This is a genomic window from Pseudomonas sputi (assembly GCF_021603585.1).
GTDB classification, from domain to species: domain Bacteria; phylum Pseudomonadota; class Gammaproteobacteria; order Pseudomonadales; family Pseudomonadaceae; genus Aquipseudomonas; species Aquipseudomonas sputi.
In genome coordinates, this window is record NZ_BQHI01000001.1 from 281,178 (window position 1) to 335,158 (window position 53,981).

The window sequence follows — 53,981 nt, forward strand, 5'->3', positions numbered from 1 at the left end:
CTGGCCGCGACGGCCAACATGTACCTCGACAAGGACGGCAACGTCATTCCGGATCTGAGCACCCGTGGCCACCTCGCGGTCGGCGTTCCGGGCACCGTGTCCGGCATGGAGCTGGCGCTGAGCAAGTACGGCACCAAGCCGCGCAAGGAAATGATTGCCCCGGCCATTGAACTGGCCGAAGACGGTTTCGAGCTGGAGCAGGGTGACGTCGAGTTGCTGGAATACGCCACTGACGTGTTCAAGAAAGATATCAAGGACTCCGGCGCGATCTTTCTGAGCAATGGCGAGCCGATGCAGGTCGGGCAGAAACTGGTGCAGAAGGATCTGGGCAAAACCCTGCGCACCATTTCCGAAAAAGGCGCCGACGGCTTCTATAAAGGCTGGGTGGCCGATGCCATCGTCACGTCCAGCCAGGCCAACAAGGGCATCATCACCCAGGCCGACCTCGATAAATACAAGACCCGTGAACTGGCCCCGGTGGAGTGCGACTATCGCGGCTATCACGTCGTATCGGCACCGCCACCAAGCTCCGGCGGGGTGGTGATCTGTCAGATCATGAACATCCTCGAAGGCTATCCGATGAAGGACCTGGGCTTCCATTCGGCCCAGGGCATGCACTACCAGATCGAAGCGATGCGCCACGCCTACGTGGATCGCAACAGCTATCTGGGCGACCCGGATTTCGTGAAAAACCCGATTGAACACCTGCTGGACAAGAACTACGCGACCAAGCTGCGCAATGCGATCCAGCCGCAGAAGGCCGGCGTGTCGGCGGAACTCAAACCCGGTGTCGCACCTCATGAAGGCAGCAACACCACGCATTATTCGATCGTCGACAAATGGGGCAACGCGGTGTCTGTCACCTACACCCTCAACGACTGGTTCGGCGCGGGCGTGATGGCGAGCAAGACCGGGGTGATCCTCAACGATGAAATGGACGACTTCACCTCCAAGGTCGGCGTGCCGAACATGTACGGCCTGGTGCAGGGTGAGGCCAACGCCATTGCTCCGGGCAAGGCGCCGCTGTCCTCGATGAGCCCGACCATCGTGACCAAGGACGGCAAGGTGGTGATGGTGGTCGGTACACCGGGCGGCAGTCGCATCATTACCGCGACGTTGCTGACCATGCTCAACGTCATCGACTACGGCATGGGCCTGCAGGAAGCGGTCGACGCGCCGCGTTTCCACCAGCAGTGGATGCCGGAGGAAACCAATCTCGAAGACTTCGCTGCCAGCCCTGACACGAAGAAGATTCTCGAGAGTTGGGGCCACAAATTCGCGGGCCCGCAGGACGCCAACCACATCGCTGCGATTCTGGTCGGCGCGCCGTCGCTGGGTGGCAAACCGGTGGGCAAGAACCGCTTCTACGGCGCCAACGATCCACGGCGCAACACCGGGTTGTCATTGGGTTACTGAGCAGAGTAAAAAGAGGGCGGGCACACGTCCGCCCCAGTCTCAAGGATCGATCAAGGAAGGCTCACCATGACCACCGCATTGCTGATCATCGATGTCCAGCGCGCCCTGTGCGCGGGCGAATACGAGTGCCACGACGCCAATCGGGTAATCGACACCATCAACGGCCTCAGCGCCCGCGCGCGCCAGTCGGGTGTGCCGGTGGTGTTGATCCAGCACAACGAAAAGGACAGCCCGTTCGCCCACGGCTCCGAAGGCTGGCAACTGGCTGAAGGCCTGAACACTGCACCTGGCGATCTGCGCGTCGACAAGACCGCCAACGACTCGTTCTACCAGACCAACCTGCAGAAACTGATCCCCCGGGAAGACTTCGACCGCCTGGTGATCTGTGGCATGCAAACCGATTACTGCGTCAACGCCACCGTGCGTCAGGCCCATCAACTGGGCTACGACGTGGAACTGGCGGCTGACGCCCATACGACGGTCGATAACGGCAACATGAGCGCCGAAGACATCATCGCCGAACACAACAAGGACTGGGCGCACCTGACCGGTTCCGTGGCGCGGATCGATGTGAAGCCGGCGTCGCAGATTACGTTCTGATGGTTATTGCAGTCTCTGCGAGAGCGAGCTTGCTCGCGATGGCATTCGTTCGGTCACCGATGATATTGAATGTGTTGCCCTCATCGCGAGCAAGCTTGCTCCCACACTGATGCATGCGGATTACGCCATTTGTAACCGCCGCACCACGGTCTGAAACCGCTCAGAGGCCACCCACTGCGGATCGGCGTCCTCCACCAGCAACATGATCCCCAGATAATGCTCCAGGTGCAGGGTAATGACCTGACCATCGACCGCCAGATCCCAGTAATACTGATCCAGTCCGCTGCCATTCGGGTTCGCAATGTACAAAACTATGTAGCGATTAAGCCAGCGAACTCGGTTCTCGGCGCTATGCTGGTTTCAATTTCAATTACATCAGGAAAAGGCCAATGACTTTCCAGGCCCTGCGCGCCACGACGATTCATCTCGACGCGGTAGCGAATCTGTTCGACGCCTATCGAGGCTTTTATGGTCAGCCGTCGAACCTTGAGCAATCGCGGGCCTTCATTGCCGAGCGCATGGCACTCAACGAGTCGAGCATTTTTCTGGTGCAGGACGATCACGGCGAAGCGCTCGGTTTCGTGCAGTTGTACCCGTCGTTTTCCTCGATTGACGCCCATCGCACCTGGCTGCTCAGCGACCTGTTCACCGCGCCGTTCGCCCGGGGCCGCGGGGTCGGCCGATTATTGATGAACACTGCCCGGGATTTCGCGCTGCAAACCGGCGCCAAAGGACTGGTGCTGGAAACCGCCACCGACAATTTCAGTGCCCAGGGTTTGTACCAGTCGCTCGGTTGGGTGCGTGATACAGGCTATTACACGTACACCCTCGATTTGCGCCAACGCTGAGCCGGCGCAATCTTTTTCACGGTTTTGCCGAATCAGCTCTTTTCCCGAACGTAGACGATCACTAGAATCCGCCCCGGCGCTCCGCGATGGAGGCTCTTTGATATCACTTTAGGGAAGACATCATGCAATTCGGGAAAATCCTGGCGCTGGGTCTGGTGCTCGCGCTGGGCGGCTGTGCCAGTTTCACCCAGGACGAAGTGGCTCCGGTCACGCTGCCATCGATGGCCAGTTATGCCAACAAGCCAAACGTCTATGTCGATTTCGACTTTTATCAGGGCGAGCCGAAAAGTGCTTCCGCCGTGGAAATGCCACAAGCTCGGGACATGCTCAAACCGCAATTGCAAACCGTCCTGAAGGATTCCGGTTTGTTCGGTCGTGTGACCTTCGACCAGTTCGAGAAGCAGCCGGGTGACTACAGCCTGCGTCTGAAAATGTACAACCATCCACCAAATGGCGGCCAACTGGTGCTGGCGTTCATCAGCGGTCTGAGCATGACGATCATTCCGGCCTACGCCACCGATCAGTACACCATGAGCCTGGAAACCCTCGATCAGCAAGGCCAGCCGCTGTCCACCGCGAGCAACCATGACGCGGTCGGCACCTGGATGGGCATCTGGTTCCTTCCGCTGGCGTTCAATACGCCGAAAGCGGCGGTGACCGACACGTTCACTCGGCAGGTCAATGCGTTGCTCAAGGAATGGGCCGACAGCAACCGTCCGAAGTATTCGGGCATCTGATTCACTCCAGCAGCAAAAAAAAGAGCCGCAATCGCGGCTCTTTTTTTGCCCTTACTTCAGGGCCTGAATGAACTGTGGATCGCTGTACAGATTCTTCAGCAAGTCCTGCAGCATCGGGTTGTAGGCGTTGGTCGCGTTGGGAATCGCGATAAAGCCGAAAAAGCTGCTGTTCCACAGATGGCTGACATCTTTGGTGGCGTCGTACACCACATCGTTGCCATTGCGCAGGGTGAAGCGTGCAGCGAGGGTGCCGTCACCGGTGCCCATGCCGGCGTTCAACTGGTTTTTCACGACCAGTACCTGCAGATGACGCGTCGCCTGCGGATCGAGCAGACCGGCCTTGCGCAGCTCTTCGGTGATCGCGTCCTGGATATGCGCCGGGATGCTGCCTGTCGGCGACTTGATCGGGTTGGCACGGACCATCAACGAGCCTTCGCCCGATTCAGCGGTGACCTGTGGATTGCTGATCGCGTGCAGCGGCGGGGTCTGCTTGAGCTTCTGAACATTGTCGAAGCTTGGCTCGTAACGGGCCATGGTCATGCCACAGCCTTGCAGGAGCAGAGCAAACAACGGGATCAACAACAGCGATTTTTTCACGGCAGTTCCTTGCGCGTAGAAGAGGGGGGCGAATTATGGGCAGAGTGCCATCATTGGGCAACTCTGTTTGCCGTCCCTCATTCACGTTGCCGCAACAAGCCCTCGATCTGCGCCAATTCCCAGGTACTTAACAGACTGACAGGATCGGTGCCGAAGCGCTGCCGGGCGTTGAGCGTCCATTGGCGACCGTCCGGGCAAAGACAATCAGCGCAGTGATGCAGGCGCTGGCCGTCGAAGTCCAGCTGCAAGCGCCAGCCTTCAATGTCGACCGCAACCCGATCCGTTCCCGCGTCCATCACCTGCAAGCCACACACGCCCAGCGCGGCATCGCGCAATCGCTGGCACACTTCGCGGCTGGTCAATTCGGTCGGCATTCGGGGCTCCACTGGCAAAAACTGCGCGCCAGCATAGAGTGCATGCCGACGGTTGTCAGCGATGACTGGCCCGCGCCCGGGCATTTGCGTAACATCCGCAACCCTCTTTTTCCCGTGAATATCAGGGGCCGCGCCGGCGGCCGCTCTGTCAGGTAAGCCATGAAACCGATTCGTCTGCGCGCCGATGTCCTGGCCGGACTCACCACCTCGTTTGCCCTGTTGCCCGAATGCATTGCGTTTGCGCTGGTGGCTCACCTCAATCCACTGATGGGCCTGTACGGCGCCTTCATCATTTGCACGCTGACCGCGCTGTTCGGTGGCCGGCCGGGCATGGTGTCCGGGGCGGCCGGTTCGATGGCCGTAGTGATCGTCGCGCTGGTGGTCCAACACGGCGTGCAGTACCTGTTGGCGACGGTGTTGCTCGGCGGCCTGATCATGATGGCGTTCGGGCTGTTGCGGCTGGGCAAGCTGGTGCGCATGGTGCCGCACCCGGTGATGCTGGGGTTCGTCAACGGCCTGGCGATCATCATTGCGCTGGCGCAACTGGAGCATTTCAAGAGCGGTGAGCAATGGCTCAGTGGCACGCCGCTGTACCTGATGACCGGGCTGGTGCTGCTGACCATGGCCATCGTCTACATCCTGCCGCGCCTGACCCGTGCGGTGCCGCCGGCGCTGGTGGCAATCCTCGGCGTCGGGTTGCTGGTTTATCTGCTTGGTCTGCCAACCCGCACCCTTGGCGACATGGCGCACATCGCCGGCGGCCTGCCGACGTTTGCGCTGCCGGACATCCCGTGGACTCTCGACACCCTGCGCATCATTGCGCCCTACGCGATTCTGATGGCGCTGGTCGGTCTGCTGGAAACCCTGCTGACCCTTAACCTCACCGACGAAATCACTGAAACCCGTGGCTATCCGGATCGCGAATGCGTGGCGTTGGGCGCGGCAAACGTCGTCTCCGGTGCATTCGGCGGCATGGGCGGTTGCGCGATGATCGGCCAGACCGTGATCAACCTCAGTTCCGGCGGGCGCGGGCGCTTGTCCGGGGTGGTGGCCGGGGTGCTGATTCTGTTGTTCATTCTGTTTCTGTCGCCGTTGATCGAGCGGATTCCGCTGGCGGCGCTGGTGGGGGTGATGTTCGTGGTATCGCAGCAGACCTTTGCCTGGGCTTCGTTGCGGGTGCTGAACAAAGTGCCGTTCCACGATGTGTTGGTGATCATCGCGGTAACGATCATTACGGTGTTCACTGATTTGGCCACGGCTGTGCTGTGCGGGATCATCATCGCCGCGCTGAACTTTGCCTGGCAGCAAGCGCGCGGGCTGTACGCCGATGAACATCTGGAAGCGGACGGCAGCAAGCTCTATCGCCTGCACGGCACGCTGTTTTTTGCCTCGACCACGCCGTTTCTCAATCAGTTCGACCCGGCCACAGATCCGCAACGGGTGACGCTGGATTGTCGGCACCTGAGCTTTGTCGATTACTCGGCCATCGCCGCGCTGAAAACCCTGCGCGAACGCTACGCCAAGGCGGGCAAGCAGTTGCAGGTGTTTCACCTGTCCGAGCGCTGCAAGAAGTTGCTGAAACGCGCCGGGGTCGATCACGACTGAGATCGACCCCGGTCACTGGTCAGGCATCGATGGCAGGGAAGTCGATGTCGGTCAGCGCCGCGTTGTTCAGGTAGTTGGTGAGGGTTTGCACAGCGACGAGGGCGATCACTTCGATGATCTTCTTGTCGTCGATGCCGGCAGCGCGGGCGGCGGCGATCTGTTCATCGCTCAGATGACCACGGGTTTCGGTCAGTTGATGGGCGAGGGTGGCGAAGGCATTGAGCCGGCCATGACGCGCTTCGATGATGTCTTCTGCTGCCAGCCCGGCCTTGCTGGCGAACAGGGTGTGCGCCGCCAGGCAATAGTCGCAACCGTTGACTTGCGAGGTGGCCAGGTACACCGCCTCTTTTTCCTTGGCGCTCAGGGACGTCTTGCCCAGCGTTGCCGAGGTTTGCACGTAGGCATCCAGCGCGGCAGGTGCGACGGCCAGGGTCTTGAACAGGTTAGGCAGGAAGCCGATTTTTTTCTGCACGCCTTCAAGCACAGGGCGAGTGGCGTCGGTGGCGGTTTCGAGGCTGAGAGGGGCGATGCGGCTCATGGTGATTCTCCGAAAGTCCGGTGCGAAGTGCGCCGGGGATGGAGGTCATGTTATTGAGCGTGGCTGGTGCTTTGGATGCAAATCGTCGAGGATATGCGACAGATCGTCCAAACCTGTCCTTGCGAGAATCCGTCATGGATCGCCTTTCCACGTTGCTCAGTCATTTCGGCGTCAATGCCGGCACTTTTCACAGCGGCACGTTCTGCGGGGTGAGCGCCTACGGCGGCGATCAGGTCTGCGGGCATGTGCATTTGCTGCAGGCGGGAGAGCTGTTACTCAAGCCGGGCAATGATCCTCAAATCTCGCTCAATGAACCGACCCTGATCTTCTTCCCTCGCCCCATGGCCCATCGCTTGTTCGCCAACGAAGCCATGGGCACGCAACTGGTGTGCGCATCACTGACCTTCGACGGCGGCGCGGGCAATGCCCTGGCAGCAGCGCTGCCGGATTATCTGGTGCTGAAACTCGCTGACCTTCCGGAAATGGCCAGCACTTTGGAGTGGCTGTTCAAGGAAGCCTTCGACGGGCATTGCGGGCGCGAAGCGGTGATGGACCGGTTGTTCGAATTGCTGGTGATTCTGCTGCTGCGCCACCTCATCAGCAGTCGCCACCAACAGCCGGGCATGATGGCGGGGCTGGCCGATCCGAAAATTTCCCGAGCCATGAATCTGATGCACGATCAACCGGCCAAGGCCTGGACCGTCGCCGAATTGGCAAACGCCGCCAATCTGTCTCGCGCCGGTTTCGCCGAACACTTCCGGCGGGTGGTGGGGCAGACGCCGGTGGATTATCTGGTGAACTGGCGGATCAGCCTCGCGCAGAAACGCTTGCGCGAGGGACGGCCGATTGCCCTGATCGCCGAAGAGGTCGGTTATGAAAGTCCCTCGGCGCTGGCCCGGGCGTTTCGGCGCAAGACCGGGCTCAGCCCGCGAGAATGGAAATCCGGCACGAGCTGAAGACTACTTGGCGAATTTCTTCGCCCCGGCCACGCACAGGATCACCCCCAGCGTCACCACCAGCATGCCCACGCTGACGTGTTCGTGGAGCAAGGTCGCGGCCAGTGCCAGGCCGAAAAACGGCTGGAGCAATTGCAACTGACCGACCGCCGCAATCCCGCCCTGAGCCAGGCCGCGATACCAGAACACGAAGCCGATCAGCATGCTGAACAGCGAAACGTACGCCAGACACATCCACGCCGACAGGCTGATGCCGCTGATCGAGGCGGGCGCCAGCCACATACTCAGCACAACCATCACCGGCAACGACAACACCAGCGCCCAACAGATCACCTGCCAGCCGCCGAGGGTGCGCGACAGTTTGGCGCCTTCGGCGTAACCGAGGCCGCAGGCGAGAATCGCTGCCAGCATCAGCAGATCGCCGGTGGGCGAGGCGGTCAGGCCTTGCGAGATCGCGAAACCGACCACCAGCGAACTGCCCAGCACCGAAAAAAACCAGAACACCGGACGCGGCCGTTCACCGCCGCGCAACACACCAAAAATCGCCGTCGCCAGCGGCAGCAATCCTACAAACACAATCGAATGCGCCGACGTCACGTATTGCAGCGCCAGAGCCGTCAACAGCGGGAAACCCGCGACCACGCCCAGCGCCACGATCAACAACGAGAACCACTGATCCCGCGCCGGACGCCGTTCGCGAAACAGCCACAACAGGCTCAACGCCAGGGCGCCGGCGATGGTCGCGCGGATGACAGTGAGAAACACCGGGTCGAACTCCAGCACCGCCAGCCGCGTGGCGGGGAGCGAGCCGCTGAAGATCAGGACGCCGGTGAGACCATTGATCCAGCCGCTGGTTTTTTCCAGGGCCGGGGTACCGAGATGGGTGGTTCGTTCCATGGATGTGGCGCTCGGAGGTGGGTTGCGTTGGATCGATCCTAGGGCTGAGAATCAGCACAATCAAAAAATTGTCATGGATACAAGCCGACATGCCGCGCTCCCGCTACAAGACCCTCGTCGACACCTATGCCGCCGACATCCGCGCCGGCCGCCTGTTGCCCGGCACGCGATTGCCGACCCACCGACAATTGGCGGCCAGTGAAGGGCTGGCGCTGGTCACGGCCTCGCGGGTGTACGCCGAGCTGGAGGCGATGGGGCTGGTCAGCGGCGAAGCCGGGCGCGGCACCTTCGTGCGGGAAACGTCGTTGTTGCCGGGGCAGGGCATCGACCAGAAAGACGTCGCGGTCGGCATGATCGATCTGAACTTCAACTACCCGTCATTGCCGGGGCAGGCCGAGCTGCTGCGCAGCGCGTTACGGCAACTGGCGTTGTCCGGCGACCTTGAAGCGCTGCTGCGCTATCAGCCTCATGCCGGTCGCCAGCATGAACGGGCCTCGGTGGCGCGGCACCTGCAAACGCGGGGTTTGAGTGTCGAGGCCGAGCAGGTGCTGATCGTCAACGGCGCCCAGCAAGGATTGGCAGTCACGCTGATGGGCTTGCTCAAGCCCGGCGATGTGATTGCCGCCGACGCCTTGACCTACTCCGGATTCAAAGTGCTGGCCGAAGCGCTGCACCTGGAAGTGGTGGCGATTCCCGTGACTGAAAACGGGCCGGATCTGACAGCCCTCGACACACTCTGCCGTCAGCGCCCGGTGCGTGCCGTGTACAGCATGCCGACCCTGCACAACCCATTGGGTTGGGTGATGCCTTTGGCGCAACGTGAGGATTTGATCGCGATTGCCCGCCGGCATGATCTAACGATTCTTGAAGACGCGGCCTACGCCTTTCTGGTCGATAACCCACCGCCCCCGTTGGCGGTTCTGGCACCGGAACGCACGGTCTACGTTTCGGGCCTGTCGAAAAACATCGCCACCGGCCTGCGTGTCGGTTTCATCGCCGCGCCGGTCCAACGGGTGGCGGCACTGGAGCGGATCATCCGCGCCACCACCTGGAACACGCCCGGGGTAATGACTGCCATCGCCTGCAGCTGGCTCGACGACGGCACCGTGACCTTGCTCGAAGCACAAAAGCGCTGCGACGCTCAGGCCCGGCAAGTCCTGGCCGCCGAGATCCTCGAGGGCCTTCCGACCGCGGGCCATGCCTCATCGTATTTCCTCTGGCTGCCGTTGCCGGAAGATGTCCGGGCTGACCATATCGTGGTCGAGTTGATGCATGAACAGGTGTCGGTCACCACCGCCGAGCCCTTCACCGTGTCTGCCCATGTGCCCCATGCGATTCGGCTGGCGTTGGGCTCGGTGGACATGCTTGTCCTGCGTCAAGCCTTGCTCAAAGTCCGCCAGGTCGTGGGTGCCTACCTGTAGCGCAAGTGACCGCGCAGGATTACCCTTGGCGCCGCCGAAGCTCTGGAAAGTCCCGATGAAAAACGCTGCACTGACTCTCGCCCTGATCCTCAACGCTGGCCTGCTCAGCACACCCGTTCTGGCCGCTGGTGACGCTGAGGCCGGCGCCAAAATCTTCCCGCGCCTGTGCGGCGGCTGCCACCAGGTCGGCGAATCCGCTCGCCCGGGCTTCGGCCCGGAACTCAACGGCATTATCGGCCGCCCGGCGGGGACGTCGGCAAATTACGTGTATTCCGATGCGATGAAAAACTCAGGCCTGACTTGGGATCGTGCAACGCTGACCGCGTATCTGAAGGATCCGAAGGGCGTGGTGCCGGGGACGCGGATGATCTTTTGGGGGCTGAGTGACGAGGAGAAGATCGACAATCTGTTGGCATATCTGCAGACGTTTTCTCAGCCATGAAGAGCCTGTGCGGGAGCTGAGCAAGGCCGAGCGGCCGTCGACGACTGCCCGGCTGACGACACGGCTTTTGACCCGGTTGAAGAGCGACACCTGATTCAAGTGCAGGTCAGCCGTGCCCGCTCACCTCGGTGAGTGAAGTCTGGCAGGCCACGCGATTACGACCCGCCGCTTTCGCCTGATACAACTGCTGATCGGCGCGTTTGACCAGCGTTGTCGGCTGGTTGTCGGCAGGGTCGGCCAGGCCAACACCGATGCTGACGGTCACCGGGCCGACCGCTGGAAAGGTCGCCTCGGCGATCGCTGACCGAATCTTCTCGGCGACGATATCGGGGGTATCGGGTTTGGCGATCTCCGGCAGCAGCACGGCAAATTCTTCGCCTCCGTAACGGGCGACGAAATCCGTGCTCCGGATGCTGATCTGGATCAGTTGCGCCAATTGCCGCAATACGTCGTCGCCGGCCGCATGACCGTGGGTGTCGTTGATGCGCTTGAAGTGATCGGCGTCAATCAGAAGCAGCGCAAACGGCCGCCCGGTACGACGGAACAGCAGGCTGTATTCGGTGAGTTTTTCGTCGAAGCGGCGGCGGTTGTAGACACCGGTCAAACCATCGTGAGTGGCCAGGTTCAGCAGCTCGGCGTTGGCCAGGGTCAGGGCCGCCGTGCGTTGGGCGACGGTGGCTTCGAGCGAAGCGTTGGTCTCTTGCAGCTCACGCTCCTTGGCGAGCAGCGACTGAGTCATGGCGTCGATGGACTGGCCGAGCTGGGCAATTTCATGCACGGGATGCTGAAGCGGGAAGTGCGCACCAGGCTGGTTGTTCTGGACTTTTTGAGCAGAGCGCGCAAGTAGCTCGATGGGCCGGCTCAGGTACAGCGCCAGGTAATACGCCACGAGGCCGAACGCCACGGCGGCGAAAACCCCCAGCAACAGCAATTTATAAAACAGCAGTCGCGCCGGTTGCAGCGCGGTGTCCAGTGGTTGACGCACGGCAATCGACCACGACAACGCGGTGCCAGTAGGCGTCGGCACAGTCACCTCACTGGTCAGGTACCCGTTGCCGACGACCCAGCCCGGGGACATTGGATCCCTGGTCGGCATTTGTTGGCCAACCAGCGCTTCCGGGTACAGCACCTTGCCGTCGTGATCGATGATCAGCGCTTCGATATCCGGCTCCGCCCCCTTGTGCGACATCGCTGCCGCCTCGACGATGTGCGTGACCCAGCTCCAGTGCGCATGGGCGCCAAGCACACCGAGCACCTGACCATCGGCATTGCGGATGGGCGCGGCGAAGTCGATGAAGCGCAGCGGCTCGCCGTTGGGCTGGCCCGGCAACAGTTTCGCCAACAATACGGCTTCGTGCGGATCGCCGGTGTATTCACCGCGCAGACCGGCCTGGAACCATGGGCGCTGTTGCACGGCCTGACCGACCAGCAAGCCGTTGACTGCCTGATGCACACGCCCCTGAGTGTCGGTCACCCCCATCCACGCATACTCGCTGCGGGCCTCGGTGCGCAGCTGCATCGACTTCAGAATCGCCGGATTGTCCAGATCGCCGCGTTCCAGATGCGGCGCCCGGCTGAGCAGATAGACCTCCAGTTGCCGTTCGCGCAACTGCTCGCCCAGCAACGCCGCCGCCGACCGCGCGGTACTCAGCAGCGCATTGCCACTGGCGCGTTTCATTTGTTCGGTGGCGATATCGCCGACATAGAAGCCCACGCTCAACAGCGTCAGCAGAGACAAACCGGCAAACCAGAGGGTGAGGTGGCTGCGCAGGCTGGCTTTGAGCATGGAGAAATGCCTGTCTTTATTGGAGTGGCGCCATGGTATGCGACATCGCGGATGAGCTGCCAGCAAGGCGTTTCACGAAATCGGCCGAGATTGATACCAATGAGCCACTACGTTCGGTAAAGTGTGCGCCGCCCGAGAGACGGATCCCGGGCGTTTACCCATGGAGTCTTGCAGTGAAATACCTCAGCAAAGTCGTCGCCACCGCCCTGATCGGTGCGGTTCTGGCAGGTTGCACCGGCACCCCGATGAACACCAGACAATACGACAGCAGCCAATACACCGTGATTGGCCACAGCGAAGCCACCGCCACCGGTCTGCTGCTGTTCGGCGTGATCCCGATCCGCCAGAACAGCCGTTTCGTCCGCGCACAGGATGCCGCGATCAAAGCCAAGGGCGGCGACGCCATGATCAACACCCAGGTTCAGGAAAACTGGTTCTGGGCCTGGGTCCTGACCGGTTACACCACCAAGATCTCCGGTGACGTGGTCAAACTGAAAACCGTGCAATAAGCGCCGGTTGGACGTGAAAAAGCCCGGCTGATCAGGCCGGGCTTTTTGTTTGTGCAGCGGTAGAGCGTTTGATTCAGGCGATGCGGCGTTCGATCAGACGATCCGAACCACCTTCAGCCACGCGACGTTCGATCAGGCGATCCGAACCACCTTCAGCCACGCGACGTTCGATCAGACGATCTGAACCACCTTCAGCCACACGGCGTTCGATCAGACGATCCGAACCACCTTCAGCCACACGGCGTTCGATCAGACGATCCGAACCACCTTCAGCCACGCGACGTTCGATCAGGCGATCCGAACCACCTTCAGCCACGCGACGTTCGATCAAACGATCCGAACCACCTTCAGCCACACGGCGTTCGATCAGACGATCCGAACCACCTTCAGCCACGCGACGTTCGATCAGACGATCCGAACCACCTTCAGCCACACGGCGTTCGATCAGACGATCCGAACCACCTTCAGCCACACGGCGTTCGAGCAGGCGATCAGCGCCACCTTCAGCCACACGACGTTCGATCAAACGATCCGAACCACCCTCGGCCAAGCGACTTTCAATCAACCGGTCCGAACCGCCTTCGGCGATCAGGGTATGGGCGGGTTTGGCTGCAAAAGCGTTGACTGCAAGAACCGAGAAAGCGATGCCGAGAAGGATTTGGCGTTTCATGATCGTGTGCTCCAGGGGTGTTGTTGGTTGGTATGGAGCCGATGTTACGCCGCGGATTTTTTATGAGAACTTCATTGAACTGATGGTGACTATCGACGCCAGCAATGAATGCCAGAACCCTTGTTCTAGGGCGCCAGCGGCCGAATGCACAGCTCTCCGGTGGCGCGGGTCAATGCCAGATCATGCAGCGCATCGCGGGTCAGACCACTGCGCGCCTTGGCCAGCCACGCCGGGCAGTTCGGGTCGTGGCGGTAGGGCGTGAAGTCGGCGTATTGCTGCAGCAGACGGGTTTGCAACTCATCCAGACGCGGGCGAATCTGCTTGCCCAGATCCGGGCGCGGCGTGTCCGGCGCGGCACCGGCCGCTTGCCATTGTGCGAGCAAACCGTACTGCACCAGTTTGTTGGCCTCCATCTGCGCGGCGATCAACTGCGCGACGTCCTCCGGGTCGAGCTTGCGTTCGGTGGCCAGCTTGCGGGCGTTGTCGATCACCTGCGCCTCACGAGGACTGTCCTGGATCGGCTTGCCGCTGTCCCATTTGGTCAGGGCGACGAGGTCGCCGATGTTCAGGCGTTCGTTCAACGTATTCACCAATCCTTGCACCCCCTCGGGCGAGGGGGCGGGAGCGGCGTAGGCAGTCGTCGCCAGAACAGTCAATAAGGTGCAACTCAGCAGAAATGGGGAACGGCGCATGGGAGGGATTCACTTCCTGTCGTGATAGGGGAGGCTGCGGACATTGATCAAGATGCAGATTGCGACGTTTTAATGCAAACCGGTGCGACCTGAACGGCATGGCATACCTTAGACTCTGTCATCAGCTCCCACCCGAGACGGATCCTCAATGCAAACCCCCGCCCATTCGCCCCTCTGGAAAACCTACCTGCTGTTCCTGGCCCCGATGGTGCTGTCGAACTTCCTGCAATCGATGTCGGGCACGGTCAACAGCATCTACATCGGCCAGATGCTCGGCACTCAGGCGCTGGCGGCGGTGTCGGGGATGTTTCCGATCATCTTTTTCTTCATCGCGCTGGTCATCGGCCTGGGCGCCGGGGCAGGGGTGTTGATCGGTCAGGCGTGGGGCGCGCGGGAATCGCACATGGTCAAGGCGATTGCCGGGGCGACGCTGTTGCTGGGGGTCTTGATCGGGCTGGTGGCGGCGGTGTTGGGCAGTGTGTTTGCGCGTCAGGCCTTGCAGGGTTTGGGCACGCCGGCGGATGTGCTGGACGATGCGGTGGCCTATGCCCGGGTGATGATGTGGACCTTGCCGTTTGTGCTGGTGTACGTGCTGTTCACTCAGTTGTTGCGCGGGGTGAGCGATACGCTGTCGCCGATGTTGGCGCTGCTGCTGTCGACCGTTGTCGGGCTGGCGCTGACCCCGGCGTTCATTCGCGGCTGGATCGGCTTGCCGCAACTGGGGATCCAGAGCGCGGCGGTTGCAGGTCTGGCCGGCACGCTGACGTCGATGGCGTGGCTGTCATGGAGCCTGATTCGCAAGGGCCATCCGCTGGCGCCGGATCGCGAGTTTTTCGCGGCGCTGCGACTGGACGGCGCGATTCTCGGCAAGGTGTTGCGCATCGGCTTGCCAACCGGGGTGCAGATGATCGTGCTGTCGCTGTCGGAGCTGGTGATCCTGGCGCTGGTCAACCAGCACGGCTCCCAGGCGACAGCGGCCTATGGGGCGGTGACGCAGATCGTCAATTACGTGCAGTTCCCGGCGCTGTCGATTGCGATCACCGCGTCGATCCTCGGCGCCCAGGCGATCGGTGCCGGGCGGCTGGAGCGCATGGGCCCGATCCTGCGTACCGGGCTGTGGATCAACGTGTGCCTGACCGGTGGCCTGATCCTGTCGGGTTACCTGTTGTCGCACTGGTTGCTGGGGTTGTTCCTGACCGAAGACGCGACCCGGGCGATGGCCGAGCACCTGTTGCACATCATGTTGTGGAGCCTGTTGATCTTCGGTTTCCAGGCGATCATCGGCGGCATCATGCGCGCCAGCGGCACGGTGCTGGTGCCGGTGGGCGTGGCGATCATCTGCGTGCTCGGGGTGCAGTTGCCGGCGGCCTACTGGCTGGACGGGCGGTTTGGTCTGCAGGGTGTGTGGATGGCGTTTCCGATTGCGTATCTGGGGATGCTGGTGCTGCAGACGCTGTATTACAAACGGGTCTGGCAGCATCAGAAGATTGAGCGGTTGGTGTGACGGACTGATCCAGGTGGGCGTTGGCGGGGCTGGCGCAAGTGACGGATGTTTGCTTAAGTCATTCGAGACCCATCGGGCGCCGGAGCATTGCATGTCGATTCGCTTATTGTTGGCCGCCGCGTGTAGCCTGATTGTTGCCCCTGCTGCGCATGCGGTGGAGTACACCCGGGTCAACACCACCGCCAGCCAGATCAGCTTCACTTACAGCCAGATGGGTTCGCGGATGTACGGCACCTTCGGCAAGTTCGACGCAACGCTGGATTTCGACAGCGACAATCTCGCCAATGCCCGCACCACGCTGCACATCGACCTGACCAGCATCGACGCCGGCAGTGAGGACGCCAACACCGAGCTGGTGAAACCGGCGTGGTTCGACACCGAAAAATTCCCGGTGGCGGTATTCGAATCGACCCGCTTCAGCCCGGCCGGCGCCAACCGTTATCTGGTCGACGGCCACCTCACCCTCAAAGGCATCACCCGTGAGGTGCAGGTGCCGGTGCAACTCAAACCCGACAGCAGCATCGGTATTTTTGACGGCGAACTGGTGCTCAAGCGCGACCAGTTCGGGCTCGGTGCAGGGGAGTGGGCGGACACCGTGGTGTCCAAGGACATCGACATCAAGTTCAAGGTCGTTGCCCCCGCGCAGTGACCGGCCTCAGTACGCTCGCCAATGCCCCGGCATCCAGCGCCATTGGTTGCCGGCCCAGCGGTAATGCCCGGCAACCCAGTGATAACCCGGCGCAGGTATGACCGGAACCACTTCGACGATCGGTGGTGGCCGATGCGGGCGAACCGGTTCGACGACGCAGCCCGACAGGGTGATTGCCATCAGCGTGGCAGCGAGCAGGTTTTTTGGGGAACGCAGAACGTTCATGACAACTCCTCAAGGCCTGCGTCTGGAAATGAACGCAGTTGAAAAATTGGACGCCAAATCGGCGAAAGATCCGTTCTCGGGCAGATGAAATTTTTGTCAGGCGTGCACAGGGTATGATGTCGCGGTTCGCCGCTCGCTCAACCTGCCCGGCAACTTGTGTTTTACCGTTGGAGTCCGCCCGCCATGCCCCGCATCACCCACTACAAAACCCCATGCCCCGAAGGCGTCAACAGCCAGATCCTGCAGATGGTGGTCGACAACCTGACCGACATCAGTGCCATCGGCCTCGGCCCGAGCAACCTGCTGTACAACGTCTATCAGTACGCGGTGGGCTATGAGGTGCATCTGTATCTGGAGGCGTTGAACGGCGAGAAGGGCACCGAGGTGGAACTGCTGGTGGCCACCGATGACGATGATCCGGAGCAGGTGATCGGCTTCCTGTTGTACCTGCCGGTGCAGGGTGATTGGGAGGCGTGCAACGTGGCCTATCTGGCGGTGCGCGAGGGCCATCGGCGTCAGGGCGTGGCCCGTGCGTTGATCGCGGACATGGTCGCGCGCTACCCCCATGCCGAGCTGACTTGCAGCGTCGGCAAGGTGCCGTATTTCGAGGCGCTGGGTTTTGAAGTGCTGGGCCAACTCGAAACGCAGGTGCTGATGAGCACCCGGCATTACCGCAGCAACGGGCTGCGCGGGTTTATCGACACAACGCCGATCTACCGTTCGCTGGAAGTGCAGCAGATCCACACCTACCTGCTGCAAAAGCACGGCAAGCGCGCGATGCTCGATGCCGAGAAACAGCGCGACCGGCATCTGGATCAGGTTACCCGCCGCACTGAAGAGTTTGTCCGCCAGCGCCTGACCGTTCACTGATCCGGGCAGCGGCAAAAAGCCCTTGTTGCGCTTAGCGCAGCAAGGGCTTTTTTGTGCCGGTGATTTCAGGACAGTTTCACGTTCATGGTGATTCGCGCCGTGAACACTTTCTTGCCTTCGGCGTCGTGAACATCCACCGGCACGATCTTGTCGCCTTCGGTCTGCCAGTCCAACGCTTCGCCATTGGCCACGGCGGTCACGTCGGTCTTGGCCTTGGCCAGGTATTCGACGGTCATGCCTTTGGGAATCCAGCGTGCACCAGCGGGAATCGACACGTCGGTCATCATCCCGGCCGCCAGTTCGGCGGCGTTGCACAGGGCAATGGCGTGCACGGTGCCGAGGTGGTTGGTGATCTCGCGGCGAAACGGCACTTGTACCTGCGCGGAACCTGCCCGCAACTCGGTCACCAGCGGATTGATGGTGCTGAAGTACGGCGCGACCTGGCAGGCCATCTGACTGAATGCCTGAGAACCGACGCTGTTGAACATGCTGAGAAACTGACTCATGGATGAAGCCTCGCGGTTAAGGGATTTACAGAATGATGTTCCGTTACAGAATATTATTCTGTAGCGGAACGGTATTCTGTTCGCGGGAAATCTGTCAACCTGTGCGCGTTTCGATCACCGGCACGGACGTGCCCTTTACCCGGATTCTCAAGGCCCATGGACACCGCAGATTTACTCGAACGCAGCTACCCCGGCCGCCGTGCCGAACTCAAGCGCGACATCTTTCGCAAGGCCCTGCGCCTGTTCAACGAACAGGGGATCGAGGCCACCACTATCGAAATGATCCGCGCCGAGTGCGACACCAGCGTCGGGGCGATCTACCACCATTTCGGCAACAAGGAAGGGCTGGTGGCCGCGCTGTTCTTCACCGCGCTGGAGGATCAGGCGCGCCTGCGCGACGCCTATCTGGCCGACGCGACGTCCACCGAAGAGGGCGTGCAGGCGTTGGTCTACAGCTACGTGGATTGGGTCGAGAACCAGCCGGAATGGGCGCGGTTCCAGTATCACGCGCGCTATGCCGTGACCCGGGGGCCGCACAAGGATGAACTGGCCGAGCGCAACAAGACCCGCAACCTGGGGCTGCGTACCTGGCTGGCCGAGTCCGGACGCGCAAATGAACTCAATGAATGCCCGGCCGAGCTGTTGCCGTCGCTGATCGTCGGTCAGGCCGACAGCTATTGCCGCGCGTGGCTGTCCGGGCGGGTGCAGGGCAGTCCCAAGGCTTATCGCGAATTGCTGGCCCAGGCCACGTGGCGTTCGATCCGCCGCGAACCGGAACGCTGATTTTCCGAGACAAAAAAAGAGCCTCAAGACTCTTTGATGGGGAGGAAGTAGAGCCCGCGAAGCTCAAGATGCGCATGAAGCCAGGTGCGGGCTTGATTGGGGTTCAGAGCACCCGCACCTACGCAACGGCTTGGCGGACCAAGCGACTGCGTAGCTCCATCGTAGGAAGCTGTGGTGATGCGCTCAAGTACCGTCAGTCACCTGCTTGGGTGGCGCGGGCGGCGGCTCTTTCGACCATCGCAATGATGGTGGCGAACAGCTCGTCACGAGCCTGCTCGGCGCCGATTTCGCCTGTGGCTGCTGCTTGCGACAGCGCTTCGGCGGCGCCGAGCATGGCGCGTAATCCGGCTTGGGTAATATCGCCGCCATCCGCAAAAGGCGAGAGCACGCTGCGGCATTTCTCCAGAAAGATCGCCTCGTATTCACGCTTGATCTTCTCCAGTTCCGGCGTGCTCGCCAGGGCGGCGATCACCCCCGGAATCTCGTTGCCCTGGGTCAGCACGCAATCGACATACGCCGTGGCAATCACCGTCGCAGTGCCGCTCAAGGTTGCTTCGGCATTGGCCAGCGCCGCGTCCATCAGCGCGGTCTGGCGCCGGTCGAAATCCTGATACAGCGCCGCGAGCAATCCGGCGCGGGTGGTGAAGTGGTCGTAGACCACGGGTTTGGTCACGCCGGCCTTTTCCGCCAGATAGCCGAGGGTCAGGGCATCGGTGCCTTCTTCGCGAATCAGCTGCCAGGCCATGTCGAGCAACTGGCGCTGGCGGTCTTCCCGGGACAGGCGGCGACGAGGTGGTGCGGGATTGGAGATTTCAGTGGTTGACATTGCTTATATACCAAACGTAACTTACTGAAGGTAACTTACTAGTCGTAACTTATCCAAAGGATAAGCCTTTGGTCAGCAATCACCAACCGGAGATTTCCCCATGCACGCATTGATTGTTGTCGATCACGATGATCCACGTTCGCTGACCCACTCATTGGCGCAGCAGATTGCCAAAGGACTGTCGCAAAGCGATCCGCCCAACACCTTCGAAATCGCCGACCTGCACGCCGAGGCATTCGACCCGAGATTCGGCGTGGCCGACTGGGCGGTGCATCATCGCGAGTCCGCACCACCGGCGGACGTGCTGGCCGAGCAGGCACGTATCGACCGCGCCGATGCGCTGGTACTGGTTTATCCGGTGTTCTGGTGGTCGATGCCGGCGCTGCTCAAGGGCTGGATCGACCGGGTGTTCAGCAATGGCTGGGCGTACGATTTCGATGGTGATTCGACGCACAAGAAGCTCGGACGGCTGCGTGTGCACCTGGTCGGACTCGGCGGGGCGGATGCGCGCACCTACGAGCGCCACGGCTACGGCGCGGCGATGAAGACGCAGATTGATCACGGCATCTTCGATTACTGCGGGGCGACGGTGGCGGGCTCGGCGCTGTTGCTGGAGTCCGAGTCGAGCGATCCGGCGATGCAGTTGCAGGCTGCGCGCGAAATGGGCCTCGGACTGTTCCGCTGAAACCGGCGAGGAAGTTATTCAGTGCGCTTGAAGACCAGCGCCTTCAGGCCGCTTTCAGGATCGACATCGGGAAACTCCGGTGGATTCTCCAACCGCTGCTCGAAGCGCAGGCTCGGCGCTTCCTGGGTCACGCCGTTGATCAGGAAGTCCGAACCGAACGATGGATCATTCATGCACGCCAGCACCGTGCCCTGCGCCGTCAGCAGTTCCGGCAAGCGACGCAGCACGCGCTGGTAGTCCTTGGTCAGCAGAAAGCTGCCTTTCTGGAACGACGGCGGGTCGATGATCACCAGATCGTACGGGCCGCTGTTGATCACTTTGCCCCAGGACTTGAACAGGTCATGGCCGAGAAAACTGACCTTGCTCAGGTCGTGCCCGTTCAGCCGGTGATTGTCGCGGCCCCGGCTCAGGGCGGCGCGGGACATGTCGAGGTTGACCACATGGCTGGCGCCGCCCTCGATGGCCGCCACCGAGAAGCCGCAGGTGTAGGCGAACAGGTTCAGCACCCGCTTGCCCGCCGCCTGTTCGCGCACCCAGTTGCGCCCGTAGCGCATGTCGAGAAACAGCCCGGCGTTCTGCTTGCGACCCAGATCCACCCGATATTTCAGCCCGCCCTCGACGATGGTCATCTCGTCGATTTCTTCGCCCAACAGCCATTCGGCGGTGCTCTGCGGCAGGTAACGATGCTGAATCAGCAGAGTCTGGGCGCCGGATTGCTGCCATTGCTTTGAACCGGTGATCTCCAGCAACAGACGCTTGAGGTCTTCCAGCTGCAAAGCCTCGGGCTCCTTGAACAGCGACACCAGCACCACGCCTTGCAGCCAGTCCACGGTGACTTGTTCCAGCCCCGGCCAGCAACGCCCGCGCCCATGAAACAGGCGCCGGGTTTCGACCGGTGCCGACGTCAGCGCGGTGAGCAGGTGTGCATGGAGAACGGCGAGGGCTTGAGGGTTCATCAATCGGGATCGGCCAGCGAAAGGGCGCGCATTTTAACCGCAATTTCGTACCGGCGACTGCTCATCGACCAAGTGTTATCGAAAAGACCTGTATCAAAAATGAATTTCTGTAGAAGGTGCTGCTCATACCTGATAAGCAGCGGATTCAAGCCGCTAAATCGTTCATGCAATTCAGGGAGTGCCAGTTCATGTGTCCAATTTCGACGTCGAGCGCGCACCTTCCTGGCGGATTGATTCTGGTAGTCGAGGACGATCCGTTGATTCTGGAGTTTCTGTGCGAAATTCTTCAGGAGGAAGGTTTCAAGGTCGAGCCGCAGACCAGTGCCGATGCGGCTTCGCAATATCTGGAAGAGCACGCGCCGGAAGTGGCGCTGTTGCTCACCGACATCACCATGCCCGGCACCCTTAATGGCGCGGACCTGGCCAATCTGGTCGGCGAGCGCTGGCCGGACAAACCGGTGATGGTCATGTCCGGTTATGAAACACCGGAAACCTCGGGCGTGAAGCATCCGGTGGCGTTCATCAAGAAGCCCTGGGCCATCGGCCAGTTGCTCGACTGCGTGGACGGTGCGTTCAAATCCAAGGCACCGCGTCTGCACTGAAGCGTCTAGCAAGTGCTACATTGCCGGGCATCGTTGCCCGGCCCCTTGCGAGGATGTGATCTTTTGTCAGCTCACGAGACTGTTTTCAACCGCGCGTTCGGCGCGTTTCTGTTCGACATGGACGGCACCGTCCTCAACTCCATCGCTGCCGCCGAGCGGATCTGGTCCGCCTGGGCCGTGCGCCACGGGGTGAACGTCGAAACGTTCCTGCCGACCATCCACGGCGTGCGCGCCATCGACACCATCACTCGCCTGAACCTGCCGGGCGTGGACGCCGAGGCGCAAGCGGCGTTCATCACCGAGGCGGAAATCGAAGACGTCGAAGGCATTGTCGAGATTCCGGGGGCGGCGGCGTTTCTCAAGTCGTTGCCGGCGGATCGCTGGGCCATGGTGACTTCGGCGCCACGGGATCTGGCGTTGCGGCGGATGGCGGCGGCGGGGATTCCTGAACCGGCGGTGATGATCACCGCCGAGGACGTGAGCGCCGGCAAACCGGATCCGGCCGGTTATCGTCTGGCGGCCAAACGCCTGGGCCTGGAGCCGGCGGACTGCCTGATTTTCGAAGATGCCACCGTCGGTATTCAAGCCGCTGAAGCCGCCGGCGCGCCGTTGATGGTCATCACCACGACTCACCAGCATCCGCTTGAAACCGCCCATGCGACGATTGCCAGTTACCGTGACATTGCCCTGAGCATCGACAGCAACGGCCAACTGCGTCTGCAACCTCAATAAACCCCGGGCAGCAATCGCCAGCGTCGGGCGATTTTGCATGCTTCACGTCCTTGTGAAGGGGATGGCGATTTCACTGTAGACCCGACCAATAGTCAGCACCACCGCCATTCCCGCAAGAGAGGTCTATCCTAGGCGGAGCCCTTTTTTGTGCCTACGGTGACCCGCGATGATCAATCTGGCTACGGCCCATCTGCTGACGGACTACAAGTCCTGGGCCAATCAGCGTCTGTTCGACAGCCTGCAAGCGCTGCCGGCGGGGGAGGCGACGAGGGAGCGCAAGACGGTTTTCAAGAACATGATCGGTACGCTGAACCACATCTACGTGGTCGACCGGATCTGGCAGGCGCACCTCGAAGGGCGCGACCACGGTTTCAAGACGTCCCATGATCTGGTGCACGCCGACCTCGGCGAGCTGCGCCGGGCCCAGCAGGAAGTCGACGGCTGGTATCGCTCCTGGAGCGCGCAGCAGACCGAAGCCTCGCTGAACCGCTCGATCGACTTCAAATTCGTTTCCGGCGATGGCGGCACCATGAACGCCGGGGCGATCCTGATGCACGTGATCAATCACAACAATTACCACCGTGGCTGGGTGGTGCAGATGTATTTCGAGATCCCGCAGATGCCGCCGATGACCGACCTGCCGGTTTACTTGCGCGAGGTTGATCCGGGGTTCAAGCCGATCAGTGCGCCTGTAGTGGAAGAGGCGCCGACATGTGATGGGCAATCAGCGAACGCAACCAGCGTTCCGCCGGATCGTTGTCGTTGACCCCGTTCCAGACCATCGACAGCTCCGACGGTACGATGTCGAACGGCGGGTCGTCGGCGCGCAATACGCTGCTGCCTTCGACCAGCGCACAAGCGGCGAAATCCGGCACGGTGGCCAGCATGTCGGTGCCGGCCAGAATCGCCCGCAGCGGGGCGAATTGCGGCACTGCCAGCACCACACGACGCGCGCGGTTGATCCGCGCCAGATCGTTGTCGATGGCACCGCCCAGATCCCCGGAAAATGACACCAACGCATGGGGTCGTTCGCAGTACTCGTCGAGGGTCAGTGCGCCGGGACGATCATCGCCACGCAAGATCTTGCAGCGCAGGTCCCGCAGTTTTTTGCGTTTGGCATTGGCCGGCAATTCGGTGGTGTAACTGACGCCGACGGAAATTTCCCCGGACGCCAGCATCGACGGCATCAGCAGGAAATTCACCCGGCGGATGACCACCACCACGTCCGGCGCTTCCTCGCGCAATTGCTTGAGCAGCGGGGGCAGCAGGCCGAACTCGGCGTCGTCCGACAGACCGATGCGAAACACGTCGCGGCTGGTCAACGGGTCGAAATCCTTGGCCCGGCTGACCGCCCCGGAAATGGTGTCCATTGCCGGCTGCAATTCCTTGAGGATCGCCAGCGCCCGCTGGGTCGGCTCCAGCACGCGGCCGTTGCGCACCAGCAACGGGTCGTCGAACAGGTCGCGCAGTTTCGCCAGTGAAGCACTGACGGCGGGTTGGCCGAGGAACAGCTTTTCCCCGGCGCGGGTCAGGTTCTTTTCGAACATCAGGGTTTCGAAAATCACCAACAGGTTCATGTCCACGCGACGCAGGTCATTGCGGTTCATGCCGGAAGGCTCGCTGGTTTTTTGAGTCTTTTCAGTAAAGCAGCAAAGTCTTGCGCTGTCGGGTCACTGGGCGGGATCGATGCCGGTCAAAACCTGGCGAAACGTTTCCACCAGCGGCCGCAGGTTGATCCGGTGCCACGCCGCCCACAACGGTGTGGTGAACGCCAGCCACGGCACTTCCCGCAGCACCACGCCCGGCGGTGCGTTGTGGCTCAGGCCTTTCTGGATCATCGCAATCCCCAGCCCCGAGGCGACCAGCCCCAGCGCGGTAAACGGCTCGGTGGCCTGCATCCGCACATCCGGGGTGAAGCCTGCGCGGATGCAGGCGCTGACGAACTCATCGTCGGCCCCTTGGCGTGGCTGCACGCCGATCCATTCCTGATCGGCCAGATCGGTCGGGGTCAGCGACGCCAGTTGGTTCAGCGGGTGTCCTTCGGGCAGCGCCAGCAGCATCGGATCGTCCAGCACCTGAAAGCCCAGCAGGTCAGGGTCGTCGATCGTCGGCGGTTCACTGACCAGCGCGATATCGAGGCTACGCTGACGCAGACCTTCCAGTTGTTCGGCGGAACTCAGGTTGTACAGCGCGACATGCACGTTGGGCCGATCGACCCGCAGCACGCGCAGGGCATTGGGCAAGACCCCGGCGTGCATCGCGTTTTCGATGTAGCCGATGCACAGGCCGCCTTCTTCGCCACGGCCCAGGCGTTTGCCGAGGGATTCCAGGCGATTGGCGTGGGTCAGCAGGGCGCGGGTTTCGGCAAGAAAGGTCTGGCCGTCGCGGGTCAGGCGGATACGCTGTTGGCTGCGCTCGAACAGGGTCAGGCCCAGGCGTTCTTCGAGCTGGGCGATCTGCCGGCTCAGGGGCGACTGGGAAATGTGCAGGCGCTCGGCGGCGCGGCCGACGTGTTCTTCCTCGGCGACGGCGACGAAGTAGCGCAATTGGCGGATGTCGATCATGTCAGACCTTCAGGGACTCAAGTGCTGCGGATTATGTCTTGGACGGTCTTGGTGGCGCAATCTAGGATCTGCTCAACGGTCAACACCGACCACGATTTACGAGGACAGCATCATGAGCTTGAAAGACAAACTCCCCGGCCAACTCGGCTTTGGCACCGCGCCACTGGGCAACATGTTCCGCGCCATTCCTGAAGAGGAAGCGCAGGCCACCGTGCACGCGGCGTGGGAGGCCGGGGTGCGTTACTTTGACACCGCGCCGTTCTACGGCTCGGGCCTTTCGGAAATCCGCCTCGGCGAAGCACTGTCCCGCTACCAGCGCGACGACTATGTGCTCAGCACCAAGGTTGGCCGGGTGATTCTCGATGAAGTCGAAGACGCCGCCGCCCGGGATCTGGGGGAAAAAAGTGGGGTGTTCGAACACGGCCGCCCGAACAAAATCGTCAACGACTACAGCGCCGACGCCACGTTGCGCTCGATCGAAGACAGCCTCAAACGTCTGAAAACCGATCGCCTCGACATCGTCTGGGTTCACGACATCGCTCAGGATTTCTACGGCGACCAATGGCTGGAGTACTTCAATCAGGCCCGCACCGGCGCCTTCAAAGTCCTGACCCGCCTGCGTGAAGAAGGTGTGATCAAGGGTTGGGGCCTGGGCGTGAACAAGGTCGAGCCGTGCGAGTTGACGCTGGACCTGACCGAAGCGCAGCCTGACGGCTTCCTGCTGGCCGGCCGCTACACTTTGCTCGACCACGACCGCGCTCTGCAGCGTTTGATGGATTCGGCGCGGGCACAGAATGTCGAGATTGTTGTCGGCGGCCCCTACAGCTCGGGGATCCTGGCCGGCGGCGCGCACTTCGAATACCAGAAGGCCAGCCCTGAGATCGTGGCGAAGGTCGAGCAGATCAAACGCATCGCCGCGGCCCATGGCGTGGATGTCAAAGCGGCTGCACTACAATTCTCGCTGGCCAATCCGGCTGTGGCAGCCGTGATTCCCGGCGCGAGCAAACCGGGGCGCATCGCTGAAGATGTGGCGGCGCTGTCGGCGGTTATTCCGGCCGGTTTCTGGCAGGCCATGCGTGAAGCGAGACTGGTGTCCGAACGTGCACCATTACCCATCGACGAGGTGAAAGCATGAAGATCGATCTGAGCGGAAAACTGGCGATTGTCAGCGGCAGCACGGCGGGCATCGGTTTGGGCATCAGCCAGTCGCTGGCCGAGGCGGGCGCCACGGTGGTGGTGATCGGTCGCGACGCGGCCAAGGTCGAACAGGCGCTGGCGAGCATTCGTGACAAGGTGCCGGGCGCGCAACTGCGCGGTCTGACGGCGGATCTGGGCACGGCCGAAGGCGCGCAGAAACTGTTCGCCGCCGAACCGAAAGCCGACATCCTGGTGAATAACCTCGGGATCTACAACGCCGTGGATTTCTTCGACGCGCCGGACGATGAATGGACGCGCTTCTATGAAATCAACGTGATTTCCGGCGTACGCCTGTCGCGGCATTACGTGCCGGCGATGGTCGAGCAGGGCTGGGGCCGGGTGATCTTCCTGTCTTCGGAATCCGGCGTGGCCACCCCGGCCGACATGATCAACTACGGCGTGACCAAAAGCGCCAACCTCGCGGTGTCCCATGGCCTGGCCAAACGTCTGGCGGGCACCGGGGTGACGGTCAATGCGATTTTGCCGGGGCCGACCTTCACCGACGGTGTCGAGGAAATGCTCAAGGATGCCGCCGCCGAGTCCGGCCGCAGCCTGCGGGACGAGGCTGACGCCTTTGTGCGCCGGGCTCGTCCGAGCTCGATCATCCAGCGCGTGGCGGATGTCGAAGAGGTCGCGCACCTGGTCACCTACATCGCTTCACCACTGTCTTCAGCCACCACTGGCGCCGCGTTGCGGGTCGACGGCGGCGTGGTCGACAGCCTGACTATCTGAATTTATTGAGAGAGACTTTTTAGTTATGGCAACAGCATCAGCAACGATCGAGATCCCGGCTTCGGCCGATCAGGTCTGGCAATTGATTGGCGGCTTCAACACTCTGCCGGACTGGCTGCCGTTCATTCCCAGCAGCGAGTTGAGTGAAGGCGGGCGTGTACGCACTTTGCAAACCGCTGACGGTGGGGTGGTGGTCGAGCGTCTGGAGACGTTCGATAACGCGGGCAAAACCTACAGCTATTCGATTTTGCAGGCACCGTTTCCGGCCACTGATTATCTGGCGACGATTCGTGTTGAAGCCCAAGGGCAGGGCGCGAAGGTGACGTGGTCGGGACGCTTCACGGCTAAGGGCGTGAGCGATGAGGAAGTGGTGGCGCTGTTCAGCGGGATCTATCAGGGGGGGCTTGAGGCACTGCGCGCGAACTACCCCGCCTGAGTTTGTAATGATCGTTCCCACGCAGAGTGTGGGAACGATCTATCTCAAGACTGTGAAATCAGGCGCTGCCGACAATCCAGCACCAGCATCGCCCCGCCCAGATCGCTGCGTCCCACCTCAAGACTGAACCCATGCAGGTTGACGATCGCCGCAACGATCGACAGCCCCAGGCCAAAACCATTTTGCAGTTGCCCGCCCTCGGCGCGGTAGAAACGCTGGAACACCGCCTCCCGTTCGGACTCGGGAATCCCGGGACCGGAGTCGTGCACTTCGATCCGCGTATGCCCCGCATCATTGACCCCGCGCAACACCACCGTGCCACCGGCCGGGGTGAACTTGATCGAGTTGCTCAACAGGTTCGCCAGTGCTTCAAACAGCAATGCCCGATCACCGTTGAGCATCGGCAGGGTTTCCGGCATGTTCAGCTCGAAACGCAACTCGTCGTCTTCGGCCAGCGGCAGATAGAACTCGTGCAGTTCCTGCAGCAACAACACCGGATCGAGCTCGACAAACCCCGAGCGCCGCTGACGATCCTCCAGCTCCGAAATCCTCAGCAGCCCGCGAAACCGCGCCATCAGCGTATCGGCCTCGGCCAGCACCAGATCCAGTTGCGCCGCTTCCGGCGAGCCTTCGCCGGCCTGCTGTTGCATGCGATACAACTGGGCGCGCAGACGGGTCAGCGGGGTGCGCAGGTCATGGGCGATGTTGTCGCACACGCCTTTGACTTCATTCATCAAGCGCTCGATGCGATCAAGCATGGCGTTGACGATGGCGGCGAGCATGTCCAGCTCATCGCGGCGATTGGACAGTGGCAAACGGTGAGTCAGGTCGCCGGCGACAATCGACTGGGCGCTGGCCTGGATCGCCCGAATCCGCCGCAGCGGTCGACGACGCAGCAAATGCCAGCCGATGACCCCCGGCACAATCGTCAGCGACACGCCCCAGAGCAATGCATGCAGAATGATCTTCGTCACCGCGAACAGCGAGCCGTTATCGCGCAACAACACCAGCCAGCGGCCGTCGCGGGTCGGGGTGGCGACCGCGTCGCAGCTGTCGTTGGGCAGGGTCGGGTCGTCGGAGTCAGCGCATTCGCTGAGCATGTGGATCTTGCCGTCCAGCGGCAGGCCCTCGGGGATTCTCTGCAACGCGCCACCCAGGTAGCGGTGCTGGGCGTCAAACAGGCCGTAGGCGTCGATGCCGCGAATGTCGAAGGTCATGCTGGCGGCGAGCGCGTCTTCCAGCTGATCGCCGCGAAAATGCGAAAACAGGTGCTGACGTTGCATCAGCGAGTGCTTGGCCAGGTTGTCGAGATAACCGGACACCTCGAAGTACATGACCCCCATGAGGATCGCGCTCCAGGCCACGAACAACGAACTGTACAGCGCCAGCAAGCGGCTGCTGGAAGAACGCCAACCGTCAGACGGGTTCGGCAATGACATAACCCGAGCCTCGCACCGTGCGGATCAGCGGGACGTTGCCCGGCGGGTCGATCTTCTTGCGCAGGCGGCCGATGTGCACGTCGATCAGGTTGGTACCAGGGTCGAAGTGATAGCCCCAGACCTCTTCGAAAATCATCATCCGCGACAGGATCTGGCCGCTGTTGCGCATCAGAAATTCCAGCAATTTGTACTCGGTCGGCAGCAGCGTCAGCACCTGTTCGGCGCGACGGGCTTCGTGGCTGATCAGATCAAGTTGCAGATCCGCCACCTGCAACGTGGTCGGTTGTGCGCCACTGCTGTTCTGCCGACGCAGCAACACTTCGACCCGGGCGGCCATTTCATCGGTGGCGAACGGTTTGGTCAGGTAGTCATCGCCGCCGGCGCGCAAGCCACGCACACGCTCGTCGACGTCGGAGAGGGCGCTGATCATCAGGATCGGCGTGGCCACCCCCATGGTGCGCAGGGTGGTGACGATGGCCAGGCCATCGAGTTCCGGCAGCATGCGGTCGAGGGTGATCAGGTCGTAGTTGCCGCTGACGGCGCGGTCCAGGCCTTCACGGCCGTTGTCGACCCAGTCCACGTCGAGGCCGTGGCTGCTCAGTTCGGCGACAATTTCCCGGGCGGTCACGGCGTCGTCTTCAATGGTGAGGATGCGAGTCATGGTGGGCCTGCTGGTCTGTTCAAACGCAATGACAGCATTTTGCCAAGATTTTGCGCCGGCGCTTTAAATTAACTTTCATGTTCTAGCGGCGACACACGCCACGACCGGGCTTTTGTGCCAATGCATAAAACCCGCTGTTAATGCCCGTTTTTTGCAATTTGCATGGATCCGAGAAGTTCACTCTTTTTAAGTGTTTGAATCAAAACGGTTTATTTAATGTTGGCGACTGGCACGGTCACTGCAATTCCTCTGATGACGAGTTGTAACACCATTTTTCATGCCTGGAGCACTACAACAATGAATAGATCCTCTGATGGGTTTTATCCTGCCTACGAAGGAGAGTCGAGCAACGTCTCGGGCGTGTCCTGGGGCGCGATCTTCGCCGGGGCTGCCGCTGCAGCGGCACTGTCGCTGATTCTGGTGCTGCTGGGTTTCGGTCTGGGCTTCTCCGCCGTTTCACCGTGGGCCGGGGAGGGCGTCAGCGCCAAAGGCCTGGGCATTTCCACCATCATCTGGCTGGCCGCCACGCAAATCATCGCTTCGGGCCTGGGTGGCTACATCGCCGGTCGCCTGCGGGTGAAGTGGGCCAACATGCACGGTGACGAGGTGTACTTTCGCGACACCGCTCATGGCTTCCTCGCCTGGTGTGTGGCGACGTTGGTCACCGCGACACTGGTGGTTGGCTCGGTGAGCAGCATCGTCAGCGGTGGCTTGCAGGCCGGTGCCAGTGTTGCCGGCGGCGCGGCCGGTGCCATGACGCAAGCAGCCGGCACGGCGGCGGGCAATACCGACAGTGACCCGTACGGTTACTTCGTCGACAGCCTGTTTCGCGATGATCGTCCCGCTGCCGTCAGCGATGACGCCGCCCGTGGCACCGTGACCCGGATCTTTGCCCAGAGCCTGGCCAACGGCCAGCTCAGCGCTGAAGACCGTACATACCTCGCCCAACTGGTCGCCCAGCGTACCAACCTGACCCAGGCCGATGCCGAACGTCGGGTCGATGAAATCTATGCCCGCACCCAAAAGGCAATCGCCGACGCCAAGGTGAAAGCGCAACAAGCCGCCGACACTGCCGCCAAAGTCGCTGCCTGGACGACGCTGTGGATGTTCATCGCGCTGCTGGCCGGTGCGTTCTTCGCCAGTCTTTCGGCAACCTTCGGCGGTCGCCGCCGGGACGCGGTCGAGTACGTCGAAGTCGAAACCTACACCACGAGCAACCTGCCGCCAGTCCGTTAATCAAGGAGAATCACCATGCGCTCACTTCTGCTGTTTTTCCTCGGCGTACCGATCCCGATCATCATCCTGATCGCCCTGTTCGTGCACTGATTCCTTGAGGCACATGCCTTGGCCGCTTCCACCTTCGGGTTGAAGCGGCTTTTTGCTTTCTACGCAGTGTCGAGTTCGCAGAACCCTACAGTCATTTCCATGGCCTGGATCAATATTCGTCGGCGCAATATCCCCTACCGTGAAATTTCCAGGCCCTTGCCGCTGGATCGACTACATTGCTTGCGCGCACTTTGCTGCGCAGACGGAGTAACCCTGCCGGCCCGATAGAGCGATAACCCCCACGAGCCGGCGAGGTGTAGTGCAGCAAGGAGCTGTTTCAACCTCACCTGAACTTTTCACGGATGATCATTGCAATGCACTGCCTAGAAAGAACCTTCGATATCCAGCCTTTGACGCAGGCGGATATGACTGTCCACATCAACGGCCAGCCGGTCACTGCCGCCATCGGCGAAACCGTGCTCAGCGTCATTCAGTCCCTCGGCGTGCGTCAGGTCGCGCGCAACGATCACAACCAGATCAGCGGTGCCTATTGCGGCATGGGCGTTTGCCAGTGCTGCCTGGTGAAAATCAACGGCCGGCACAAGCGTCGCGCCTGCCAGACCGTCGTGCGCGAGGGCATGCAGATCGAAACCCAGGTCAACCGCATTCACGGGCAGGAGGTGGTATGAGCCTGCATCCGGTAATCGTCGGCGGTGGCCCGGCGGGCATGGCGGCGGCCATCGAACTGGCCCGGCACGGGGTGCGCTGCACCTTGCTTGAAGAAGCGTCGCGCCTCGGTGGCGTGGTCTATCGCGGGCCGTTGCGTGACGGTGTGCAACTGGATTACCTGGGGCCGCGCTATGCCGAGGCGCTGGGCAAATTGCACGGCGATTTCCAGGAGCAGTCCGGGTTGATCGACGTGCGCCTCAACCACCGCGTGGTCGGCGCCGAAGGCACGCGCTCGCTGGTGGTGCTGGACGGCGACGAGCGTCTGCATGAAATCGAATACCCGCAACTGCTGCTGGCCGCCGGTTGCCATGAGCGCAGTGTGCCGTTTCCCGGCTGGACCTTGCCCGGCGTGATGATGCTCGGCGGCCTGCAATTGCAGATCAAAAGCGGCGTGGTCAAACCGCAGGGCCCGGTGGTGATCGCCGGCACCGGGCCGTTGCTGCCGTTGGTGGCGACCCAGTTGCACGCGTCGGGCGTGAGCGTGGCGGGTGTCTACGAGGCCTGCGCGTTCGGCAAGATCGCCAAGGAAAGCCTGGCGCTGCTGAACAAGCCGCAGCTGTTTCTCGATGGCTTGAGCATGCTCGCTTATTTGAAGCTGCACGGCATTCCGATGCACTACGGCTGGGGCGTGGTTGAAGCGCACGGTGAAGACGAACTGAAAAGCGTCAGCGTGGCGCCGTATTCGGCAACGTGGGCGCCGGACATGAGCCGCGCCGAACGCTTCGAAGCGAAGACCCTCGCGGTTGGCTACGGCTTCATTCCACGCACGCAACTGAGTCAGCAGATGGGCCTGGATCACGGCTTCAGCGACGACGGTTACCTGCGCGCCAACGCCAACATCTGGCAGCAGAGCAGCGAGCCACACGTGCACCTGGCCGGTGATATGGGCGGGATTCGCGGCGGCGAAGCAGCCATGCTCGCCGGCAAGATCGCCGCCACTTCGATCCTGCTGCAGCGCGGCGTTCTTGAGGACGAACTGGCGCGAGTCCGTCGCGACCGCTACCTGGGCAAACTCAAAGCCATCGTGCGTTTCCGCGCGGCGGTGGATCGCTACACCGAACGCGGCGTCGGGCAGACCGCCTTGCCGGCCGCCGACACAGTGATCTGCCGTTGCGAACACGCGACCCGCGCCGACATCGACCGCGCACTGGAGCAGGGCGTGCAAGACATTGCCAGCCTGAAAATGCGTACCCGCGTCAGCATGGGCGACTGTCAGGGGCGGATGTGTGTCGGCTATTGCAGCGACCGTTTGCGTCAGGCTACCGGGCGCAAGGATGTCGGCTGGCTGCGGCCGCGTTTCCCGATCGATCCGATTCCCTTTTCCGCGTTCCAGTCCCTCGGCACGGAGGCCGTTTCCCATGAGTAAGTTCTATGACGTGGTCATCGCCGGCGGCGGTGTGATCGGTGCGTCCATCGCCTATCAACTGTCCAAGCGCAAAGGCCTCAAGGTCGCGCTGATCGACGCCAAGCGCCCGGGCAACGCGACCCGCGCCTCGGCCGGTGGTCTGTGGGCCATCGGTGAGTCGGTGGGGCTGGGCTGCGGGGTGATTTTCTTTCGCATGATGTCGGCCAACCGCAAGCGCGAAACCCAGGGCGCGGCGGTGGCGGTGGACGCCAGCACGCCGCACATCCTGCCGCCGTCGTTCTTCGATTTCGCCTTGCAATCCAATGCGCTGTACCCGGCGTTGCACCGTGAGTTGCGCGACAACCACGGGATGGATTTCAAGTTCGAAAAGACCGGGCTCAAATTCGTGATCTATGACGATGAAGACCGGTTGTACGCCGAGCACATCGTCGGCTGCATTCCGCACCTGGCCGATCAGGTGCGCTGGCTCGATCAGGCTGCGTTGCGTGAGTCCGAGCCGAGCGTCAGCCATGAGGCGCGCGGCGCGCTGGAGTTTCTCTGCGACCATCAGGTCAGCCCGTTCCGTCTGGCCGACGCTTACACCGAAGGCGCCCGGCAAAATGGCGTCGAGATGTACGTCAACACCAACATCACTGGCGTATTGCATCACGGCTCGCGAGTGACCGGGGTGCAGACGGCTGAAGCGGGGGTGTTCCACTGCAAAACCCTGATCAATGCCGCCGGCGCCTGGGCAGCGGACCTGAGCGAGTGGGCCACGGGCATCCGGATTCCGGTGAAACCGGTGAAAGGCCAGATCCTGCTGACCGAACGCCTGCCGAAAATCCTCAACGGCTGCCTGACCACCAGCGATTGCTACATGGCGCAGAAGGACAACGGCGAAATCCTGATCGGCAGCACCACCGAGGACAAGGGCTTTGACGTCACCACCACCTGGCCGGAAATCGCCGGGCTGGTGCAGGGCGCCGTGCGTTGTTTGCCGGAACTGGCGGACATCAACCTCAAACGTACCTGGGCCGGGCTGCGGCCGGGCTCACCGGATGAGTTGCCGATTCTCGGGCCGATGGCCGGGGTGGAGGGGTATCTCAATGCCTGCGGGCATTTTCGCACTGGCGTGCTGACCTCGGCGATTACCGGGGTGCTGCTGGATAAACTGGTCAACGATGAACCGCTGCCGCTGGACATCACGCCGTTTCTGGCGGACCGGTTTGCAGTGGCGCCCGTGCAGGAAGAGCGGGCGCTGGAGATGGCCTGAACTAGTGGGAGTTTCCCACCTGATCGTTCCCACGCAGAGCGTGGGAACGATCAGGGGCAGGTCAGGACTTGCCCGATTGTTCTTCCAGTTGATCCGACTCGAACAACCGGGCCAATTCCGCCCGCGCTTCCTGGGCGGTCTGCAGCACTTTGGTCGCGTCGTCGTACACCGCGTGTTGAGCCTCGAGCACCTGCTCGTCATGGTGCTTGAAGCGTTTGATCCGTGCATCCGCCTGGGCCTGGGTCAAGCCCAGGCCAACCAGCGTGCGACGGCTCATTTCCAGACTGGAGTAATAGGTCTCCCGGATCGGATCGGCGCCGACACCCACCAAGCGGTGAACGTGCTGCCGGTTACGCGCTCGGGCAATGATCTTCATGTGAGGGTAGAGCTTGCGCACGATCTCGGCAGTCTTGATGTTGGTCTCCGGATCGTCCGTGGCAATCACGAAATACTCCGCTTCACCGACTTTGGCCGCATTGAGGATCTCCGGACGCATCGGATCACCGTAGAACACCGGCACACCACCAAAACTGCGCGACAGTTCGATGGTTTCCACCGAGGTATCCAGGGCCAGGAACTTGATGTTCTGCGCCCGCAGGATCCGCGCCACGATCTGGCCCATCCGGCCCATGCCGGCGATCACCACCCGTGGGGATTCGGTCTCGATCTGGCGGAATTTCTCCGGCACTTCCACCGGCTGCACCTTCGGGCTGACCAGCCGAGCACAAACCAACAGCAACAGCGGCGTGACCGCCATCGACAGGGTGATGGTCAGCACCAGCAGGTCGTACAGACGCGGTTCGAACAGACCTTGATCGCGACCGATCTTGAACACCACAAAGGCAAATTCACCGCCTGCCGCCAGCACGATGCCGAGTCGGATCGCGCTGACCTTGTTCAAGCCACCGGCCAGGCGCCCGACCAAAAACAGTAACGGCAACTTCAACGCGATCAGCAGCAGCGTCAGCCCCAGCACCGTGATCGGTGCGCTGAGCAGCAGACTGAGGTTGGCGCCCATGCCGACACTGATGAAGAACAGCCCCAGCAGCAGGCCCTTGAACGGCTCGATCTGCGCTTCCAGCTCATGGCGATATTCCGAATCCGCCAGCAGCAACCCGGCGAGAAACGCGCCCAGTGCCATCGACACACCGACCATGTCCATCAGCCACGCGGTGCCGATCACCACCAGCAACGCGGTGGCGGTGGAGACTTCCGGCAGACCGGTTTTCGCCACGATGCGGAACACCGGACGCAGCAGATAACGTCCGCCGATCACCACCACCGCGATACCGCCGAGCACCTGCAAACTGTGACGCACGTCTTCGGCGGTGCTGGTGTGGTGATCGACCCCCGCGAGCATCGGCACCAGCGCGATCAGCGGGATCGCGGCGATGTCCTGGAACAGCAGAATCGCAAACGCCAGGCGACCGTGAGGGCTGGTCAGTTCCTTGCGCTCGGCGAGGCTTTGCAACCCGAATGCGGTGGACGACAGCGCCAGACCCAGACCCAAAACAATGGCGCTGTTCAACGGCTGGCCGAACACCGACAACGCCAGCACGCCGATCACCGAACCGGTCAAAAGCACCTGCGCCAGACCCACGCCGAACACCGATTTGCGCATCACCCACAAGCGTCGCGGCGACAGCTCAAGACCGATGATGAACAACAGCAGCACCACGCCCAGTTCCGAGATATGGCTGACGCTTTGCGGATTGCCGATCAGGCCCAGTACCGATGGGCCGATGATCACCCCGGCAAACAGATAACCGAGCACCGCGCCCAGTTGCAGGCGCTTGGCCAAGGGAACGGTGAGCACGGCGGCGAAGAGAAAGACGACGGCGGCTTGCAACAGATTGCCTTCATGGGGCATGAGCGGAACTCCAGTAACGCGGTACGGCGGGGGGCGACAGGATAAAGGCTGAAATCATTGCAGATCCAGCGCAGGCCCTGCTTGAGCGGATGTGCTTCTGTAATAATTTGCATCAATTGGTTACATTTATAACCTCAACGAATCAATTCCCCCGAGTTTTTCATGGCCATCAACTTCGACCTCAATGACCTGCAAGCCTTTCGCGCCGTGGTCGAGCAGGGCAGTTTCCGCAAAGCCGCCGACACCGTGCGCCTGTCGCAACCGGCCCTGAGCCGGCGCATCGAAAAGCTCGAAGACGCCCTCGGCGTGAAGCTGTTCGAACGCACCACGCGCAAGGTCAGCCTGACCCAGGCCGGACGCGGTTTCATGCCCAGCGTCGAGCGTTTGCTGGACGATCTGGACGTGGCGTTGCTGGGCATCAGCGAAGTCGCCTCTAACCGGCTCGGCCATGTCACGGTCGCCTGCGTGCCGTCGGCGGCGTACTACTTCATGCCGAGCGTGGTCGCCCGTTATCACCGGCAGTTTCCGCGCATCAAAGTCAGAGTCCTCGATTCCAGCGCTCACGATGTGTTGAGCGCGGTGGTCAATGGCGAGGCGGATTTCGGTTTGAGTTTCATGGGCACCCAGGAGGCGGGCGTGGATTTCGAGCCGCTGGTGCAGGAGAGCTACGTGGTTGCCTGTCGCCGCGATCATCCGCTGGCCGGGCGCAGCAGTGTGACCTGGGACGAGTTCTACCGGCAGGATTACATCTCGCTGGACAAGACTTCGGGCAACCGGTTTCTGCTGGATCAGGCCCTGGCCAACGTGGTGCCGCAGCGCCCGGGCATCTGCGAGACGCGGCATGTGACGACCATGATCGGTCTGGTGGAGGCGGGGTTGGGCGTGGCGGCGGTGCCGTTGATGGCGATGCCGGCGGCGGATCATCCGATCCTGACGCGGGTGCCATTGACCGATCCGCAAGTGATGCGCAGTGTCGGCATTATCAAACGCCGGGGTCGTGCGCTGACCCCGGCGGCACTGGAGCTGGAGCGGCTGGTGGTGGAAATGAAAGTCCAGCCGCCGACGGTCAGCGCTTGACCGAGTCCAGCCCGGTGGCCTGCACGTCAGGCTGGGCGGCGGGGGCGGCCAGATAAGCAAGCAAGGCTTTCGCTTCTTTTGGATGCTGCGCACCCACCGGAATACCCGCAGCAAACCGGGTCACCGACTGCACCGACTCCGGAATCTTCGCCACAAAACTCACGCCCGGCACCGGCAGCAATTCGCTGACCTGCTGGAAGCCCAGTTGATAGTCGCCGGTCGCGACCACCGAACCCACCGGGACTTTCGGGATCATCTTCGCCTTCGGTTTCAGCTGATCTTCGATACCCAGTTTCTTGAACAATTGCTGCTCGATGTACACGCCGCTGGCGCTGTCGGAGTAGGCCACCGATTTTGCATCCAGCAGGGTTTTCTTCAGGGCCTCGACGTTGCTGATGTCCGGTTTCGGCGCGCCTTCACGTACCACCAGGCCGATTCGCGAGTCCGCCAGTTCTACACGGGAGGCCGGGTCGACCTTGCCTTGCTTGATCAGGTCATCGAGGGCGTAGCCGACCATGATGACCACGTCGGCCTGTTCGCCACGGGCGAGGCGATTGGGGATTGCCTCCGGCGCCTTGCCCATCGACGGACCGAGTTGGGTGTCCAGCGTGTTGCCGGTGGCGGCAGCGAATTTCGGCCCCAGGATCTTGTAGGCGGCGGTGAAACCGCCGGAGGTCATCACTCGCAGTTCTTCGGCCTGGGCCGCAACGTTGAACGCGAGACCGGCGAGCAGGGCTGTAACGGTAAACAGTTTTTTCATGGTGATGTTCTCAGGCAGTAACAGGTTGCAGACGACCGCCGGCTCGGCGATACAGATAAAGCGTCGCGCACAATGCGCAGAGCGCGCCGATGCTCATCCAGTAACCCGGTGCGGCTTTGTCACCGGTGTACTGGATCAGGAAGGTCGACATCGCCGGAGTGAATCCGCCGAATACGGCAGTGGCCAGGCTATAAGCGAGGGAGAAACCGGCCACCCGCACTTCCACCGGCATGATCTCGGTCAGCGCCGGAATCATTGCGCCGTTGTACAGACCGTAGATAAACGACAGCCACAACAGCGACAGCAGCATGTGGCTGAAGCTCGGCGCCTGCACCAGATACGACAGCGCCGGATACGTGGTGGCCAGGGCCAGCAACGCCATGGCGATCAGCACCGGACGGCGGCCGACGCGATCGGACAACGCCCCGCCAATCGGCAGCCAGAAGAAGTTGGAAACGCCCACCAGCAGCGTCACCAGCAACGCATCCGATGTGCTCAGGTGCAGCACGGTTTTACCAAAGGTCGGTGCGTACACGGTGATCAGGTAAAACGCGGTGGTGGTCAGGGCAACCATCAGCATCCCGCCCAGCACCACGCCCCAGTTCTGGCCGAGAGTGCGGAACACTTCCTTCATGCTCGGGCGATGTTTACGAGCGGCGAACTCTTCGGTTTCCGCCAGGTTGCGCCGCAGAAAGAAGATGAACGGCACGATCATGCAACCGACGAAAAACGGAATGCGCCAGCCCCAATCGGCGACGGCTTGCGGCGCCATCCACTGGTTCAAGCCATAACCCAGCGCCGCGGCGACGACGATGGCCACCTGCTGACTGGCCGACTGCCAGGCGGTGAAAAAGCCTTTGCGACCGGGCGTGGCGATTTCGGAGAGGTACACCGAAACCCCGCCCAGTTCCGCACCGGCGGAGAAGCCTTGCAGCAGCCGCCCGATCAACACCAGCGCCGGGGCAAACAGGCCGATGGTTTCGTATCCGGGCACCAGCACAATCAGTATCGTGCCGCTGGCCATGATCGACAGAGTCACGATCAAACCTTTGCGACGACCGACGTCATCGATGTAGGCGCCGAGCACAATGGCCCCCAGCGGACGCATCAAAAAGCCTGCGCCGAACACTGCAAAAGTCATCATCAGGGACGCGAACTCACTGCTCGCCGGAAAGAACACCGCTGCGATCTGCGTGGCGTAGAAGCCGAACAGGAAGAAGTCGAACTGTTCGAGGAAGTTACCCGAGGTCACCCGGAAAATGGCGCCGGCCCGCGAGCCGCCGTGTGGGATTGAGGCTGTCATAAAAAATACTCCACCGCTTTTATGACGTGCGCGACGGGGAGGCGGCGCACGGTTTTTATTGGGGCGGATAGTGGCGCGCAGGGATCGATTTGTTAATTGCATTGTTGGCATGGATTGATGTGCCAAGCGGATCAATGGCGTGCTATGGCAGCTCTTTGGTCGGCACTGCCCGCACGGTTCTGGCGACCATCGAGTCCTGCGGTGGTGCGGCGACGTTCACGAAAGTCCCGTCCCAGTCAGAGTCTATTCTGCGAATGCGTTCACGCAGATCCGGATGCCCCGAGAGCAGATGAGAGCCGGAAGTACCAGGGCCGAAAAACAGGTGACTGAATTCGGCAGCGCAGGTGGCCTTGAGGGTCGAGCCCATTTTGTACCCGCCGATTTTCTTCAGTGCCCCGGCGACACTGTCGGGGTTGCGGGTGTATTGCACAGCCGTCGCGTCGGCCAGGAATTCGCGTTGCCGACTGACCGCAGCCTTGATCAGGTTGCCAAAGAACGTCCCGGAGAATCCGACAATGCACAGCGCAGTGCCAAACATGCTGACCAGTATGGTCGGCTGCTTACGATTGGCAGATGAGTGTGGTGTGTCCTCAAGACCGCGCAGGAGGTGGCTTCCCGCCAACCCGATCACCATGATCCCGTGGACGAGCGCGACCAGTTGAGTGTTCAGGCGCATGTCGCCGTTATAGATGTGGCTGAATTCGTGGGCGATCACGCCTTGCAGTTCATCGCGTGACAGCAGGCTTATCGCACCTTGAGTGACGCCAATGACTGCATCTTCAGGAGTGAGGCCGGCAGCAAATGCGTTGATGCCCAGATCTGGCAACAGATACACGCAAGGAACGGCGGTGCCGGACGCCAAGGCCATTTCCTCCACCACATTCACCAGGCGGCGCTCTTCCAGCGTCTGAGCGTTATGGTTGATCAGGCGACCACCCAAGCGGCGCGCGACCACTTTGCCACCCCCTGTCAGTTCGACGTATTTGACCAGCCCGCCCAGCAACACAACACCCGTTACCAGCGCTGCAATGATCGCGAAAAACTGCCGGTTCTCCGCCAGCTCCTCAAGCGTTTTGCCGTAGGAGAACGGCAGAATCAGGAGCATGCAGAACACTAGTATCAGGCTGACCAACGCGATCATCATCAAGATCACGAGCAGCACCGAGCGACGTTTGGCCCGGCACTGTTGTTCAAAGAAATTCATCTAGCCATCCATGGACTTGGGGGTTGAATCAATCCAGGCGGGCCGCCAACTGATCCGGCACCGGTTTGCCCGTTGTGGCGTCTGTCGTAAAACGCCCATCCCACTGCGGATCGATTCGACGAATCCGTACGCTCAGATCGGGGTGGGTCGCAAACATTCGGCTCAGCCAACCTGAGCCGCCGGTGCTGAAAAACAAATGACTGAACTCGGCGGCACGGGGCGAGCTAATGACCGAGCCTTGGGCATGGGCGCCGATTTTTTTCAGGGCACCGACAATGCTTTGCGGATTGCGCGTGTATTGCACTGCGCTGGCATCGGCGAGGAACTCGCGCTGGCGACTGACCGCAGCCTTGATCAGATTGCCGTATAGATTCCCGACAAATCCTGCCACGCACAGTGCGGCACCGAGCGCAAAAACCACCAGCATCAACCGCACGTCGCGTTTGTCGCGCTTGAGCAGGCTGGCCAATATGTAAGTGCCGGCCAGGCCCAGTACCAACAGGCCGTGCACCACTGCCACCAGTTGCGTGTTCAGGCGCATGTCACCGTTGAAAATGTGGCTGAATTCGTGGGCGATGACTCCTTGAAGTTCTTCCCGGGTCAGCAGCGCTACCGCGCCACGGGTCACACCAATGGCCGCGTCCTCCGGTGTAAATCCGGCCGCGAAGGCGTTGATGCTTTCGTCCGGTAACAGATACACCGCTGGCACACGGGTGCCGGAGGCAATCGCCATTTCTTCGACGACGTTCATCAGCCGCTGCTCGTCCAGGGTTCGCACATTGCCATTGAGCAGGCGGCCACCCAGTTTCTCGGCAACGACTTTGCCGCCAGCGCGCAGTTGCCGATATTTCAGCAGACCGCCAATCACTACGATGCTGCTGATGAACGATGCAATAACGGCCATTGCCAGTAGCGCATCCGCCAGCGTGCCGGTCCCGCTCAGGTAATCCTCAAAACCATTGAAGACGAAGGGCAGGCTGGTCATTCCGATCAGCATGACGATCGCCAGAATCATCAGGTAAACCAGCCGTGACGTTTGGTTTCGAGCCTGGGTTTGTCGTTCAAAAAAGTTCATCGGGCCATCCATGGAGAGCAGCAATCAGAAAGAAACGTTGGGCGCGGTCTTGATGGCCAGCGTATCGGCAAACTGCAACGGAATCGCGTCCTCGCGATGGCCAAAACTGGCCGCCAGCAGCACCGCCGGAAAACGCTGCTTGAGGGTGTTGTAGGCCATGACGGCGTCGTTGAAAGCCTGGCGCGCAAAGCTCACCTTGTTTTCGGTGCTGCTCAGCTCTTCGCTCAGTTGTTGCATGTTCTGCGAGGCCTTGAGGTCCGGATAGGCTTCCAGCGTCAGGTTCAATCGACCCAGCGCGCTGCTGAGTGCGCTGTCCGCCAGCCCCAATTGCGCGATGTGCTGGGCATTGCCCGGTTTCGCCAGTGCCGCCTCGAGTCCGGCCACGGCGGCATTGCGCGCGGCGATCACCGCTTCAAGGGTTTCGCGCTCATGGGCCAGATAACCCTTGGCGATGCTGACGAGATTGGGGATCAGGTCATAGCGGCGTTTGAGCTGCACTTCGACCTGGGCAAACGCGTTCTTGATCTCGTTGCGCCGGGCAACGAGCTTATTGAAAAGACTGACAGCGTAGAGCCCCAGAAGCGCAAGCAATACCAGATTGACGATGAGGTAGATTTTCACAGTGATGTCCTTGTTCACTCGGCGGGGGCGGGCGCGATCTTATCGTAAATGGATGCCGTTGACTGTATTGGCCCTTTGGCGGTTTAGCCCGGATTACGTTGCGGAGCGTGGCTACAATCTCAACGTCCATCAATAAACAAGGAATGATTCCAGAACCCCGCAGTCGGAGTTCAGGTATCACACATCTGAAGGAGGTTCACCGATGAACAACAAGACCCTAATCGCCAGCCTGGCCCTCGTCGCCGGTATCGCCGGGATCAGCCCCCTCGTTCAAGCGGCGCAAACCTCGAACGACACTGTCGAACATTCACCGACCGGCAACCGCGAACTGAACGTCAACGACCGCGCCCCGGACATCTACCAGCGCAGCGAAAAAGCCATCAAAAACTGGAAACAGAAAGGCCTCAAACAACCAGAGCCACAGGCGCAGTGGGTGCAGATCAATGACAAGTACGTGATGGTGATGATCACCAACGGGACGATTGTGGCGATTCAGCCGGTGGAGCGCTGACCTCAAGCAACAATTGGCCATGGACGGTTGATTGCATTCGAGCGCCGTTCCGGTAAAACGCGGGGGGCGTTTCGAGTGACTGGATGTCAGGAGCAATAGGTTGGAGAAGAAACCTCTTTACCGCAAAGAAAATACGACCACCCATAACGTCCGTCGCAACAATCCCGGCGGACATTACCGGCATCAGCGAAATACCAAGGCTGAAATCAACAGCGAGGCTACTCGCGGCTCGATGCATGGGATCCAGCACCGTGGCTTCGATTACACGCCCTTGTTTCGCTTTTTGCTGTCGCGTGTTGGCGGTGATTGGGACGAGATTTTCAGTGAAGCGGTGTCGCGGCTGGATCGGCAAGAGCCGGTGTTCTGGATGGTCGCTGTGTTGGAAAGTGACCGGGAAGAAATAGTGCGGCTCGGTGAATCGAGTTACTTCAATGGTCTGTATGTCGATGAACAGAAGTGCCTGCAAATCGTCAATCCCAAACTGAAAGCCGAAGACATGACGCCCTACTGCCAATGCTGCACGCATACCTTCAATGGCGTTGTGTTCGGTACGCCCGAGCGCTGAAATTCAATCAGCCCGGCCATGACTCAGCGTCTGCCCGCCACCCAGCCGATACTGATTATTCCCGCTGCGTTTGGCCTCATACATCGCCAGGTCCGCAATGTGCAGTAGCCGGTCCATGGTCGGCGCATGGTCGGGGAAGACGGCGACGCCGAGGCTGGTGCCGATGTGGCGTTGTTCGTTGCCGATGGGAATTGGCGGGGACAGTTCGATGAAGATTTTCTGACAGATGCTGCGGGCTTCGTCCTGCAGGTTCAGGCCGGGGGCGAGGCCTTGCAGGATGACCACGAATTCGTCACCACCGATGCGCGCGACGGTGTCGCTGACCCGCAGGATACGTTTCAGTCGGGTGGCGGTGGTGATCAGGACGCGGTCGCCGGCGGCGTGACCGTAGCGGTCGTTGATCGCTTTGAAACCGTTGAGATCGATGAACACCAGCGCCACCCGCGTCTCGGTCACGCGCGCATGTTCGAGTGCTTCCGATAGCCGTTCTTCCAGCACCAGCCGATTGGGTAGGCCAGTCAACGGGTCGAAGTGGGCCAGGTGCTGGAGATAGCTGGCCGAAGCCTTTTCTTCGGTGATGTCGCGCACCACGCCCATCATCTTGATCACCGCGTCGTGATCGTTGCGCACCACATTGCCGGTTTCACGCAACCAACGAATGGTGCCGTCGGGCCAGACCACGCGGTATTCCTCATCGTGGTTTTCACCGGTCTCAAGACATCGCAATTCCCCGGCGCGCACCCTGGCGCGGTCTTCGGGATGTACGCAGGAGCAGAACAGGGCGTAAGAGGGCGTCACTTCGCCGATCTTGAACCCGAACATGCCGAAGATCGCGTCCGACCAGTAGAGCCGGTCGGTGTCGACCTCCCAGTCCCAGGTGCCGATCCGGGCGAAATACTGGCTGCGCTTGAAACGGTCGGCGTCGCCGTCCTGCCGAATGTTTTGGCCCTCGGCGGCGCGGGTCAGTAACTCACGATATTCGGCAAGTTGCCGGCGAAGGACGCGCTCGCGGCGGATCAACGCGACGATCACGAGCATCAGCACAACGATAAGGGCAAGGCTGATCCAGAGTTGAGTCATTCAAGCGTCGCTGACATGGCGTATCGATCAGGATTGGTAGCGGGTGGCCATCATCCATCACGGCCAACGTCGGGTCAAACGGTTGCCAATGGCCGGTATTTCTGGGAAAACGGCGGCCAGCGGAACAATAGAGTGAATGTTATGAATGATGAACTGCAGATAATCGATCTTCAGCCCGGCGACGGAAAAGCCGCCGTCAAAGGCGCGTTGATCACCACCCAATACACGGGTTGGCTGGAAGACGGCACCGAGTTCGACTCCTCCTGGAGCCGGGGCAAACCGTTCCAGTGCGTGATCGGCACGGGCCGGGTGATCAAGGGTTGGGATCACGGGATCATGGGCATGCAGGTCGGCGGTAAACGCAAACTGCTGGTGCCGGCGCATCTGGGTTACGGCGAGCGGACGATGGGCAAGATCCCGCCGAATTCGAATCTGGTGTTCGAGATTGAGTTGCTGGAGGTTTTGACGCGGGAGGATTGATAACCGGAGGTCATCTTGTTCGAACGGCTCAAGGATCAGGTCGATGGATGTTGAACAGATCATTTACGAAACCGTTGCGTGGTTGACTATCGAACATCCGGGACGACGGAGTTCGACTTACAACATCCAATTGGTACTCTTCGCGGCCATGATGATTTTTTTGTGGTTCGTCGCAAAGGATGTCCTCGCACGGCGCAAAGCCTTTCTGGCCAGCAAGGTTCAGGTCCTGGCGTCAAAGCCACTGTCCGCAATTTCCTTCGCCGAGGAAGACGGGCAGAAGGTCAGGTTCACCGGCGTTTTGCTGGAGAAGGAGGGCGCTTACACCGTGACAGTGACTCGCGACGATGACAAAGAAGCCACTGTTTCGTCCCGTGACGGGTTGCTTTCGCTGGAAGAGGTCGAGGCTTACTTGAGAGTGCATACGCCTTTCATTCTGTCTGACTTTCGGCGGTGATCGTGTTTGCACATAAAGCCCGTTGTGATGAGGTGAAGCCCTGATCACAACGTCCTGCATGCAAGGGCTCGATGAATCAGGTAAATGCCTCAATATCGTCAAGCGTGTCTGAAATCACGCCTTCTAGCGAAGGGAATCTTGTCTTCACTTCATCCAGCGCTGCGAAGGCAATGTCTTTGTCCAGCTCGCCGTGTCTTCGAGCAATGTGGCCCAAAGCGGTAATGGCAGATGCGACAACCGACTCATTGCTGCTGGCCAGATACTTCAGGCAGGTTTGCTGAGCCCAGATTCTGTCTGATTCGTTCAAGCCAATAGAAATCAATCCAGCGACAACATTCCTTTCCACGCCGCTTTCAAGAAGCCTCACTGCTTCATCGTGGTTCACTGTTGGTTCTTGATAGGAAAGACTCAACTACTCCCGAACCCCGATAAAAAGATCCAGTTCAGTTGGTAGGTGTTCATTAAGAACTGAAGCGATTTGCCGGACCTGACCTTCATTCAATAACCATTCTCCGGCCTCGCTTTCTTCCAGGCTTTCCCAACCCAGCAACGCTAAAACCGCAGCTTCTGCCTCAGGCTTCACTGTCAGTTCAAACTTCAAAGAGTCGTCCTCTTCATCACCTTTCAAAAAGCCACTTATCCATAAAAACATTAAAAGCTTCCTGTATTTACTTGGGGGTTAACCTTGTTATTGGAGAGCTCGGAAAACACTGAACCCGCTGCCTCCCTTCACGGAGGCAGCGGTTTTTTTCTTGCCTTGTGCCCTGGGTGTTACGCAGCCATCGCCATCTCATCCAGCGTCGCGGCAACCGTGCCGGTCAGGCTTGGAAATCGGCGTTTCACGCTGGCAAGTGCCGGCAGCAGGCGGCTGCGGTCCAGTTCGCCATGGTCGCGGGCAATCTGGACGAGGGCGATGAGGGCGGCGCTGACGATGGATTTCCGTTCGCTCTCGAGCAGTAGCAGACAGGCCTTTTGGGCCCATTGGCTATCTTTCTCGTTGAGGCCGATGGAGATCAGGGCGGCGACGATGTGTGCATCGGATTTGCTTTCCATGGGTGTTCCTCAGGTCGTGGCATCGAGAGAGTCCAGCGCCCGGTTCACAGCCAGTTCTCCACACATCACCACTTGGGCGATGCCCAGCACAGTGCTGCGATAGGGCGGGTCAAGCAGCGCGGCGAAGTCGCTGAGCATCACACTGGCCGAAGTCATCGATTCGCAGGCGTGGGCCAGCAGGGCATGCTGATCCAGGTCGGGGGCGACCAGGAACATGCGGCCGGGGCAGTGTTGTTTCGGGGCGGTGGGTTTCAGGTAATGGTCGAGGGCGCGCTCGGCGGCTTCGTGGAGTTTTCTGGAATCGGCGGAGGCGTAGGGCGAGGCCGGATCGGATTCGTTGGGTTTGTCTGTTTCGGGTGGATCGGGGACGTATTTGAACATTCGGGAAAGCCTCAAAGTGATGCCGACACCACCTCGCGACTAAACGAAAAGGTGGCAGCTGTACGCAGGTTAGTCGACCGGCGACTTCCCAAAACCGGCGCACCCGAGGGTGCCCTGCACACAGCCGCCATAGAGTGCAGATGAAGGTCACCTGACTGTCTGGAGCACATGTAAAGTTTTGAGAAATCATCGAGCGACTAAACCCGATCACTGACCATTCAGTGACGCGGACCAAGTTACCGACGCCCTCAAAACCGCACAAGCCGGCGGATTCTGGCGTAGTTGTAGGCAAAGGCGCAAGGCGATGTAGCCTCTCGGATGGGGGCAAAATGATGCTTCATTTGTCAGGCTTTATGGCTCACGCAAGAGGTCGCTGCCGGCCTGTGAAGCTTGCTTGCTTGTGAACATCCTCTTTGTGATACCGAATATTTAATAAGCCACTTCGAGCTTGATTTATATCGGTTTCGATATAGCCTGCGTGGCACGTCAAATGCCAGGAACAGGTGAAACCATGAAGGATCATCAAAACACGCCCCAGCATTTCTCAAGCATCTGGGACGCACTGGAAGACACGCCGCAAGAAGCGGCCAACATGCGCCTGCGGGCCAAACTGATGCGCACGCTTTGCGAAACCATTCGTGCGTGGGAGCTTCCGCAGAAAGAGGCGGCCAAGCGTCTGGGCATCACTCAGCCGCGTCTCAACGACGTACTCAACGGCAAAATCGACAAGTTCTCGCTGGATGCGCTGGTCAACCTGTCGGCGGCCGCAAAACTGGAAGTAGACCTCTGTTTCCAGTTGCCATCCTTGGAATGGGCCACCTGATCCTTGATTGCAGCGATGCTTAAGTCTGCATCTCGCTGAACATCGGAATTCGTCCATTAAGCGAAGGCCGGTAGTGCCACGCGAGTCTTCCCGGATCAATGTCGCGGGCGAGAATTTCAGTGAGCGTGGCGCTGGCGATCGTTATTGCCAGCATCTGCCCGGGACATTGATGCCGACCGCTGCCGAACGTGAAGCTGCGTCGGTTCGGGCGATCCGGCATGAAGCGATCCGGGTTTTCATTTAGAGCCGGGTCTCGATTGGCCGACGCCAGCAACACCAGAATCACGTCGCCGGCTTCCAGCCGCACGCCGTCGATTTCGCAGCTGTTCGCCACAAAACGGCGAGTGTTCTGTACCGAGGGATCGAAGCGTTGCACTTCAGCCAGCAACGAATCCACCGAAGCCGCGCGTAACTCAGGCTGCCGCTGTAGCGCCACCAGCGCATTGCCAATTAGCCCGGCAGTGGCCTCGAATATCTGCGAACAGAGGCCGATCAGGTTGGCGAGCAACACGTCCACATCGCCGACAAAACGCTGTTGGATGTCGGCGACAAACGGGTTCGGATCCGCCAGCAATTCCATGAAGTATCCACGCAGTAGCTCCGCCGCCCGATGCGCTGCCGCCAGTTGCAAATCATTGCTCAGCGGCGACAGGCACACCGCGAAATCCGCCGTCAGTTCACTGATGACCCGCGCCTGCGCCGGGGTGAACCCGAGCAGCGATGTAACCACGCACACCGGGCCGCGAAACATGGCTTTATAGAGGCCGTCGGCATCGTTCGTGATCAACCGCGCGGACACCAGATCGCTGACTTCTTCCCGATCAATCAACCCCAGCGGAGGCTCAATGGCCGAACGCGGGCAGCGCTGAGCTTCGCCGTCATTCATGCGCATCAACTGGCCGAACACCTTGCCTGCCATGCCATCGGCAATCGCCTTGGGCACCGGCTCCTGCACCGGACGCACCCGGCAATCCGGATGCGCCAGCACTGCGCACACCGCGCGGGCGCTGCTAGCAACCCACAGTTTCAGTCCATGATGAAAGGTCAGCCCGCCCGCCGCGCGCAGTTCGGCGTAGTAGGGGTAGGGATCGGCGTGAGTCGCAGCGATGATCGGGTCCATGGATCGCAACCTTGTCGGTGGGGGAAGTGTTGCTACTATCTCCAGTCCTTGAGGGCGATGATTCGTCCGGGAGCGAAATATGAAGGTTGGATTCGCAGGAGACTTGGACCAAGCGCAACTTCAGTTTTTTTGAATCCGCGTGTGAGTGGTGCCGGGAAAATATAAGGCCCCTTTCATCACTTCTATGGAAGGGGCGGTAAATGCACTGTGAATCAACTGGACCGTCTCAAGTCACCGGGAAGGGGACCACTAGGACCCGTGGTGACGGTGTAAGTCACTCTGTTGCCTACAGAGAAGGCGGATGAACGATCAAATTGAAAAGATTGAGATGCACTCCCGTCATCCGGTTGCACCTCGACGGTACAAAAACTCAGGTAATTAGAAACCGATGTGACAGTTCCTTTTTTTGTCGTTGTAACAATTGGTGTAGACATTTTTTCTCCAAAGGTTGTTGGCTTGAGCGCGAATGATTTGGCAATCACTACAATCCAATCCAAAGCTCTTTGAACTGTTTTTGCTACTGTCATTTCTGTCAGGGGAGGATCGATTCAGGCGGCTTTTTGCGACCGTCGGTCTGGAAAAGGCGCGGTGTGTAGATCCAGAGGGCGATTGCTACGATCTTTAGTCCGATATGGCCGAGGGTCATTAGAGAGCGAAATATGCACGCAGCACATCAAGACATCGGCGTCTCGCAAGTGGCCGCCGCCATCGCGGAACCGGCGCGGACCAAAATGCTGTGCTCGTTGATGGACGGCCACGCCCGCACCGCCACGGAGCTGGCAACCCTCGCCGACGTCAGCGCCTCGACCGCCAGCGCGCATCTGGCCAAGCTCAAGGATCTGGCGCTGGTGCGCCTGCATGTACAGGGCCGCCATCGTTATTACAGCCTCGCCGACAAATGCGTGGCCCAGGCGCTGGAAGCGCTGATGGTGATCGGCCAGAATCCTGCGCCGACCTTCAAGCCGCACACGCCGGATCGTCTGCAATTTGCCCGCACCTGCTACGACCACATGGCCGGGACACTGGCGGTATTGCTGCATGACCGATTGCTGGAGGGTGGTTGGCTGATGGAAACCGATGAGCAGGCCTATCGCTTGAGCGCGAGCGGAGAGGTGCTGTTCGAAGGTCTGGGAGTCGAAGTCAGGGATCTGTCGACCCTGCGTCGTCGCTTTGCCTGCCCATGCCTGGACTGGAGCATGCGTCGGCCACATCTGGGTGGATCACTTGGAGCGGCTTTGCTGCAGACAGCGTTGAAGCGCAAATGGGTGACGCAGGATCTGGACAGTCGGGCGCTGACGTTGACGGCGGTGGGGCGTAAGGAAATGGCGGCGCGGTTCGGGGTGCAATTGCCCGAAGCGATGCAGCCTGTCCCGATGCCCAAATCCTCGACCATCGCAGCTGACACTCGACTGTAAAACGTCTGACTGACAAAGGGTCGTTTTACGGCTTGTGGCCCGTGGACGGACTCTATACTGTATATGCGAACAGTATCGAGTCCGTGCCATGCAAATCATCGACAAGCTCAGCATCCTCGCCGACGCCGCCAAGTACGACGCCTCCTGCGCCAGTAGTGGTGCGCCCAAGCGCAGTTCCGAGGGCAAGAGCGGGCTGGGTTCGACCGATGGTATGGGCATCTGTCACAGCTACACGCCGGACGGGCGCTGTGTGTCGCTGCTCAAGATTTTGCTGACCAACTTCTGCCTCTACGACTGCCAATACTGCGTCAACCGCCGCTCCAGCGATGTGCCCCGTGCGCGTTTCACGCCCGAGGAAGTGGTGACGCTGACCCTGGATTTCTACCGGCGCAATTGCGTCAGCGGGTTGTTTCTCAGCTCGGGGATCATTCGTTCGGCGGACTACACCATGGAGCAACTGGTGCGTGTCGCGAAGCTGTTGCGCGAAGAGCATGAGTTCCGAGGCTACATTCATCTCAAGACCATCCCTGATGCGGATCCCGCGCTGATCGAAGAGGCCGGGCGTTACGCCGACCGCTTGAGTGTCAACATCGAATTGCCCACCGATGCCAGCCTGCAAACCCTGGCGCCGGAGAAGCACATCGGTTCGATCAAGCAGGCGATGAACACCATCTACACCGGCGTGCAGACCGTGCTCAACGAACCTCGCGCTCCGAAGTTCGCCCCGGCCGGGCAGAGCACGCAGATGATCGTCGGTGCCGATGACACCGACGACAGCACCATCCTCCACAGTGCCCAGGCGTTGTACGGCAACTTCCGTCTGCGCCGGGTCTATTACTCGGCATTCAGCCCGATCCCCGACAGCCCGAAAAGCGTGCCGCTGGCCGCGCCGCCGCTGATGCGCGAGCACCGCCTGTATCAGGCGGATTTTCTATTGCGCAGTTATGGCTACAGCGCCGGTGAGTTGCTTCAGGGGCCGGGCAATCTGGCGCTGGACATCGACCCGAAACTGGCCTGGGCGCTGCAGAATCGCCAGGTATTTCCGCTGGATCTCAATCGCGCCGAACCGGCGCTGATCTCACGCATCCCCGGCATTGGCCTGCGCACCACCGAACGTCTGGTGGAGCTGCGTCGGCAGCGGCGCATTCGCTACGAAGATGTGGCGCGCATGCGCTGTGTGCTGGCCAAGGCCAAGCCGTTCATCATCACCAGCGATTACCACCCGCAGCAGGCCGAGGTCACCAGCCAGATGCTTTATCAGCAGCTGCGCGATCGGCCGATGCCGCAGCAGATGGGGCTGTGGGGATGATCAACCTCGATTGCGACGACCTGTTCGACACCTGGCGTCAGCAGGCACGCTGGCTGCTCAGCCATGAAATCGATCCGAGCCTGGTGAGCTGGGCATCGGAAGGCGTGAGTGATCTGTTTGCCAGTGACGTGTCGGTGCCCGAAGGGCAGGGGCCGTTTCAGGCGCGTATTCCGCGTGCGTTGCTTGACACCCTGGAACAAGCGTCGCGCTACCGTGGTGATCAGCGCTGGAGTCTGCTGTATGAGGTGCTGTGGCGGGTCAGCCACGGTGATCGCACGGCAATGATGGCCGGCGACAAACTGGGCAGCGAGTTGCAGCGGCGGATCAAGCAGGTGCAGCGCGAAGCCCATCATCTGCATGCATTCGTGCGTTTCATCGAGCGCCCGCCCGAATTGCCGGGCCCGCAATACGTGGCGTGGCACGAACCGGCCCACGACATCCTGCGCAGTGCCAGCGAACACTTCATCGGGCGCATGGGCCGGCACCGCTGGCTGATTGCCACGCCCCGCGACGGGGTTTATTACGATGGCGAACAACTGATCCATCAACGCCAGTGCCCGGTGGAGTGGCAGCAACTGGCGCAGAACGTCGACGATCCCCACGGTGATTTATGGCTGACCTACTACAGCCACATCTTCAACCCGGCGCGTTTGAACGAGAAGGTCATGCAGGGGCACTTGCCGACGCGGTTCTGGAAGAACCTGCCGGAGGGGGAGTTGATCCCCGGATTGATTACCCAGGCCCGAATGGGCAAGCAGCAGAATGGGCAGGCGAGCGGGATTGCCGGGCGCACGGGCAAGCGGATTGCCATGAAGGCCGGCGAGCGAGGCGAATGAAAAAGCCCCCATCGATCACTCGATGGGGGCTTTTGTGCATCTGGCCGTCAGGTCAAACCTTGACGATCCAGCCGGCTGGCGCTTCAACGTCGCCGGTCTGCACGCCGGTCAGCTCTTTGTAGAGCTTCTGGGTCACAGGGCCGACTTCGGTTTCGCTGTGGAACACGTGCAGGTGGTCGTTGTAGCTGATGCCGCCGATCGGGGTGATTACCGCAGCCGTACCGCAAGCACCGGCTTCCTTGAAGTCCGACAGCTTGTCGATGAACACATCACCTTCGACCACTTCCAGGCCCAGGCGGGACTTGGCCAGTTCGATCAGCGACAGACGGGTGATGCCCGGCAGTACTGACGGCGAGTTCGGGGTCACGAACTTGTTGTCGTGGGTGATCCCGAAGAAGTTGGCCGAACCGACTTCCTCGATCTTGGTGTGGGTCATCGGGTCCAGGTAGATCGCGTCGGCGAAGTTGGCTTTCTTCGCTTTCGAGCCAGGCATCAGGCTGGCGGCGTAGTTGCCACCGACCTTGGCAGCGCCGGTGCCTTGTGGGGCGGCGCGGTCGTAGCTGGAGATCTGGAAGTTGTGCGGGGTCAGGCCGCCCTTGAAGTAGGCGCCAACCGGAATGCAGAAGATCGAGAAGATGAATTCGGGTGCGGTACGCACACCGATGTTGTCACCTACGCCGATCACGAACGGACGCAGGTACAACGCGCCGCCGGTGCCATAAGGCGGGATGAAGCGTTCGTTGGCACGAACGACTGCTTTGCAGGCTTCGATGAATTGCTCGGTGTCGACTTGCGGCATCAACAGGCGCGCGCAGCTACGTTGCATGCGCAGAGCATTCTGGTCCGGGCGGAACAGGTTGATCGAGCCGTCCTTGCAACGATAGGCCTTCATGCCTTCGAAGCATTGCTGGCCATAGTGAAGGGCAGTGGAGCCTTCGCTGATGTGCAGCACGTTGTCTTCGGTCAGGGTGCCTTTGTCCCACTCGCCATTGCGAAAGTACGACAGATAGCGTTTGTCGGTCTTGATGTAGTCAAAACCCAGCTTGTCCCAGTTGATGCTTTCGTTACCCATGACACCCTCTATCACTGAACAACCGCCGAAGCGGTTCAAGGCTTCTGACGTTTTTTTGGATGGGCACAACAATACTTCATTCTTGAGCGGTTTCGCAGCCCGGGCGATGGGGGGAGCAGCAGATTTATTAGCCTGCTTATGAAAAAACTCCCCCGCGTCGGGTTTTTGATCGTTTCCACGCGAAGCGTGGGAATGATCTGCGACCGAGAGTTACAGGTGCAACGCGTGCCCAAGTGCACGCAACGCCGCTTCCTGCACCGCTTCACCCAGGGTCGGGTGTGCATGGATGGTGCCGCCGATGTCTTCCAGGCGTGCGCCCATTTCCAGGCTTTGCGCGAACGCAGTCGACAGTTCCGATACGCCAACACCCACCGCCTGCCAGCCGACAATCACATGATTGTCCCGACGGGCGACCACCCGCACGAAGCCGGTTTTCGATTCCAGGGTCATCGCTCGACCATTGGCCGCAAACGGGAAGTTCGACACGATGCAGTCCAGTCCCGCCGCCTTGGCCTCATCCGGCGTACGGCCGACAACGACCAGTTCCGGGTCGGTGAAGCACACGGCAGCGATGGCGGTCGGGTTGAACTCGCGGGTCTTGCCGCTGATCAGCTCGGCAACCATCTCGCCCTGGGCCATGGCGCGGTGGGCCAGCATCGGCTCGCCACTCAGGTCGCCGATGGCGTAGACGTTGCGCATGCTGGTCTGGCAGCGGCTGTCGATCTTGATCGCCGAACCATTCATGTCCAGGTTCAGCGCTTCAAGGTTCCAGCCCTGGGTATTGGGTTTGCGCCCGACGGCCACCAGCACCTGATCGGTTTCCAGGTTCAGGGTGTCACCGTTCGGATCGCGCACCTGCAACGTCCCGTCGAAGCCCAGCACGCTGTGCTTGAGGTACAGTTTC

General features: G+C 60.9%; 63 protein-coding genes (2 of these 63 cut by a window edge). 33 read left to right on the plus strand and 30 right to left on the minus strand.

Translation table 11 applies throughout. The features are described from left to right. Both ggt and L6D81_RS01315 read left to right on the plus strand, forming a co-directional pair. Positions 1–1,416, plus strand: partial view of a gamma-glutamyltransferase gene (gene ggt / locus L6D81_RS01310; protein WP_236177578.1) — the 3' portion only. The gene continues 312 nt to the left of window position 1, outside the view; 1,416 of the gene's 1,728 nt are visible here — the last part of the coding sequence; the start codon falls outside the window, past its left edge; the stop codon is at positions 1,414–1,416. A 66-nt stretch (positions 1,417–1,482) separates the two neighbouring features. Continuing rightward, complete coding sequence (locus L6D81_RS01315; protein ID WP_236177579.1) at positions 1,483–2,016, plus strand: cysteine hydrolase family protein; 534 nt, start codon at positions 1,483–1,485, stop codon at positions 2,014–2,016. Positions 2,017–2,136: 120 nt separating this feature from the next. Here L6D81_RS01315 and L6D81_RS01320 read toward each other — a convergent pair whose 3' ends face one another. Then, positions 2,137–2,325, minus strand: coding sequence for a hypothetical protein (locus tag L6D81_RS01320; RefSeq protein ID WP_236177580.1), 189 nt, complete (start codon positions 2,323–2,325; stop codon positions 2,137–2,139). An 80-nt stretch (positions 2,326–2,405) separates the two neighbouring features. Here L6D81_RS01320 and L6D81_RS01325 point away from each other — a divergent pair, with 80 nt between their 5' ends. Then, a complete protein-coding gene (locus tag L6D81_RS01325) occupies positions 2,406–2,864 on the plus strand; it encodes a GNAT family N-acetyltransferase (protein ID WP_236177581.1) in 459 nt (152 codons plus the stop codon). A 122-nt stretch (positions 2,865–2,986) separates the two neighbouring features. Continuing rightward, on the plus strand, positions 2,987–3,601 hold the full coding sequence (locus L6D81_RS01330; RefSeq protein WP_236177582.1) for a hypothetical protein: 615 nt from the start codon (positions 2,987–2,989) through the stop codon (positions 3,599–3,601). A 51-nt stretch (positions 3,602–3,652) separates the two neighbouring features. On the opposite strand, the gene L6D81_RS01335 is transcribed toward L6D81_RS01330, so the two are convergent. Together L6D81_RS01335 and L6D81_RS01340 are read right to left on the minus strand one after the other, a co-directional pair. After that, the gene (locus L6D81_RS01335; protein ID WP_236177583.1) at positions 3,653–4,198 is read right to left on the minus strand and encodes a hypothetical protein; all 546 of its coding nucleotides are present in this window, start codon (positions 4,196–4,198) and stop codon (positions 3,653–3,655) included. Positions 4,199–4,275: 77 nt separating this feature from the next. After that, complete coding sequence (locus L6D81_RS01340) at positions 4,276–4,572, minus strand: DUF7693 family protein (RefSeq protein ID WP_236177584.1); 297 nt, start codon at positions 4,570–4,572, stop codon at positions 4,276–4,278. Positions 4,573–4,731: 159 nt separating this feature from the next. Here L6D81_RS01340 and L6D81_RS01345 point away from each other — a divergent pair, with 159 nt between their 5' ends. Then, the gene (locus L6D81_RS01345; protein ID WP_236177585.1) at positions 4,732–6,177 is read left to right on the plus strand and encodes a SulP family inorganic anion transporter; all 1,446 of its coding nucleotides are present in this window, start codon (positions 4,732–4,734) and stop codon (positions 6,175–6,177) included. Positions 6,178–6,196: 19 nt separating this feature from the next. Here the strand turns inward: L6D81_RS01345 and L6D81_RS01350 are convergent, their stop codons facing one another. Then, a complete protein-coding gene (locus tag L6D81_RS01350; RefSeq protein WP_236177586.1) occupies positions 6,197–6,715 on the minus strand; it encodes a carboxymuconolactone decarboxylase family protein in 519 nt (172 codons plus the stop codon). A 134-nt stretch (positions 6,716–6,849) separates the two neighbouring features. Here L6D81_RS01350 and L6D81_RS01355 point away from each other — a divergent pair, with 134 nt between their 5' ends. Continuing rightward, entirely contained in the window at positions 6,850–7,671 is an 822-nt protein-coding gene (locus L6D81_RS01355; protein ID WP_236177587.1) for an AraC family transcriptional regulator, read from the plus strand. 3 nt (positions 7,672–7,674) lie between these two features. On the opposite strand, the gene L6D81_RS01360 is transcribed toward L6D81_RS01355, so the two are convergent. After that, on the minus strand, positions 7,675–8,568 hold the full coding sequence (locus L6D81_RS01360; protein ID WP_236177588.1) for a DMT family transporter: 894 nt from the start codon (positions 8,566–8,568) through the stop codon (positions 7,675–7,677). A gap of 89 nt (positions 8,569–8,657) precedes the next feature. Here L6D81_RS01360 and L6D81_RS01365 point away from each other — a divergent pair, with 89 nt between their 5' ends. Beyond that, on the plus strand, positions 8,658–9,989 hold the full coding sequence (locus tag L6D81_RS01365; RefSeq protein ID WP_236177589.1) for an aminotransferase-like domain-containing protein: 1,332 nt from the start codon (positions 8,658–8,660) through the stop codon (positions 9,987–9,989). A 55-nt stretch (positions 9,990–10,044) separates the two neighbouring features. After that, a complete protein-coding gene (locus tag L6D81_RS01370) occupies positions 10,045–10,431 on the plus strand; it encodes a c-type cytochrome (protein WP_236177783.1) in 387 nt (128 codons plus the stop codon). A gap of 106 nt (positions 10,432–10,537) precedes the next feature. Here L6D81_RS01370 and L6D81_RS01375 read toward each other — a convergent pair whose 3' ends face one another. Further along, entirely contained in the window at positions 10,538–12,217 is a 1,680-nt protein-coding gene (locus L6D81_RS01375; protein WP_236177590.1) for a sensor domain-containing diguanylate cyclase, read from the minus strand. A 173-nt stretch (positions 12,218–12,390) separates the two neighbouring features. Between L6D81_RS01375 and L6D81_RS01380 the strand changes: the two genes are divergently transcribed. Further along, positions 12,391–12,726 (plus strand): hypothetical protein, encoded by a 336-nt coding sequence (locus tag L6D81_RS01380; protein ID WP_236177591.1) that lies wholly within the window; start codon positions 12,391–12,393, stop codon positions 12,724–12,726. 73 nt (positions 12,727–12,799) lie between these two features. Here L6D81_RS01380 and L6D81_RS01385 read toward each other — a convergent pair whose 3' ends face one another. Beyond that, a complete protein-coding gene (locus L6D81_RS01385) occupies positions 12,800–13,396 on the minus strand; it encodes a phage infection protein (RefSeq protein ID WP_236177592.1) in 597 nt (198 codons plus the stop codon). A gap of 125 nt (positions 13,397–13,521) precedes the next feature. After that, entirely contained in the window at positions 13,522–14,088 is a 567-nt protein-coding gene (locus L6D81_RS01390) for a chorismate mutase (protein ID WP_236177593.1), read from the minus strand. A gap of 148 nt (positions 14,089–14,236) precedes the next feature. Between L6D81_RS01390 and L6D81_RS01395 the strand changes: the two genes are divergently transcribed. After that, positions 14,237–15,592 (plus strand): MATE family efflux transporter, encoded by a 1,356-nt coding sequence (locus tag L6D81_RS01395; protein WP_236177594.1) that lies wholly within the window; start codon positions 14,237–14,239, stop codon positions 15,590–15,592. Between the two features lie 91 nt (positions 15,593–15,683). After that, positions 15,684–16,241 (plus strand): YceI family protein, encoded by a 558-nt coding sequence (locus L6D81_RS01400; RefSeq protein ID WP_236177595.1) that lies wholly within the window; start codon positions 15,684–15,686, stop codon positions 16,239–16,241. 6 nt (positions 16,242–16,247) lie between these two features. Here the strand turns inward: L6D81_RS01400 and L6D81_RS01405 are convergent, their stop codons facing one another. After that, positions 16,248–16,466, minus strand: coding sequence for a YXWGXW repeat-containing protein (locus L6D81_RS01405; RefSeq protein WP_236177596.1), 219 nt, complete (start codon positions 16,464–16,466; stop codon positions 16,248–16,250). Between the two features lie 183 nt (positions 16,467–16,649). Between L6D81_RS01405 and L6D81_RS01410 the strand changes: the two genes are divergently transcribed. Continuing rightward, positions 16,650–17,336 (plus strand): GNAT family N-acetyltransferase, encoded by a 687-nt coding sequence (locus L6D81_RS01410; protein WP_236177597.1) that lies wholly within the window; start codon positions 16,650–16,652, stop codon positions 17,334–17,336. Positions 17,337–17,401: 65 nt separating this feature from the next. Here L6D81_RS01410 and L6D81_RS01415 read toward each other — a convergent pair whose 3' ends face one another. Then, positions 17,402–17,842: a hotdog fold domain-containing protein gene (locus tag L6D81_RS01415; protein WP_085602607.1), complete on the minus strand. Its 441-nt coding sequence runs from the start codon at positions 17,840–17,842 to the stop codon at positions 17,402–17,404. A 156-nt stretch (positions 17,843–17,998) separates the two neighbouring features. Between L6D81_RS01415 and L6D81_RS01420 the strand changes: the two genes are divergently transcribed. Beyond that, a complete protein-coding gene (locus tag L6D81_RS01420) occupies positions 17,999–18,625 on the plus strand; it encodes a TetR/AcrR family transcriptional regulator (RefSeq protein ID WP_236177598.1) in 627 nt (208 codons plus the stop codon). A 193-nt stretch (positions 18,626–18,818) separates the two neighbouring features. Here the strand turns inward: L6D81_RS01420 and L6D81_RS01425 are convergent, their stop codons facing one another. After that, positions 18,819–19,451 carry a TetR/AcrR family transcriptional regulator gene (locus tag L6D81_RS01425; RefSeq protein ID WP_236177599.1) on the minus strand — a complete coding sequence of 211 codons (633 nt, stop codon included), beginning with the start codon at positions 19,449–19,451 and terminating at the stop codon, positions 18,819–18,821. A gap of 100 nt (positions 19,452–19,551) precedes the next feature. On the opposite strand from L6D81_RS01425, the gene L6D81_RS01430 reads away from it, so the two are divergent. Then, positions 19,552–20,136: an NAD(P)H-dependent oxidoreductase gene (locus tag L6D81_RS01430; RefSeq protein WP_236177600.1), complete on the plus strand. Its 585-nt coding sequence runs from the start codon at positions 19,552–19,554 to the stop codon at positions 20,134–20,136. A gap of 14 nt (positions 20,137–20,150) precedes the next feature. Here the strand turns inward: L6D81_RS01430 and L6D81_RS01435 are convergent, their stop codons facing one another. After that, on the minus strand, positions 20,151–21,092 hold the full coding sequence (locus L6D81_RS01435) for a class I SAM-dependent methyltransferase (protein WP_236177601.1): 942 nt from the start codon (positions 21,090–21,092) through the stop codon (positions 20,151–20,153). Positions 21,093–21,280: 188 nt separating this feature from the next. Between L6D81_RS01435 and L6D81_RS01440 the strand changes: the two genes are divergently transcribed. The 3 genes from L6D81_RS01440 (at position 21,281) to L6D81_RS01450 (ending at position 23,192) form a co-directional block, all read left to right on the plus strand. After that, a complete protein-coding gene (locus L6D81_RS01440) occupies positions 21,281–21,694 on the plus strand; it encodes a response regulator (protein ID WP_085746029.1) in 414 nt (137 codons plus the stop codon). 63 nt (positions 21,695–21,757) lie between these two features. After that, a complete protein-coding gene (locus L6D81_RS01445; protein WP_236177602.1) occupies positions 21,758–22,426 on the plus strand; it encodes an HAD family hydrolase in 669 nt (222 codons plus the stop codon). A gap of 166 nt (positions 22,427–22,592) precedes the next feature. Continuing rightward, positions 22,593–23,192, plus strand: coding sequence for a DinB family protein (locus L6D81_RS01450; protein ID WP_236177603.1), 600 nt, complete (start codon positions 22,593–22,595; stop codon positions 23,190–23,192). Here the strand turns inward: L6D81_RS01450 and L6D81_RS01455 are convergent. Next, positions 23,107–24,033 carry a LysR substrate-binding domain-containing protein gene (locus L6D81_RS01455; protein WP_236177604.1) on the minus strand — a complete coding sequence of 309 codons (927 nt, stop codon included), beginning with the start codon at positions 24,031–24,033 and terminating at the stop codon, positions 23,107–23,109. The genes L6D81_RS01450 and L6D81_RS01455 overlap by 86 nt on opposite strands. Before the next feature lie 63 nt (positions 24,034–24,096). Then, positions 24,097–24,990 (minus strand): LysR substrate-binding domain-containing protein, encoded by an 894-nt coding sequence (locus tag L6D81_RS01460; protein ID WP_236177605.1) that lies wholly within the window; start codon positions 24,988–24,990, stop codon positions 24,097–24,099. Between the two features lie 112 nt (positions 24,991–25,102). On the opposite strand from L6D81_RS01460, the gene L6D81_RS01465 reads away from it, so the two are divergent. The 3 genes from L6D81_RS01465 to L6D81_RS01475 are packed head-to-tail and all read left to right on the plus strand — an operon-like array spanning position 25,103 to position 27,355. After that, positions 25,103–26,125, plus strand: coding sequence for an aldo/keto reductase (locus L6D81_RS01465; protein ID WP_236177606.1), 1,023 nt, complete (start codon positions 25,103–25,105; stop codon positions 26,123–26,125). Continuing rightward, the gene (locus tag L6D81_RS01470) at positions 26,122–26,919 is read left to right on the plus strand and encodes an SDR family NAD(P)-dependent oxidoreductase (protein WP_007952959.1); all 798 of its coding nucleotides are present in this window, start codon (positions 26,122–26,124) and stop codon (positions 26,917–26,919) included. Before L6D81_RS01465 ends, L6D81_RS01470 begins: the two co-directional genes overlap by 4 nt. Before the next feature lie 25 nt (positions 26,920–26,944). Further along, the gene (locus tag L6D81_RS01475; protein WP_236177607.1) at positions 26,945–27,355 is read left to right on the plus strand and encodes an SRPBCC family protein; all 411 of its coding nucleotides are present in this window, start codon (positions 26,945–26,947) and stop codon (positions 27,353–27,355) included. A 44-nt stretch (positions 27,356–27,399) separates the two neighbouring features. On the opposite strand, the gene L6D81_RS01480 is transcribed toward L6D81_RS01475, so the two are convergent. Together L6D81_RS01480 and L6D81_RS01485 are read right to left on the minus strand one after the other, a co-directional pair. After that, positions 27,400–28,794, minus strand: a complete 1,395-nt coding sequence (locus tag L6D81_RS01480) for a sensor histidine kinase (protein WP_236177608.1) — start codon at positions 28,792–28,794, stop codon at positions 27,400–27,402. After that, positions 28,772–29,455 carry a response regulator transcription factor gene (locus tag L6D81_RS01485; RefSeq protein WP_163975772.1) on the minus strand — a complete coding sequence of 228 codons (684 nt, stop codon included), beginning with the start codon at positions 29,453–29,455 and terminating at the stop codon, positions 28,772–28,774. Before L6D81_RS01485 ends, L6D81_RS01480 begins: the two co-directional genes overlap by 23 nt. A gap of 297 nt (positions 29,456–29,752) precedes the next feature. On the opposite strand from L6D81_RS01485, the gene L6D81_RS01490 reads away from it, so the two are divergent. The 4 genes from L6D81_RS01490 (at position 29,753) to hcnC (ending at position 34,068) form a co-directional block, all read left to right on the plus strand. Next, complete coding sequence (locus L6D81_RS01490) at positions 29,753–30,691, plus strand: hypothetical protein (protein WP_236177609.1); 939 nt, start codon at positions 29,753–29,755, stop codon at positions 30,689–30,691. Between the two features lie 404 nt (positions 30,692–31,095). Then, positions 31,096–31,410 carry a cyanide-forming glycine dehydrogenase subunit HcnA gene (hcnA, locus tag L6D81_RS01495; protein ID WP_236177610.1) on the plus strand — a complete coding sequence of 105 codons (315 nt, stop codon included), beginning with the start codon at positions 31,096–31,098 and terminating at the stop codon, positions 31,408–31,410. Next, positions 31,407–32,816 (plus strand): cyanide-forming glycine dehydrogenase subunit HcnB, encoded by a 1,410-nt coding sequence (gene hcnB / locus L6D81_RS01500; protein ID WP_236177611.1) that lies wholly within the window; start codon positions 31,407–31,409, stop codon positions 32,814–32,816. Before hcnA ends, hcnB begins: the two co-directional genes overlap by 4 nt. Beyond that, a complete protein-coding gene (gene hcnC / locus L6D81_RS01505) occupies positions 32,809–34,068 on the plus strand; it encodes a cyanide-forming glycine dehydrogenase subunit HcnC (protein WP_236177612.1) in 1,260 nt (419 codons plus the stop codon). The genes hcnB and hcnC overlap by 8 nt, the downstream gene beginning before the upstream one ends. Positions 34,069–34,129: 61 nt before the next feature. On the opposite strand, the gene L6D81_RS01510 is transcribed toward hcnC, so the two are convergent. After that, complete coding sequence (locus L6D81_RS01510; RefSeq protein ID WP_236177613.1) at positions 34,130–35,938, minus strand: monovalent cation:proton antiporter-2 (CPA2) family protein; 1,809 nt, start codon at positions 35,936–35,938, stop codon at positions 34,130–34,132. 162 nt (positions 35,939–36,100) lie between these two features. On the opposite strand from L6D81_RS01510, the gene L6D81_RS01515 reads away from it, so the two are divergent. Next, the gene (locus tag L6D81_RS01515; protein WP_236177614.1) at positions 36,101–37,015 is read left to right on the plus strand and encodes a LysR family transcriptional regulator; all 915 of its coding nucleotides are present in this window, start codon (positions 36,101–36,103) and stop codon (positions 37,013–37,015) included. Here L6D81_RS01515 and L6D81_RS01520 read toward each other — a convergent pair. From L6D81_RS01520 to L6D81_RS01540, 5 genes are all read right to left on the minus strand, one after another. Continuing rightward, positions 37,005–37,775, minus strand: coding sequence for a substrate-binding domain-containing protein (locus tag L6D81_RS01520; RefSeq protein WP_236177615.1), 771 nt, complete (start codon positions 37,773–37,775; stop codon positions 37,005–37,007). The genes L6D81_RS01515 and L6D81_RS01520 overlap by 11 nt on opposite strands. A gap of 10 nt (positions 37,776–37,785) precedes the next feature. Continuing rightward, positions 37,786–39,078, minus strand: coding sequence for an MFS transporter (gene tcuC, locus L6D81_RS01525; RefSeq protein ID WP_236177616.1), 1,293 nt, complete (start codon positions 39,076–39,078; stop codon positions 37,786–37,788). A 142-nt stretch (positions 39,079–39,220) separates the two neighbouring features. Beyond that, positions 39,221–40,282: a M48 family metallopeptidase gene (locus tag L6D81_RS01530; RefSeq protein ID WP_236177617.1), complete on the minus strand. Its 1,062-nt coding sequence runs from the start codon at positions 40,280–40,282 to the stop codon at positions 39,221–39,223. 28 nt (positions 40,283–40,310) lie between these two features. After that, a complete protein-coding gene (locus tag L6D81_RS01535; protein WP_236177618.1) occupies positions 40,311–41,357 on the minus strand; it encodes a M48 family metallopeptidase in 1,047 nt (348 codons plus the stop codon). Positions 41,358–41,381: 24 nt separating this feature from the next. Continuing rightward, positions 41,382–41,978: a LemA family protein gene (locus L6D81_RS01540; RefSeq protein ID WP_236177619.1), complete on the minus strand. Its 597-nt coding sequence runs from the start codon at positions 41,976–41,978 to the stop codon at positions 41,382–41,384. Between the two features lie 202 nt (positions 41,979–42,180). Here L6D81_RS01540 and L6D81_RS01545 point away from each other — a divergent pair, with 202 nt between their 5' ends. Both L6D81_RS01545 and L6D81_RS01550 read left to right on the plus strand, forming a co-directional pair. Further along, entirely contained in the window at positions 42,181–42,489 is a 309-nt protein-coding gene (locus L6D81_RS01545) for an RcnB family protein (protein ID WP_236177620.1), read from the plus strand. Between the two features lie 100 nt (positions 42,490–42,589). Then, on the plus strand, positions 42,590–43,054 hold the full coding sequence (locus L6D81_RS01550; protein WP_236177621.1) for a hypothetical protein: 465 nt from the start codon (positions 42,590–42,592) through the stop codon (positions 43,052–43,054). A 3-nt stretch (positions 43,055–43,057) separates the two neighbouring features. On the opposite strand, the gene L6D81_RS01555 is transcribed toward L6D81_RS01550, so the two are convergent. Beyond that, complete coding sequence (locus L6D81_RS01555) at positions 43,058–44,134, minus strand: sensor domain-containing diguanylate cyclase (protein WP_236177622.1); 1,077 nt, start codon at positions 44,132–44,134, stop codon at positions 43,058–43,060. Between the two features lie 141 nt (positions 44,135–44,275). On the opposite strand from L6D81_RS01555, the gene L6D81_RS01560 reads away from it, so the two are divergent. After that, the gene (locus L6D81_RS01560; RefSeq protein ID WP_236177623.1) at positions 44,276–44,614 is read left to right on the plus strand and encodes an FKBP-type peptidyl-prolyl cis-trans isomerase; all 339 of its coding nucleotides are present in this window, start codon (positions 44,276–44,278) and stop codon (positions 44,612–44,614) included. Between the two features lie 43 nt (positions 44,615–44,657). Beyond that, positions 44,658–45,068, plus strand: a complete 411-nt coding sequence (locus L6D81_RS01565) for a hypothetical protein (RefSeq protein ID WP_236177624.1) — start codon at positions 44,658–44,660, stop codon at positions 45,066–45,068. A gap of 76 nt (positions 45,069–45,144) precedes the next feature. Here the strand turns inward: L6D81_RS01565 and L6D81_RS01570 are convergent, their stop codons facing one another. From L6D81_RS01570 to L6D81_RS01585, 4 genes are all read right to left on the minus strand, one after another. Next, positions 45,145–45,453: a hypothetical protein gene (locus L6D81_RS01570; protein WP_236177625.1), complete on the minus strand. Its 309-nt coding sequence runs from the start codon at positions 45,451–45,453 to the stop codon at positions 45,145–45,147. 27 nt (positions 45,454–45,480) lie between these two features. Next, positions 45,481–45,720: a pyocin S6 family toxin immunity protein gene (locus tag L6D81_RS01575; protein ID WP_236177626.1), complete on the minus strand. Its 240-nt coding sequence runs from the start codon at positions 45,718–45,720 to the stop codon at positions 45,481–45,483. Between the two features lie 119 nt (positions 45,721–45,839). Further along, on the minus strand, positions 45,840–46,121 hold the full coding sequence (locus tag L6D81_RS01580; RefSeq protein ID WP_236177627.1) for a hypothetical protein: 282 nt from the start codon (positions 46,119–46,121) through the stop codon (positions 45,840–45,842). Positions 46,122–46,130: 9 nt separating this feature from the next. Beyond that, complete coding sequence (locus tag L6D81_RS01585) at positions 46,131–46,502, minus strand: DUF6124 family protein (protein WP_236177628.1); 372 nt, start codon at positions 46,500–46,502, stop codon at positions 46,131–46,133. Positions 46,503–47,013: 511 nt separating this feature from the next. On the opposite strand from L6D81_RS01585, the gene L6D81_RS01590 reads away from it, so the two are divergent. Next, on the plus strand, positions 47,014–47,325 hold the full coding sequence (locus L6D81_RS01590) for a helix-turn-helix domain-containing protein (RefSeq protein ID WP_236177629.1): 312 nt from the start codon (positions 47,014–47,016) through the stop codon (positions 47,323–47,325). Positions 47,326–47,344: 19 nt separating this feature from the next. Here the strand turns inward: L6D81_RS01590 and L6D81_RS01595 are convergent, their stop codons facing one another. Then, positions 47,345–48,445, minus strand: coding sequence for a cytochrome P450 (locus L6D81_RS01595; protein ID WP_236177630.1), 1,101 nt, complete (start codon positions 48,443–48,445; stop codon positions 47,345–47,347). Between the two features lie 659 nt (positions 48,446–49,104). On the opposite strand from L6D81_RS01595, the gene L6D81_RS01600 reads away from it, so the two are divergent. The 3 genes from L6D81_RS01600 (at position 49,105) to L6D81_RS01610 (ending at position 52,005) form a co-directional block, all read left to right on the plus strand. Then, entirely contained in the window at positions 49,105–49,860 is a 756-nt protein-coding gene (locus L6D81_RS01600) for an ArsR/SmtB family transcription factor (RefSeq protein WP_236177631.1), read from the plus strand. A gap of 88 nt (positions 49,861–49,948) precedes the next feature. Further along, positions 49,949–51,169, plus strand: a complete 1,221-nt coding sequence (locus tag L6D81_RS01605) for a putative DNA modification/repair radical SAM protein (protein ID WP_236177632.1) — start codon at positions 49,949–49,951, stop codon at positions 51,167–51,169. Then, the gene (locus L6D81_RS01610; protein WP_236177633.1) at positions 51,166–52,005 is read left to right on the plus strand and encodes a TIGR03915 family putative DNA repair protein; all 840 of its coding nucleotides are present in this window, start codon (positions 51,166–51,168) and stop codon (positions 52,003–52,005) included. The genes L6D81_RS01605 and L6D81_RS01610 overlap by 4 nt, the downstream gene beginning before the upstream one ends. A 52-nt stretch (positions 52,006–52,057) precedes the next feature. On the opposite strand, the gene L6D81_RS01615 is transcribed toward L6D81_RS01610, so the two are convergent. Further along, complete coding sequence (locus tag L6D81_RS01615; RefSeq protein ID WP_236177634.1) at positions 52,058–53,077, minus strand: branched-chain amino acid aminotransferase; 1,020 nt, start codon at positions 53,075–53,077, stop codon at positions 52,058–52,060. Between the two features lie 210 nt (positions 53,078–53,287). Beyond that, positions 53,288–53,981, minus strand: partial view of a dihydrolipoyl dehydrogenase gene (gene lpdA, locus L6D81_RS01620; protein ID WP_236177635.1) — the 3' portion only. The gene runs 680 nt beyond the window's last position; 694 of the gene's 1,374 nt are visible here — the last part of the coding sequence; its start codon lies beyond the right edge, outside the window — the gene reads right to left on this strand; its stop codon occupies positions 53,288–53,290.

Bases quoted from the DNA above. Each gene is read 5' to 3' on its own strand.
- L6D81_RS01585 (WP_236177628.1), bottom strand. From the start codon at position 46,502: ATGTTCAAATACGTCCCCGATCCACCCGAAACAGACAAACCCAACGAA.
- tcuC (WP_236177616.1), bottom strand. From the start codon at position 39,078: ATGACAGCCTCAATCCCACACGGCGGCTCGCGGGCCGGCGCCATTTTC.
- L6D81_RS01610 (WP_236177633.1), top strand. From the start codon at position 51,166: ATGATCAACCTCGATTGCGACGACCTGTTCGACACCTGGCGTCAGCAG.
- L6D81_RS01600 (WP_236177631.1), top strand. From the start codon at position 49,105: ATGCACGCAGCACATCAAGACATCGGCGTCTCGCAAGTGGCCGCCGCC.
- L6D81_RS01365 (WP_236177589.1), top strand. From the start codon at position 8,658: ATGCCGCGCTCCCGCTACAAGACCCTCGTCGACACCTATGCCGCCGAC.
- L6D81_RS01345 (WP_236177585.1), top strand. From the start codon at position 4,732: ATGAAACCGATTCGTCTGCGCGCCGATGTCCTGGCCGGACTCACCACC.
- L6D81_RS01340 (WP_236177584.1), bottom strand. From the start codon at position 4,572: ATGCCGACCGAATTGACCAGCCGCGAAGTGTGCCAGCGATTGCGCGAT.
- L6D81_RS01605 (WP_236177632.1), top strand. From the start codon at position 49,949: ATGCAAATCATCGACAAGCTCAGCATCCTCGCCGACGCCGCCAAGTAC.
- L6D81_RS01535 (WP_236177618.1), bottom strand. From the start codon at position 41,357: ATGAACTTTTTTGAACGACAAACCCAGGCTCGAAACCAAACGTCACGG.
- L6D81_RS01330 (WP_236177582.1), top strand. From the start codon at position 2,987: ATGCAATTCGGGAAAATCCTGGCGCTGGGTCTGGTGCTCGCGCTGGGC.
- L6D81_RS01615 (WP_236177634.1), bottom strand. From the start codon at position 53,077: ATGGGTAACGAAAGCATCAACTGGGACAAGCTGGGTTTTGACTACATC.
- L6D81_RS01470 (WP_007952959.1), top strand. From the start codon at position 26,122: ATGAAGATCGATCTGAGCGGAAAACTGGCGATTGTCAGCGGCAGCACG.
- L6D81_RS01370 (WP_236177783.1), top strand. From the start codon at position 10,045: ATGAAAAACGCTGCACTGACTCTCGCCCTGATCCTCAACGCTGGCCTG.
- L6D81_RS01510 (WP_236177613.1), bottom strand. From the start codon at position 35,938: ATGCCCCATGAAGGCAATCTGTTGCAAGCCGCCGTCGTCTTTCTCTTC.
- L6D81_RS01555 (WP_236177622.1), bottom strand. From the start codon at position 44,134: ATGACTCAACTCTGGATCAGCCTTGCCCTTATCGTTGTGCTGATGCTC.
- L6D81_RS01490 (WP_236177609.1), top strand. From the start codon at position 29,753: ATGAATAGATCCTCTGATGGGTTTTATCCTGCCTACGAAGGAGAGTCG.
- hcnA (WP_236177610.1), top strand. From the start codon at position 31,096: ATGCACTGCCTAGAAAGAACCTTCGATATCCAGCCTTTGACGCAGGCG.
- L6D81_RS01565 (WP_236177624.1), top strand. From the start codon at position 44,658: ATGGATGTTGAACAGATCATTTACGAAACCGTTGCGTGGTTGACTATC.
- L6D81_RS01395 (WP_236177594.1), top strand. From the start codon at position 14,237: ATGCAAACCCCCGCCCATTCGCCCCTCTGGAAAACCTACCTGCTGTTC.
- L6D81_RS01440 (WP_085746029.1), top strand. From the start codon at position 21,281: ATGTGTCCAATTTCGACGTCGAGCGCGCACCTTCCTGGCGGATTGATT.
- L6D81_RS01465 (WP_236177606.1), top strand. From the start codon at position 25,103: ATGAGCTTGAAAGACAAACTCCCCGGCCAACTCGGCTTTGGCACCGCG.
- L6D81_RS01580 (WP_236177627.1), bottom strand. From the start codon at position 46,121: ATGGAAAGCAAATCCGATGCACACATCGTCGCCGCCCTGATCTCCATC.
- L6D81_RS01410 (WP_236177597.1), top strand. From the start codon at position 16,650: ATGCCCCGCATCACCCACTACAAAACCCCATGCCCCGAAGGCGTCAAC.
- L6D81_RS01390 (WP_236177593.1), bottom strand. From the start codon at position 14,088: ATGCGCCGTTCCCCATTTCTGCTGAGTTGCACCTTATTGACTGTTCTG.
- L6D81_RS01425 (WP_236177599.1), bottom strand. From the start codon at position 19,451: ATGTCAACCACTGAAATCTCCAATCCCGCACCACCTCGTCGCCGCCTG.
- L6D81_RS01455 (WP_236177604.1), bottom strand. From the start codon at position 24,033: ATGAACCGCAATGACCTGCGTCGCGTGGACATGAACCTGTTGGTGATT.
- L6D81_RS01560 (WP_236177623.1), top strand. From the start codon at position 44,276: ATGAATGATGAACTGCAGATAATCGATCTTCAGCCCGGCGACGGAAAA.
- L6D81_RS01360 (WP_236177588.1), bottom strand. From the start codon at position 8,568: ATGGAACGAACCACCCATCTCGGTACCCCGGCCCTGGAAAAAACCAGC.
- L6D81_RS01515 (WP_236177614.1), top strand. From the start codon at position 36,101: ATGGCCATCAACTTCGACCTCAATGACCTGCAAGCCTTTCGCGCCGTG.
- L6D81_RS01545 (WP_236177620.1), top strand. From the start codon at position 42,181: ATGAACAACAAGACCCTAATCGCCAGCCTGGCCCTCGTCGCCGGTATC.
- hcnC (WP_236177612.1), top strand. From the start codon at position 32,809: ATGAGTAAGTTCTATGACGTGGTCATCGCCGGCGGCGGTGTGATCGGT.
- L6D81_RS01450 (WP_236177603.1), top strand. From the start codon at position 22,593: ATGATCAATCTGGCTACGGCCCATCTGCTGACGGACTACAAGTCCTGG.
- L6D81_RS01595 (WP_236177630.1), bottom strand. From the start codon at position 48,445: ATGGACCCGATCATCGCTGCGACTCACGCCGATCCCTACCCCTACTAC.
- L6D81_RS01520 (WP_236177615.1), bottom strand. From the start codon at position 37,775: ATGAAAAAACTGTTTACCGTTACAGCCCTGCTCGCCGGTCTCGCGTTC.
- L6D81_RS01375 (WP_236177590.1), bottom strand. From the start codon at position 12,217: ATGCTCAAAGCCAGCCTGCGCAGCCACCTCACCCTCTGGTTTGCCGGT.
- hcnB (WP_236177611.1), top strand. From the start codon at position 31,407: ATGAGCCTGCATCCGGTAATCGTCGGCGGTGGCCCGGCGGGCATGGCG.
- L6D81_RS01435 (WP_236177601.1), bottom strand. From the start codon at position 21,092: ATGAACCCTCAAGCCCTCGCCGTTCTCCATGCACACCTGCTCACCGCG.
- L6D81_RS01325 (WP_236177581.1), top strand. From the start codon at position 2,406: ATGACTTTCCAGGCCCTGCGCGCCACGACGATTCATCTCGACGCGGTA.
- L6D81_RS01350 (WP_236177586.1), bottom strand. From the start codon at position 6,715: ATGAGCCGCATCGCCCCTCTCAGCCTCGAAACCGCCACCGACGCCACT.
- L6D81_RS01460 (WP_236177605.1), bottom strand. From the start codon at position 24,990: ATGATCGACATCCGCCAATTGCGCTACTTCGTCGCCGTCGCCGAGGAA.
- L6D81_RS01405 (WP_236177596.1), bottom strand. From the start codon at position 16,466: ATGAACGTTCTGCGTTCCCCAAAAAACCTGCTCGCTGCCACGCTGATG.
- L6D81_RS01400 (WP_236177595.1), top strand. From the start codon at position 15,684: ATGTCGATTCGCTTATTGTTGGCCGCCGCGTGTAGCCTGATTGTTGCC.
- L6D81_RS01530 (WP_236177617.1), bottom strand. From the start codon at position 40,282: ATGAATTTCTTTGAACAACAGTGCCGGGCCAAACGTCGCTCGGTGCTG.
- L6D81_RS01355 (WP_236177587.1), top strand. From the start codon at position 6,850: ATGGATCGCCTTTCCACGTTGCTCAGTCATTTCGGCGTCAATGCCGGC.
- L6D81_RS01385 (WP_236177592.1), bottom strand. From the start codon at position 13,396: ATGAAACGCCAAATCCTTCTCGGCATCGCTTTCTCGGTTCTTGCAGTC.
- L6D81_RS01485 (WP_163975772.1), bottom strand. From the start codon at position 29,455: ATGACTCGCATCCTCACCATTGAAGACGACGCCGTGACCGCCCGGGAA.
- L6D81_RS01475 (WP_236177607.1), top strand. From the start codon at position 26,945: ATGGCAACAGCATCAGCAACGATCGAGATCCCGGCTTCGGCCGATCAG.
- L6D81_RS01430 (WP_236177600.1), top strand. From the start codon at position 19,552: ATGCACGCATTGATTGTTGTCGATCACGATGATCCACGTTCGCTGACC.
- L6D81_RS01315 (WP_236177579.1), top strand. From the start codon at position 1,483: ATGACCACCGCATTGCTGATCATCGATGTCCAGCGCGCCCTGTGCGCG.
- L6D81_RS01415 (WP_085602607.1), bottom strand. From the start codon at position 17,842: ATGAGTCAGTTTCTCAGCATGTTCAACAGCGTCGGTTCTCAGGCATTC.
- L6D81_RS01420 (WP_236177598.1), top strand. From the start codon at position 17,999: ATGGACACCGCAGATTTACTCGAACGCAGCTACCCCGGCCGCCGTGCC.
- L6D81_RS01575 (WP_236177626.1), bottom strand. From the start codon at position 45,720: ATGTTTTTATGGATAAGTGGCTTTTTGAAAGGTGATGAAGAGGACGAC.
- L6D81_RS01590 (WP_236177629.1), top strand. From the start codon at position 47,014: ATGAAGGATCATCAAAACACGCCCCAGCATTTCTCAAGCATCTGGGAC.
- L6D81_RS01480 (WP_236177608.1), bottom strand. From the start codon at position 28,794: ATGTCATTGCCGAACCCGTCTGACGGTTGGCGTTCTTCCAGCAGCCGC.